The sequence below is a fragment of the Caballeronia sp. PC1 genome (assembly GCF_021353155.1).
GTDB classification, from domain to species: Bacteria; Pseudomonadota; Gammaproteobacteria; order Burkholderiales; family Burkholderiaceae; genus Caballeronia; species Caballeronia cordobensis.
This window is the reverse complement of record NZ_JAJUBH010000001.1, coordinates 739,771-797,441: the sequence shown is the minus strand read 5'-3', so window position 1 is coordinate 797,441 and position 57,671 is coordinate 739,771. Positions and strand designations below refer to the sequence as shown.

The 57,671-nt window shown below is 65.0% G+C and carries 48 protein-coding genes, 2 tRNA genes and 1 other RNA gene (2 of these 51 only partly in view); 32 read left to right on the top strand and 19 right to left on the bottom strand.

What is annotated here, in order from left to right:
• Positions 1-1,718 carry the 5' portion of a DNA polymerase III subunit gamma/tau gene (gene dnaX, locus LY284_RS03855; RefSeq protein WP_014191629.1) on the bottom strand. The gene continues 541 nt to the left of window position 1, outside the view, so 1,718 of the gene's 2,259 nt are visible here — the first part of the coding sequence; it begins with the start codon at positions 1,716-1,718; its stop codon lies beyond the left edge, outside the window.
• Between the two features lie 155 nt (positions 1,719-1,873).
• Positions 1,874-1,972: signal recognition particle sRNA small type (ffs, locus tag LY284_RS03850), an RNA gene on the bottom strand.
• Between the two features lie 332 nt (positions 1,973-2,304).
• On the opposite strand from ffs, the gene trxA reads away from it, so the two are divergent.
• From trxA to LY284_RS03800, 11 genes are all read left to right on the top strand, one after another.
• Positions 2,305-2,631 carry a thioredoxin TrxA gene (gene trxA / locus LY284_RS03845; protein WP_008349330.1) on the top strand — a complete coding sequence of 109 codons (327 nt, stop codon included), beginning with the start codon at positions 2,305-2,307 and terminating at the stop codon, positions 2,629-2,631.
• 259 nt (positions 2,632-2,890) lie between these two features.
• On the top strand, positions 2,891-4,156 hold the full coding sequence (gene rho / locus LY284_RS03840; RefSeq protein ID WP_014191631.1) for a transcription termination factor Rho: 1,266 nt from the start codon (positions 2,891-2,893) through the stop codon (positions 4,154-4,156).
• 101 nt (positions 4,157-4,257) lie between these two features.
• A complete protein-coding gene (locus LY284_RS03835) occupies positions 4,258-5,085 on the top strand; it encodes a zinc-dependent peptidase (protein WP_014191632.1) in 828 nt (275 codons plus the stop codon).
• A 153-nt stretch (positions 5,086-5,238) separates the two neighbouring features.
• Positions 5,239-5,493, top strand: coding sequence for a type B 50S ribosomal protein L31 (locus tag LY284_RS03830; protein WP_014191633.1), 255 nt, complete (start codon positions 5,239-5,241; stop codon positions 5,491-5,493).
• Positions 5,394-5,606 (top strand): hypothetical protein, encoded by a 213-nt coding sequence (locus LY284_RS39185; protein WP_375294255.1) that lies wholly within the window; start codon positions 5,394-5,396, stop codon positions 5,604-5,606. The genes LY284_RS03830 and LY284_RS39185 overlap by 100 nt, the downstream gene beginning before the upstream one ends.
• A 137-nt stretch (positions 5,607-5,743) precedes the next feature.
• A complete protein-coding gene (locus LY284_RS03825) occupies positions 5,744-7,507 on the top strand; it encodes a glycosyltransferase family 39 protein (RefSeq protein WP_014191634.1) in 1,764 nt (587 codons plus the stop codon).
• 40 nt (positions 7,508-7,547) lie between these two features.
• Positions 7,548-8,909, top strand: coding sequence for an MATE family efflux transporter (locus LY284_RS03820; protein ID WP_077157895.1), 1,362 nt, complete (start codon positions 7,548-7,550; stop codon positions 8,907-8,909).
• A gap of 85 nt (positions 8,910-8,994) precedes the next feature.
• Positions 8,995-14,997 carry an alpha-2-macroglobulin gene (locus LY284_RS03815; protein WP_233384603.1) on the top strand — a complete coding sequence of 2,001 codons (6,003 nt, stop codon included), beginning with the start codon at positions 8,995-8,997 and terminating at the stop codon, positions 14,995-14,997.
• 4 nt (positions 14,998-15,001) lie between these two features.
• Positions 15,002-17,236 carry a penicillin-binding protein 1C gene (gene pbpC, locus LY284_RS03810; RefSeq protein ID WP_233384581.1) on the top strand — a complete coding sequence of 745 codons (2,235 nt, stop codon included), beginning with the start codon at positions 15,002-15,004 and terminating at the stop codon, positions 17,234-17,236.
• Between the two features lie 198 nt (positions 17,237-17,434).
• Complete coding sequence (locus LY284_RS03805) at positions 17,435-18,016, top strand: helix-hairpin-helix domain-containing protein (protein ID WP_014191638.1); 582 nt, start codon at positions 17,435-17,437, stop codon at positions 18,014-18,016.
• A 150-nt stretch (positions 18,017-18,166) separates the two neighbouring features.
• Positions 18,167-18,625, top strand: a complete 459-nt coding sequence (locus LY284_RS03800) for a YidB family protein (protein WP_041730468.1) — start codon at positions 18,167-18,169, stop codon at positions 18,623-18,625.
• Between the two features lie 166 nt (positions 18,626-18,791).
• Here the strand turns inward: LY284_RS03800 and LY284_RS03795 are convergent.
• The 3 genes from LY284_RS03795 to LY284_RS03785 form a co-directional block, all read right to left on the bottom strand.
• Positions 18,792-20,152 (bottom strand): IS3 family transposase gene (locus LY284_RS03795; protein ID WP_233384527.1). Its coding sequence is split into 2 segments (ribosomal slippage): positions 18,792-19,816 and positions 19,816-20,152, totalling 1,362 coding nucleotides; the frame shifts between segments, so codons are not numbered across the junction.
• Positions 20,153-20,271: 119 nt separating this feature from the next.
• Entirely contained in the window at positions 20,272-22,869 is a 2,598-nt protein-coding gene (gene clpB, locus LY284_RS03790) for an ATP-dependent chaperone ClpB (RefSeq protein ID WP_014191642.1), read from the bottom strand.
• A 124-nt stretch (positions 22,870-22,993) separates the two neighbouring features.
• Positions 22,994-23,488, bottom strand: a complete 495-nt coding sequence (locus LY284_RS03785; RefSeq protein ID WP_014191643.1) for an Rrf2 family transcriptional regulator — start codon at positions 23,486-23,488, stop codon at positions 22,994-22,996.
• A 268-nt stretch (positions 23,489-23,756) separates the two neighbouring features.
• On the opposite strand from LY284_RS03785, the gene LY284_RS03780 reads away from it, so the two are divergent.
• Complete coding sequence (locus LY284_RS03780; RefSeq protein WP_014191644.1) at positions 23,757-24,299, top strand: group III truncated hemoglobin; 543 nt, start codon at positions 23,757-23,759, stop codon at positions 24,297-24,299.
• A gap of 22 nt (positions 24,300-24,321) precedes the next feature.
• Here LY284_RS03780 and moaE read toward each other — a convergent pair whose 3' ends face one another.
• Genes moaE through glp form a run of 3 tightly spaced genes read right to left on the bottom strand, consistent with a single transcriptional unit; the run spans position 24,322 to position 26,287 of the window.
• Entirely contained in the window at positions 24,322-24,795 is a 474-nt protein-coding gene (gene moaE / locus LY284_RS03775) for a molybdopterin synthase catalytic subunit MoaE (RefSeq protein WP_014191645.1), read from the bottom strand.
• A gap of 3 nt (positions 24,796-24,798) precedes the next feature.
• Positions 24,799-25,056: a molybdopterin converting factor subunit 1 gene (gene moaD, locus LY284_RS03770; RefSeq protein ID WP_014191646.1), complete on the bottom strand. Its 258-nt coding sequence runs from the start codon at positions 25,054-25,056 to the stop codon at positions 24,799-24,801.
• 4 nt (positions 25,057-25,060) lie between these two features.
• Entirely contained in the window at positions 25,061-26,287 is a 1,227-nt protein-coding gene (glp, locus tag LY284_RS03765) for a gephyrin-like molybdotransferase Glp (RefSeq protein WP_375294228.1), read from the bottom strand.
• A 222-nt stretch (positions 26,288-26,509) separates the two neighbouring features.
• On the opposite strand from glp, the gene LY284_RS03760 reads away from it, so the two are divergent.
• The 6 genes from LY284_RS03760 to LY284_RS03735 all read left to right on the top strand — a co-directional run bounded on the left by LY284_RS03760 (position 26,510) and on the right by LY284_RS03735 (position 31,559).
• On the top strand, positions 26,510-27,055 hold the full coding sequence (locus LY284_RS03760; protein WP_014191648.1) for an NUDIX hydrolase: 546 nt from the start codon (positions 26,510-26,512) through the stop codon (positions 27,053-27,055).
• A gap of 11 nt (positions 27,056-27,066) precedes the next feature.
• Complete coding sequence (gene aat / locus LY284_RS03755; RefSeq protein ID WP_014191649.1) at positions 27,067-27,798, top strand: leucyl/phenylalanyl-tRNA--protein transferase; 732 nt, start codon at positions 27,067-27,069, stop codon at positions 27,796-27,798.
• Positions 27,799-27,894: 96 nt separating this feature from the next.
• Entirely contained in the window at positions 27,895-28,713 is an 819-nt protein-coding gene (locus tag LY284_RS03750; RefSeq protein WP_014191650.1) for an arginyltransferase, read from the top strand.
• Between the two features lie 108 nt (positions 28,714-28,821).
• Complete coding sequence (locus LY284_RS03745) at positions 28,822-29,844, top strand: quinone-dependent dihydroorotate dehydrogenase (protein ID WP_014191651.1); 1,023 nt, start codon at positions 28,822-28,824, stop codon at positions 29,842-29,844.
• 119 nt (positions 29,845-29,963) lie between these two features.
• Positions 29,964-30,764 carry a cystine ABC transporter substrate-binding protein gene (locus LY284_RS03740; RefSeq protein WP_014191652.1) on the top strand — a complete coding sequence of 267 codons (801 nt, stop codon included), beginning with the start codon at positions 29,964-29,966 and terminating at the stop codon, positions 30,762-30,764.
• A 135-nt stretch (positions 30,765-30,899) separates the two neighbouring features.
• Positions 30,900-31,559 carry an amino acid ABC transporter permease gene (locus tag LY284_RS03735; protein ID WP_014191653.1) on the top strand — a complete coding sequence of 220 codons (660 nt, stop codon included), beginning with the start codon at positions 30,900-30,902 and terminating at the stop codon, positions 31,557-31,559.
• Positions 31,560-31,569: 10 nt separating this feature from the next.
• Here LY284_RS03735 and LY284_RS03730 read toward each other — a convergent pair whose 3' ends face one another.
• From LY284_RS03730 to LY284_RS03710, 5 genes are all read right to left on the bottom strand, one after another.
• Positions 31,570-32,574, bottom strand: a complete 1,005-nt coding sequence (locus tag LY284_RS03730; RefSeq protein WP_050878288.1) for a Gfo/Idh/MocA family protein — start codon at positions 32,572-32,574, stop codon at positions 31,570-31,572.
• A gap of 162 nt (positions 32,575-32,736) precedes the next feature.
• The gene (locus tag LY284_RS03725; RefSeq protein WP_014191655.1) at positions 32,737-33,489 is read right to left on the bottom strand and encodes a FadR/GntR family transcriptional regulator; all 753 of its coding nucleotides are present in this window, start codon (positions 33,487-33,489) and stop codon (positions 32,737-32,739) included.
• A complete protein-coding gene (locus LY284_RS03720; protein ID WP_148276052.1) occupies positions 33,482-33,829 on the bottom strand; it encodes a hypothetical protein in 348 nt (115 codons plus the stop codon). Before LY284_RS03720 ends, LY284_RS03725 begins: the two co-directional genes overlap by 8 nt.
• A 141-nt stretch (positions 33,830-33,970) precedes the next feature.
• Positions 33,971-35,122 (bottom strand): glycosyltransferase, encoded by a 1,152-nt coding sequence (locus LY284_RS03715; RefSeq protein ID WP_014191656.1) that lies wholly within the window; start codon positions 35,120-35,122, stop codon positions 33,971-33,973.
• A gap of 208 nt (positions 35,123-35,330) precedes the next feature.
• Positions 35,331-35,867: a GNAT family N-acetyltransferase gene (locus LY284_RS03710; RefSeq protein WP_014191657.1), complete on the bottom strand. Its 537-nt coding sequence runs from the start codon at positions 35,865-35,867 to the stop codon at positions 35,331-35,333.
• Positions 35,868-36,242: 375 nt separating this feature from the next.
• Here LY284_RS03710 and LY284_RS03705 point away from each other — a divergent pair, with 375 nt between their 5' ends.
• The 4 genes from LY284_RS03705 to LY284_RS03690 all read left to right on the top strand — a co-directional run bounded on the left by LY284_RS03705 (position 36,243) and on the right by LY284_RS03690 (position 40,937).
• A complete protein-coding gene (locus LY284_RS03705; protein WP_041730472.1) occupies positions 36,243-37,289 on the top strand; it encodes a DUF1839 family protein in 1,047 nt (348 codons plus the stop codon).
• A gap of 982 nt (positions 37,290-38,271) precedes the next feature.
• Entirely contained in the window at positions 38,272-39,018 is a 747-nt protein-coding gene (locus tag LY284_RS03700) for a Crp/Fnr family transcriptional regulator (RefSeq protein ID WP_014191659.1), read from the top strand.
• A gap of 33 nt (positions 39,019-39,051) precedes the next feature.
• Positions 39,052-40,473 (top strand): undecaprenyl-phosphate glucose phosphotransferase, encoded by a 1,422-nt coding sequence (locus LY284_RS03695; protein ID WP_233384524.1) that lies wholly within the window; start codon positions 39,052-39,054, stop codon positions 40,471-40,473.
• Between the two features lie 77 nt (positions 40,474-40,550).
• Positions 40,551-40,937, top strand: coding sequence for a PadR family transcriptional regulator (locus tag LY284_RS03690; protein ID WP_050878289.1), 387 nt, complete (start codon positions 40,551-40,553; stop codon positions 40,935-40,937).
• Positions 40,938-40,964: 27 nt separating this feature from the next.
• Here LY284_RS03690 and rpiA read toward each other — a convergent pair whose 3' ends face one another.
• The 5 genes from rpiA to rnr form a co-directional block, all read right to left on the bottom strand.
• Complete coding sequence (gene rpiA / locus LY284_RS03685; RefSeq protein ID WP_041730474.1) at positions 40,965-41,654, bottom strand: ribose-5-phosphate isomerase RpiA; 690 nt, start codon at positions 41,652-41,654, stop codon at positions 40,965-40,967.
• Between the two features lie 65 nt (positions 41,655-41,719).
• Positions 41,720-42,115 carry a SirB2 family protein gene (locus LY284_RS03680; RefSeq protein WP_014191663.1) on the bottom strand — a complete coding sequence of 132 codons (396 nt, stop codon included), beginning with the start codon at positions 42,113-42,115 and terminating at the stop codon, positions 41,720-41,722.
• 13 nt (positions 42,116-42,128) lie between these two features.
• Complete coding sequence (locus tag LY284_RS03675; protein WP_014191664.1) at positions 42,129-42,953, bottom strand: N-acetylmuramoyl-L-alanine amidase; 825 nt, start codon at positions 42,951-42,953, stop codon at positions 42,129-42,131.
• Positions 42,954-42,965: 12 nt separating this feature from the next.
• Positions 42,966-43,709, bottom strand: a complete 744-nt coding sequence (gene rlmB / locus LY284_RS03670; RefSeq protein ID WP_014191665.1) for a 23S rRNA (guanosine(2251)-2'-O)-methyltransferase RlmB — start codon at positions 43,707-43,709, stop codon at positions 42,966-42,968.
• A gap of 125 nt (positions 43,710-43,834) precedes the next feature.
• Positions 43,835-46,306, bottom strand: a complete 2,472-nt coding sequence (rnr, locus tag LY284_RS03665; RefSeq protein ID WP_014191666.1) for a ribonuclease R — start codon at positions 46,304-46,306, stop codon at positions 43,835-43,837.
• Positions 46,307-46,531: 225 nt separating this feature from the next.
• Here rnr and LY284_RS03660 point away from each other — a divergent pair.
• A tRNA-Leu gene (locus LY284_RS03660) sits at positions 46,532-46,618 on the top strand.
• Between the two features lie 137 nt (positions 46,619-46,755).
• Positions 46,756-46,842, top strand: a tRNA-Leu gene (locus LY284_RS03655).
• A 163-nt stretch (positions 46,843-47,005) separates the two neighbouring features.
• Here the strand turns inward: LY284_RS03655 and LY284_RS03650 are convergent.
• A complete protein-coding gene (locus tag LY284_RS03650; protein WP_063716308.1) occupies positions 47,006-47,443 on the bottom strand; it encodes a hypothetical protein in 438 nt (145 codons plus the stop codon).
• A 311-nt stretch (positions 47,444-47,754) separates the two neighbouring features.
• Here LY284_RS03650 and LY284_RS03645 point away from each other — a divergent pair, with 311 nt between their 5' ends.
• The 8 genes from LY284_RS03645 to surE form a co-directional block, all read left to right on the top strand.
• The gene (locus LY284_RS03645; RefSeq protein WP_014191668.1) at positions 47,755-50,247 is read left to right on the top strand and encodes an acyl-CoA dehydrogenase; all 2,493 of its coding nucleotides are present in this window, start codon (positions 47,755-47,757) and stop codon (positions 50,245-50,247) included.
• A 54-nt stretch (positions 50,248-50,301) separates the two neighbouring features.
• On the top strand, positions 50,302-51,729 hold the full coding sequence (locus LY284_RS03640; protein ID WP_014191669.1) for a 3-oxoacyl-ACP reductase: 1,428 nt from the start codon (positions 50,302-50,304) through the stop codon (positions 51,727-51,729).
• A gap of 31 nt (positions 51,730-51,760) precedes the next feature.
• The gene (locus LY284_RS03635) at positions 51,761-52,666 is read left to right on the top strand and encodes a MaoC/PaaZ C-terminal domain-containing protein (RefSeq protein WP_085952640.1); all 906 of its coding nucleotides are present in this window, start codon (positions 51,761-51,763) and stop codon (positions 52,664-52,666) included.
• On the top strand, positions 52,663-53,958 hold the full coding sequence (locus tag LY284_RS03630) for an acetyl-CoA C-acetyltransferase (RefSeq protein WP_175582464.1): 1,296 nt from the start codon (positions 52,663-52,665) through the stop codon (positions 53,956-53,958). Before LY284_RS03635 ends, LY284_RS03630 begins: the two co-directional genes overlap by 4 nt.
• Before the next feature lie 45 nt (positions 53,959-54,003).
• Complete coding sequence (locus LY284_RS03625; RefSeq protein WP_014191672.1) at positions 54,004-55,743, top strand: AMP-binding protein; 1,740 nt, start codon at positions 54,004-54,006, stop codon at positions 55,741-55,743.
• 4 nt (positions 55,744-55,747) lie between these two features.
• On the top strand, positions 55,748-56,611 hold the full coding sequence (locus LY284_RS03620) for a DUF1571 domain-containing protein (protein WP_014191673.1): 864 nt from the start codon (positions 55,748-55,750) through the stop codon (positions 56,609-56,611).
• A gap of 194 nt (positions 56,612-56,805) precedes the next feature.
• Positions 56,806-57,048 carry a hypothetical protein gene (locus LY284_RS03615; protein ID WP_041730476.1) on the top strand — a complete coding sequence of 81 codons (243 nt, stop codon included), beginning with the start codon at positions 56,806-56,808 and terminating at the stop codon, positions 57,046-57,048.
• An 87-nt stretch (positions 57,049-57,135) separates the two neighbouring features.
• On the top strand, positions 57,136-57,671 hold the 5' portion of the coding sequence (gene surE / locus LY284_RS03610; RefSeq protein ID WP_014191675.1) for a 5'/3'-nucleotidase SurE. It continues 244 nt past the right edge of the window; 536 of the gene's 780 nt are visible here — the first part of the coding sequence; it begins with the start codon at positions 57,136-57,138; its stop codon lies off the right edge, out of view.

The window sequence follows — 57,671 nt, the reverse complement described above, 5'->3', positions numbered from 1 at the left end:
TCGTCTGCCGATCCCGCCGGCGGATAGTCGTCGGGCGGCATGTCCTCCCACGGCGGGACGACGCGCCCCTTGTTCGCCTCGCTGGCTGCGGCCTTGGGTTCGGGTGCGGCCGCCGCGCGTTTGGGCGTCGGGACCTGAACCTGCACCGCGGGCTTCGCGGCCGGTTTCGGCGCGGCGGGCGCGGCAGCCGGCGCAGTCGATGCGCCACGCGCACCGCGATCGGACGAAAGACGCATGCCTGCGCTGCGCAGCACTTCGAGCGCCGCGCTCGCGCCGCCGCCCGCGCGCGATGCGGCGGCCTCGGGCTCGGGTACGCGCGACGCTGCGGCGGGCGCGGCTTCCTCGACGGCCTGTCGCACTGCTTCCGGCACCGGCGCGGGCTTCGCGGGCACGGGTTCGATCGCTTTCGGCTCGATGCTTTCGATGCTCTCGATGGCCTCGGCAGGCGCGACGGCGATTTCGGCCGGCGGCGCCGTTTCCGCCTTCACGTCGACACTTTCCACCGAAGGCGCTTTCGCCACCGGCGCGGGCGCGACCGCGCGTTCGGCCATCGCACCGGCGAGCGCCGCGCTTCGCGCCACGGGCTTCGCCGCCGAAGGCGCGCTCACCGCGATACCGCCGCCGCCCGGCCCGCCCGCGGGCTCGAACGCGAGCATGCGCAAGAGCGTCATCGTGAAGCCGGCGTATTCGTCCGGCGCAAGGCCGAGCTCGCTGCGCCCGACGGTCGCGATCTGATAGAAAAGCTGAACCTGCTCGGCGGACAACGTGTCTGCAAAGCGGCGGATGTCCGTCGCTTCCGGCCATTCATCCAGCACCGACGACGGCGCGAACTGCCCCCACGCGATGCGATGCAGCAGGCTCGCGAGATCCTGCAGCGCCGTCGAGAAAGACAGGCTGCGCAGCGCCATTTCGTCGGCGATCGCGAGCACGAGCGCGCCGTCGCCTGCGGCGAGCGCATCGACGAGGCGAATCAGATAGCTTTGATCGAGCGCGCCGAGCATGCCGCGCACGGCTTCCTCGGTGACCTGGTTGGCCGAATACGCGATGGCCTGATCGGTGAGCGACAGTGCGTCGCGCATGCTGCCGTCCGCCGCGCGCGACAACAGGCGCAGCGCCTGCGACTCGAAGGTGATCTGCTCTTCCTGGAGAATGTTCTCCAGATGCGACACGATGTGCCCCGCCGGCATCTGCTTCAGGTTGAACTGCAGGCAGCGCGAGAGCACCGTGACGGGAATTTTCTGCGGATCGGTCGTCGCGAGAATGAACTTCACATGCGGCGGCGGCTCTTCGAGCGTCTTCAGCATGGCGTTGAAGGCGTGATTCGTGAGCATGTGCACTTCGTCGATCATATAGACCTTGAAGCGCGCATCGACCGGTGCGTACACGGCGCGTTCGAGCAGCGCGGCCATTTCGTCGACACCGCGATTGCTCGCCGCATCCATCTCGACGTAATCGACGAAGCGGCCTTCATCGATTTCCCGGCACGCACGGCATACGCCGCACGGCTTCGAGGTCACGCCGGTTTCGCAATTGAGCGCTTTCGCGAAGATGCGCGAGAGCGTCGTCTTGCCGACGCCGCGCGTGCCCGTGAACAGATAGGCGTGATGCAGGCGGCCGCCGTCGAGCGCGTGCGTGAGCGCACGAACGACGTGCTCCTGGCCGACGAGCGACTCGAACGATTTCGGCCGCCATTTGCGTGCGAGAACTTGATAGGTCATGCGCGAAATTGTATCAGTAACGACCTCGCGCAAAGGCTGCCCCGGCGGGGCGAACGGCCGCGACTGGACGCACGTGAGCGCCGCACGCCGCAGGGCGCGCATATCATTAAAACGAGGGGAGAAACGAGACAGAAGAACGACGGAGAAAAGCGGAAGGTGACGAGCCCGACCCTCGGCACTGGTGGAAAACGGCTGTGGCTGCTTCGTTCCCGACCTGACCAGGTTGACCGCGCCGCCATGCGAGGAGGCCCGTCACATCGAATCATACCACGGGGCCACGCGATGCCGGAAGGCGTCGGCTCATCGCGCCGGTTCGACATGCCCTCTTGTGCTTCGGTTTTCCGCCCTCAGATTCGGCCTATCAGCACCCGGCAACGGATAGTAAAGTAGGCTAAGATGGCATTTGAATTGTGCGGAAGTGGTGCATTTTGCCCTTGCGCGCGTCATTCGCCGCCGCGTGGCTAAGTTTTGGCGCACGGCGAGCGGGCCTGAAACTGCCCGTTGGCGACGAGAATCTTTTTCCAGTTTTGGTGTATCGTGGCGAGCATTCAAACGCGGGCCTCGAATCAATAGAGGTATTCAGACAATGAGCGAATCAATCAAGCACATCAGCGACGCTTCTTTCGAACAAGATGTCGTCAAGTCGGATAAACCTGTCCTGCTCGACTTCTGGGCCGAGTGGTGCGGTCCGTGCAAGATGATTGCCCCGATCCTCGACGAAGTCGCGAAGGATTACGGCGATCGCCTGCAGATCGCGAAGATCAACGTCGACGAGCATCAGTCGACGCCGGTGAAGTTCGGCGTGCGCGGCATTCCCACGCTGATCCTCTTCAAGAACGGCGCCGTGGCCGCGCAGAAGGTCGGCGCATTGTCCAAGTCGCAACTCACCGCGTTCCTCGACAGCAACCTGTAACGGCATCGACGGCAAACGCCGGCATCTCCCGGCGTTTGCCTGCGGCATCCACGGCGCAATTCACGCGCACGACGATGCAGCCGATGTTGTCGCGTGACAACATCGGCCGAAAAGCCCCGCCCAAAGCCCACCCGAGGCCCGTGTGGCGTGTGCTATGCTAGAATCATAAGAGTTCCAGAAGTATTAAGTCTCGAGCGGTTCCGCTCACCTCTTCTCCCAAATCTTTTCGTCGCACCTCTCTCCCCGGCGGGAAATCCGTATGCATTTATCCGAGCTCAAGTCTCAGCACGTGTCTGCACTGATCGAGATGGCCAATGGCCTCGAGATCGAAAATGCGAACCGCCTGCGTAAGCAGGAACTCATGTTCGCGATTCTTAAAAAGCGCGCCAAAGCGGGCGACACGATTTTCGGCGACGGCACGCTCGAAGTGCTGCCCGATGGCTTCGGTTTCCTGCGCTCGCCCGAGACTTCGTATCTCGCGAGCACGGACGATATCTATATCAGCCCGTCGCAAATTCGCCGCTTCAATCTGCATACCGGCGACACGATCGAAGGCGAAGTGCGCACGCCGAAAGACGGCGAGCGTTATTTCGCGCTCGTGAAGGTCGACAAAGTCAACGGGCAGCCGCCCGAGGCCTCGAAACACAAGATCATGTTCGAGAACCTCACGCCGCTGCATCCGAACAAGCCTTTGCCGCTCGAACGCGAAATGCGCGGCGAGGAAAACGTGACGGGCCGGATCATCGACATGATCTCGCCGATCGGCAAGGGCCAGCGCGGCCTGCTCGTCGCGTCGCCGAAGTCGGGTAAGACCGTGATGCTTCAGCACATCGCGCATGCGGTGAAGGCGAATCATCCGGACGTCATCCTGTTCGTGCTGCTCATCGACGAGCGCCCGGAAGAAGTGACGGAAATGCAGCGCTCGGTGAAGGGCGAAGTCATCGCGTCGACCTTCGACGAACCCGCCGCGCGTCACGTGCAGGTGGCCGAGATGGTCATCGAAAAGGCGAAGCGTCTCGTCGAAATGAAGCACGACGTCGTGATTCTGCTCGACTCCATCACGCGTCTCGCGCGCGCCTACAACACGGTCGTGCCGGCCTCGGGCAAGGTGCTGACGGGCGGTGTCGACGCCAACGCGCTGCAGCGTCCGAAGCGATTCTTCGGCGCGGCTCGCAACATCGAGGAAGGCGGATCGCTCACGATTATCGGCACTGCGCTGATCGAAACCGGCAGCCGCATGGACGACGTGATCTACGAAGAGTTCAAGGGCACCGGCAACATGGAAGTGCACCTCGAACGCCGTCTCGCGGAAAAGCGCGTCTACCCGTCGATCAACCTGAACAAGTCGGGCACGCGCCGCGAAGAATTGCTCATCAAGCCGGACCTGCTGCAAAAGGTCTGGGTGCTGCGCAAGTTCATCCACGACATGGACGAAGTCGAAGCCATGGAATTCCTGCTCGACAAGATCCGTCAGACGAAGAACAACGCCGAGTTCTTCGACATGATGCGTCGCGGCGGCGGCTGATTCCGCCTTCGCGCCGAGAGAAACCGCCTGCTTTCGTCAGGCGGTTTTTTATTGGGCCGGTGCGTACAATCCGCAACTGTTCCCGTCTTCCGGTTCGACGCATGGCCAATCTTTTCACTCGCTGGTTCGGCGCGCAACGCCGCGAGCGCGCACTGCGCAAATACGCCATCGACGATGCGCTCTGGCAGCGCACGCTCGACGCGTATCCGTGCTTCGGCCATCTGAACGCGCTGGATCTCGCACGCCTGCGCGAGAGTGCGAGCCTTTTCATCGCGCAAAAGGAATTCTCGACCGCGCACGATCTCGAACTGACCGATCAGATGATGGTCGCCATCGCCGCTCAAGCCTGTCTGCCCGTGCTCAATCTCGATCTCGACCTGTATCGCGGATGGGTCGGCGTGATCGTGTATCCGGGCGAATTCGTGATCCGCAAGACGGTCGAGGACGAAGACGGCGTCGTGCACGAAGTCGAGCACGATGCGAGCGGCGAGGCGTGGGAAGGCGGACCGGTCGTGCTGTCGTGGGAAGATGCGCAGATGTCGGACGGCGCGGAAGCCTACAACGTCGTGATCCACGAGTTCGCGCACAAGATCGACATGGTGACGGGCATCGCCGACGGTCATCCGCCGCTTTATCGCCGCTGGCACGCGCCGCTCGATTCGACCGCCTGGGCGGACGTCTTCGACAACGCCTACGACCAGTTCTGCGCGCGCGTGGACGCCGTGCCCGAGCGCCGCTGGAACCGCTTCGAGCGCGAATCGCTGATCGATCCCTACGCGGCGGACCATCCGTCGGAATTTTTCGCGGTGTGCAGCGAGGCGCTTTTCGTGACGCCGCAGGCGTTCGAGGCGGACTATCCGGAGCTTTACCGCCTGCTCGCGCGCTATTACCGGCAAGACCCGGCGGGCGTCGGCGCGCTGTCGGCGTGACCTGAGCCGTAGCGTCCGAAAAAGATGTCAAGCAACTGATTTTCTGGCATAATCGCCGTTTTTCGACCCCAGGCAAGTGACTCGCGCCGTCGAATCGACCTTCATCGATCGGCAGCGCAGCGGGTTGGCTACCGCCAGATACCAGGAAAGACCATGAAACAAGGCATTCACCCGGATTACCGCGAAGTTCTGTTCGTCGATATGTCGAACGACTTCAGGTTCGTGACGCGTTCGACCATTCAGACGCGCGAAACCGCCGAATTCAACGGCAAGACCTACCCGCTCGCGAAGATCGAAGTGTCGTCGGAATCGCACCCGTTCTACACCGGTCAGCAAAAGATCATGGACACGGCCGGCCGCGTCGAGAAGTTCAACAACAAGTTCGCGCGCTTCTCCACCAAGAAGTAAGCAGGACTTCGAGCTTCAGAAAGAAAGGGCAGCTTTGGCTGCCCTTTTTTTGTCGCCGATTGCTTTTCGTCTCGCCACGGCGCGCATCGGCACCGCCTTTGCTGCATCGGTGAAACGCTGTTGCGTCCGGCCACGGCGCGCACCGCCGATCCGCCTTCAATGCCGCCGCGCGACTACAATGCCGGTTGCTCCGGCTCCGCCCGCGCCTTGCGCCCGATAAGCGGACCCTTATCCAATCAAGCCTGCCCGCATGCGATCTGTCGTTCGTCTGACCGCCTCCGCCACCAGCGCCCTGCCGCGCTGGCTGCTGCTCGCCATCTGTATTACCTACGCGTCGTTCGGCCTGTTCGGCCGCGATCCGTGGAAGAATGAAGATGCGGCGGGCTTCGGCGTCATGTGGACGATGGCCAACGGCGACGCGCGCGACTGGCTCCTGCCGAACCTCGTCGGCAAGGCGCCCACAGCCGACGGCCCGCTGATGTACTGGCTCGGCGCATCGGCCATCCGCCTGCTGAGCCCGTGGGTCGATGCGAGCAATGCGTCGCGCGTGGTCACGGGTCTGCTCTTCTGTCTCGCGTGCGCGTTCGTCTGGTACTCCACCTACCTGCTCGGCCGGCGCGACGAAGCCCAGCCGTTCAAATACGCCTTCGGCGGCGAGCCGGAGCCGCGCGACTACGGCCGCACGCTCGCCGACGGCGCGCTGCTCATCCTGCTCGCGTGTTTCGGACTCGCCGAGCGCGGCCACGAAACCACGCCGCAGCTCGCGCAGTTCGCCGGCACCGCGATGCTCATCTACGGCCTGGTACGCAGCCTCGACAAGCCGATCCACGGCGGCCTCGTGTGGGGCGTGGCGATCGGCGTGGTCGGCTTGTCGAGTTCGCCCGTGCTCGTGTTCGCGCTCCTGCTCTGCACGCTCGCGATGACGATCATCGTGAAGCAGGTGCGCGCCGCCCCGCTCCTGATCTTCGGCCTGCCGGTCGCGATCCTGCTGATCGCCGCATGGGTGCTGCCGACGCTGCACTACTTTCCCGAAGACGGCGAATGGTGGCTGCGCCAATGGTGGCGCAACAGTTTCTCGTTCTTCTCCGGCACGCCCGGCACCATCTTCGCGTACGCGATCAAGAACCTGCCGCTTTTCACCTGGCCCGCGTGGCCGCTCGCGTTGTGGGCCTTCGTCAGCTGGGGCGGGCTACGCCGCTCGCCGCACGTAGGCGTGCCGCTGTCGATCATCGGGCCGCTGCTCGTGCTCGTCGTCTTGCAGGCGCACGAAACCAACCGGCTCTTCATGCTGCTCCTGCCGCCGCTCTCGGTGCTCGCGACTTTCGCGCTCCCCACGCTGAAGCGCGGCGCGATCAACGCGATCGACTGGTTCGCCATGCTGAGCTTCACCGTCATCGGCTCGTTGGTGTGGCTCGTCTGGACCGCGGGCATGTTCGGTTTTCCGGCGTCGATGGCGCGCAATCTCGCACGTCTCGCGCCGGGCTTCCATCCGGAATTCAAGCTGATTTCCTTCGTCTGCGCGGTGGCCGTGACCGCCTGCTGGTTCATGCTCGCGCGCTGGCGTCTCGCGCGTCATCCGAAGGTGCTGTGGCGCAGCGTCGTGCTGTCGAGCGCGGGCACCACGCTCATGTGGGTGCTGCTCATGACGCTGTGGCTGCCGGTGGTGAATTACAGCCGGACCTATCGCGACGTGGCGGAGCAGATCGCCGGGCACCTGCCGCCCGACTACACGTGCATCTCGCCCGTGCGCCTGGGCGACGCGCAGATCGCGACGTTCGCCTATTTCGGCGGCATGCATTTCGCGTTCGACGAAGACTGCGACGTGATCCTGCGCCAGGATCCGGCGGACTACGGCGAGCCGTCGTCGATGTCGGCGTTCCAGTGGAAGCTCGTCTGGGAAGGCCGGCGCGTTGCCGACCGCGACGAGCGTTTCCGCCTCTACGTGCGCATCGAGCGGCCGACGCCGCCGGCGAAGAAACCGCTGCGTCCGAAGAGCCTGCGCCGGGCACAGTAAGGCAATGCGCGCGATCCCCCACTCCGTCAGCGCAACCGGCATGCTGAGCGACGTGCGCAAGATCGCCGCGCTCGCGTGGCCGGTTCTGATCGGTCAGTTGGCGGTGATCGCGTTCGGCGTCATCGACACCGCGATGGTCGGCCGCTTCTCCGCCACCGATCTCGCGGCGCTCGGCTTGGGCGGCTCCGTCTACATCTCGGTGTATATCGGGCTGACGGGCATCCTCGTCGCGTTGCAGCCCATCGCCGGGCAGCTTTTCGGGGCGGGCCGCGAAAGCGAAATCGGCGAGGAAACGCGCCAGGCGCTGTGGCTCGCCGCCGCGCTCACGATCATCGGCTTCGTGCTGCTCTACTTTCCCGAACCGATTCTCTCACTCGCGAAAACGCCGCCCGCGCTGCACGAGCGCACCGTCGACTATCTGCGCATCCTGTCGTTCGGCCTGCCCGCGAGCCTCGCGTTTCGCGTCTACAGTTCGCTCACGAACGCGGTCGGCAAACCGCGACTCGTGATGTTCCTGCAAGTCGGCGGCCTCCTGCTCAAGTTTCCGCTCAACACCTGGTTCATCTTCGGCGGCGCGGGCGTGCCGGCGCTCGGCGGCCCCGGCTGCGCGCTCGCGAGCACGCTCATCAACTGGGTGCTGGCGATGGTCGGCATGACGGTGCTCTTCAAGGTCGAATTCTTCCGCCCGTTCGGCATCTTCTCGCGCTTTTGCTGGCCGGTCTGGCGGCGGCAGTTCGCGCTCTTGCGCCTCGGCATTCCGATGGGTCTCTCGTATCTCATCGAAGTGACGTCGTACACGTTCATGGCGCTCTTCATTTCGCGCTTCGGCACGACCACGCTCGCCGGCCATCAGATCGCCGGGAATCTCGGCGCGGTGCTGTACATGACGCCGCTGTCGATCGGCATCGCATCGACGACGCTCGTGTCGCAGGCGCTCGGCGCGGGGCGCTTCGACGACGCGCGTTCGATCGGGCGTCATGGCATCGGCATGGCGTGCGTGCTCGCGCTCGTGTACGGCGTGATCCTGCTCGCCGCGCGCCCCCATGTCATCGCCGCCTACACGCCCGATGCGCACGTGATCGCCGCCGCGATGCCGCTCGTGCTCATCATCTTCTTCTATCACCTCGGCGACGCCCTGCAGATCACCGTCGCGTTCATCCTGCGCGCGTACAAGGTGACGGTCGTGCCGACGGTCATCTATGCCGTCGCGCTGTGGGGCATCGGGCTCGGCGGCGGCTATCTGCTCGGCTTCGACGTGGGCGGCGGCGTGCCCGAATGGCTGCAGGGCGCGCGCGGCTTCTGGATCGCCAACTCGGCGAGCCTCGGCATCGCGGGCATCGGGCTCTTCGTCTATTGGCGGCGCGTGAGCGCGCGGCGCGTGTCGCGGGTCGATGCGGTCTGAGTCCTCGTGGAAAAACGTCTCAACGTAAAGATTGACGTAAGGCTCCAGTAGAATTTCCCGTCGAGGAAAAACTCGGAGCGAGTGGATGAGCCGCGTTATCACGCAACAAATAAAATGGATCCTGCCCGCAACCACGCTGATCGCCGCGCTCGGGGCGGGCGTCGCGATGCATCGGGCCGATGCCGCGCGCATCGCGACCGTGTCGCCGCAGGGCAAGGTCGCGCAAGTGCGGCAGGTCGTCGCCAAATTCGACGAACCGATGATCGCCTTCGGCAGCGCGTCGGCCGCCGCGCCCGGCAAGGTCGCCTGTAGCGGCGCGAGCGCGGCGGCGCTGGCAGGCTCGGGCCGCTGGGTCGACGCGAAAACCTGGGCCTTCGACTTCGAACACGATCTGCCGCCCGGCGTGCGCTGCGCGCTCGATCTCGCGGATAGCCTCAAATCCGTCGCGGGCAATGCGCTTTCCGGCCCGCGCCATTTCGCGTTTCAGACGGGCGGCCCGTTCGTCACGCGCATCATGCCGAGCTATGGCGACGTCGAAGAAAATCAGACCTTCGTACTGCGCCTGAACGGACCGGCAACGCAGGCTTCCGTGCTTCAGCATGTCTGGTGCGAGTCGAGCGCGCTCGGCAACCGCATTCCGGTGCGCGCCGTCGATGATGCGTCGCGCGCCGCCCTGCTCAAGCATTTCCGGCTCGACAAGGAAAGCGACCGCGTGCTCACGCTCGCGTGCCAGCAAACGTTGCCTTCCGCGACGAAGATGCAGTTCGTATACGGCCCGGGCGTGACCGGGCCAAGCGGCATCGCCAACGACGTCGAGAAGCGCTTCGACTTCACGGTGCGCGAGCCCTTCGCGGCGAGTTTCTCGTGCGAACGGGAGAACGCGAAAGCGCCGTGCACGCCGTTGCGCCCGCTCCGGCTCAATTTCAGTGCGCCGATCAGCCGCGCCGATGCCCAGAAGTTCGTGCTGCGCGGGCCAAAGGGCAACGCCTCACCTCGTTTCGACGAAAGCGACAAAGACGCGGAAGTGAGCGCCGTCGAGTTCGCCGCGCCGCTGCCCGAGCGCGCCGATCTCACCATCGAAGCGCCCGCGAACCTGAAGGACGTGAGCGGCCGCGCGCTCGCGAACGCCGATCTCTTCCCGCTCAAAACCGCGACCGCCGCGATGCCGCCGCTCGCGAAGTTTTCGTCGGGCACGTTCGGCATCATCGAGCGATTCGCCGAGCCCGGCATGCCCGCGATGCTTCCGGTGACGCTGCGTCACGTCGAAGCGGACCTGCATGTGCAGGGGTTGAATGCCGGCACGTCGCAGATCACGCAGCTCAAGCTCGACGCCGACGCGGATATCCGCCACTGGATGCGCGCCGTCGATACGTTCGACGGCATCTCGATGTCGCGCTCGTCGATCGAAGAACGCATGCCCGCTATGCTGAACAACGGCATCGAGCCGGTCGTCATCCCGAACAGCGACGGCAGCGTGTCGAAAGACCCGCAAATCGATATCCGGTCGCTTTCGATGCTGGCGAAGCAACGCGGCGTCGAAACGCTCACCCTGCCCGCCGCCGATCCGAAAGCGCTGCGGCCCTTCGAAGTCGTCGGCATTCCGTTCGGCAAGCCGGGCTTTTACGTCGTCGAGATGCGTTCGCCCACGCTCGGCGCATCGCTCATCGGCAAGAATCAGGCGATGTACGTGCGCACCTCGGTGCTCGTCACGAACCTCGGCGTGCATTTCAAGCAGGGACGCGAAAACAGCCTCGTGTGGGTCACGACGCTCGACAAGGGCAAGCCCGTCGCGAACGCGCAAGTGCGCGTGACCGATTGCAACGGCGACGAGATCGCGACCGCAAACACCGATGCGCAAGGCATCGCGAAAATCGGCAAGCCGCTCGCCGCCGTGCGCGAATGCAACGAGCGCAGCCTCGCGTGGGGCGGTTTCTTCGTGTCGGCGCGCGTGAACGATCCGGTCAGCGGGCCGGACATGGCGTTCGCGATGTCGGACTGGAACCGCGGCATCGAATCGTGGCGCTTCCACGTCCCGACCGACATGAGCGCGACGCGCACCACGCGCGCGCATACCGTGTTCGACCGCACGCTCCTGCGGGCCGGCGAAACGGTGTCGATGAAGCATCTGTTGCGCGTCGAAACGCTGAACGGTTTCGCGTTCGCGCCGAACAATCCGACGCGCGTGACGATCCGCCACGTCGGCAGCGGGCAAACATGGCATCTGCCGCTCAAATGGGCCGCGGATCACAGCGCCGATTCCACCTTCACCGTGCCGCCCGCCGCGAAGCTCGGCGAATACAGCGTGACGCTGGACAACGGCAGCGCGAATAACGACGACGAGGACAACGACAACGCCATCACGCAGTCGTACGAATCGGGCAGCTTCCGCGTCGAGGAATTCCGCTTGCCCGTCTTCAAAGGCTCGATCACGGCGGGCGACGGCGCATCGCCCGGTCTGGTCGCGGCACAGGAAGCGCCGGTCGCGGTGCGGCTCGAATACGTGCAAGGCGGACCGGCGTCGAATCTGCCCGTGCAGGTGTCCGCGCTCGTGCGCGACGTGCCGCCGCCTTTCGCTTCGCAGTACGAGGCGTTCAGCTTCGCGCCCTATCGGAAACCCGCGGACGACGGCGCGAGCGCACCCGCCGAGGACGACGACAGCGAAGCGCAGGACAACGCGACGGCCAAACTGATTGCCGACAAGCTGCGTGTCACGCTCGATCGCGACGGCGCGGGCAAGGTCACGGTGAAGCCGCTGCCGGCGGTCGAATCGCCGAAGCGCCTCGCGCTGGAAGCGAGCTTCGCCGATCCGAACGGCGAAATTCAGACGATCAGCGGCGGCGCGACGCTCTGGCCCGCCGCGGTGGCGGTCGGCGTGAAGGCGGGGCACTGGGTGTCGGTCGGCGGCGCGCTGCCGGTGCAGGCCATCGCGCTCGATCTGGCGGGCAAGCCGCGCGCGGGTGTCGCGGTCGAGATCAAGGCGGTGGCGCGCGTGATGTCGAGTTCGAGAAAGCGCATGGTCGGCGGCTTTTACGCGTACGACAACCACACCGAAATCAAGGATCTCGGCACGCTGTGCAGCGGCAAGAGCGACGACCACGGCATCGTCTCGTGCGACGCGAAACTGAAAGAGCCGGGCAACGTCGATCTGATCGCGGTCGCGAAAGACGGCGACGGACGCGCAGCCAACGCGAGCACATCGGTATGGGTCACGCGCGAGGACGAATTGTGGTTCGGCGGCGAGAACACCGACCGCATCGACGTGCTGCCCGAAAAAACCAGCTACGAACCCGGCGAAACCGCGCGCTTCCAGGTGCGCATGCCCTTCCGTTCGGCGACGGCGCTCGTCGCGGTCGAGCGCGAGGGCATCATGGAGACGCGCGTCGTCGAACTGAACGGCAAGGACCCGACCGTCGAACTCAAGGTCGAGGACGCGTGGGGGCCGAACGTCTACGTGTCGGTGCTCGCGTTGCGCGGACGCATCCGCGAAGTGCCGTGGTATTCGTTCTTCACGTGGGGCTGGAAGGCGCCCGTCGAATGGGCACGCGCGTTCTGGTACGAGGGCCGTCAGTATCAGGCGCCCACGCCGCTCGTCGATCTGTCGAAGCCCGCCTTCCGTTACGGGCTCGCGTCGATCAAGGTCGGCGCGGCCGCGCACAAGCTCGCGGTGAGCGTGAGCCCGGACGCGAAGTCATACACGGTGCGAAGCCGCGCGCATGTGAAGGTCAAAGTCGCATTGCCCGACGGCAAGCCCGCGCCCGCCGGCACGCAAATCGCCGTCGCGGCGGTCGATGAAGCGCTACTCGAACTCATGCCCAACGCAAGCTGGGACGTGCTCGACGCGATGTTGCAGCAGCGCGCGTACGGCGTCGAAACCGCGACCGCGCAGATGGAGATCGTCGGGCGGCGGCATTTCGGGCGCAAGGCCGTGCCCGCGGGCGGCGGCGGCGGACACAGCGCGACGCGCGAACTCTTCGACACCCTGCTTCTGTGGAATCCGCGCGTGACGCTCGATGCAAACGGCGAAGCCGCCGTCGATGTGCCGCTGAACGACGCGCTCACGCGCTTTCGCATCGTCGCGGTCGCGACGGTCGGCGCGGGGCGGTTCGGCAGCGGCAGCGCATCGATTCAAAGCACGCAGGACTTGCAACTGATTTCGGGATTGCCGCCGCTCGTGCGCGTCGGCGATGCGTTCCGCGCGCAGTTCACGCTGCGCAATACGACGGCACGCACGATGCGTGTCGTCGTCACGCCGCACGCGGAAGCGCTCGCGCTCGATGCGCGCACGGTCGAGCTCACGCCGGAATCGTCGCAGGAAGTGGCCTGGGACGTGAAGACGCCGGACGTGCTCGGCGCGCGCGATACCGCGAGTCTCGACTGGAACGTGAGCGCATCCGAACAGGCCGGGCCAAAGGCGAGCGACGCCGTGAAGCTGACGCAAAAAGTCGTCGCGGCCATTCCCGTCACCGTGCAGCAGGCGACCATCACGCAGGTCGACGGCACGCTCGCGCTGCCCGTCGCGCCGCCCGCCGACGCGGACAGGGCGGGCGACGGCGCGGTGCGCGGCGGTATCGCCGTGTCCTTGCAGCCAAAGCTCGCGGACGGCTTGCCCGGCGTGCGCCGCTGGTTCGAGCGCTATCCCTACAGTTGCCTGGAGCAGCAGACGTCGCGCGCGCTGGGATTGATGGATGCCGCGCAATGGCAGGGTGTGCTCGCGAAGATGCCGTCCTATCTGGACCGCGACGGCCTCGCGAACTACTTCCCGCCCGCCGACGACGAACGCCCGACCGGCAGCCCGACGCTCACCGCCTATCTGCTCGCTGTCAGCGATGAAGCCGCGAAGCAGGATCGCCGCTTCGCCCTGCCCGACGATCTGCGCAACCAGATGGCGGCGGGTCTCGCGAATTTCGTCGACGGCAAGATCGAGCGCAAGGTCTGGACGCCGCGTAACGATCTCGACTACGAGAAGCTCGCGGCGATCGAGGCGTTGTCGCGCTACGGTGTCGCGCAGCCGCGCATGCTCGGCTCGATCACGGTCGCGCCGGATCAATGGCCAACCTCGGCGGTGCTCGATTACTACGCGATCCTGTCGCGCGTGGACGGCATCGCCGGTCGCGACGAAAAGCGCGCGCAGGCCGAGCAGATCATCCGCGCGCGGCTGACTTATCAGGGCACGCGCCTCACCTTTTCGACCGAACGCGACGACGATCTCTGGTGGCTCATGACCGGCCCCGAGACCAACGCCGCGCGCACCGCGCTCGTTTTCGCGCAGTCGCCGGGCTGGAAGGACGAGATGCCGCGCCTCGTCGCAGGGCTGCTCGCGCTGCAGAAAAACGGCGCATGGCAGACGACGACCGCCAACCTGTGGGGCGCGCTCGCGGTCGGCCGCTTCTCCAGCCTGTTCGAGAGCACGCCGGTGACGGGCCATACGTCGATCCAGCTGGGCGCGTCGTCGCAAAGCGTGAACTGGAGCGCAGCGGCAGCGTCGACACCCGCGCCCGCCTCGGCCACGCCCGCGACGAAGACCGCGAACGCGCGCAGCGTGTTGCTGCCGTGGTCGGCCGGCTCGCTCACGCTCACGCAAGACGGCACGGGCAAACCGTGGGCGACGATCGAAAGCCTCGCAGCCGTCGCGCTGAAGGCGCCGTTCGCGGCGGGCTATCGCATCGCGAAGACGCTCACGCCAGTCGATCCCGCCGCGAAAGGCGTGCTCTCGCGCGGCGACATCGTGCGCGCGCATCTCGACATCGACGCGCAAAGCGACATGACCTGGGTCGTCGTGAACGATCCGATTCCCGCCGGCGCGACGATTCTCGGCTCCGGCCTCGGGCGCGATTCGGAAGCCGCCACGCAGGGCGAAAAACGGGATCGCGATGCGTGGCCCGCTTTCGTCGAGCGCGGTTTCGACGGCTATCGCGCGTATTACGGCTATCTGCCGAAGGGCAAGCTTCAGGTCGAATACACGATGCGTCTGAACAATCCCGGCACGTTCGGCCTGCCGCCGACGCGCGTCGAAGCGCTCTACGCGCCTTCGACGTTCGGCGCGCTGCCCAATGCGCCGGTGGTCGTCAAACCGCTCGCGGCGAAGTGAAGCGATGAAGCGCGCCGCCCTCGCCTTCATCGCGTGCATCGTAGGCGTTGTGTCGACGGCCGCGCACGCGTCGCCGGGTTTCGACGACGTGCGCGCGGCATGGCGCAGCTCGGACTGGGTGCTGCTCGCCCGCGACGGCGAGACGCTCGCACGCACGCGCATCGACACGAGCGCGCGGCGCGGCGACTGGATCGCGCTCGCGGACGTGTCGCCGGCGTTGCGCGAAGCGATCGTCGTGTCGGAGGACAAGCGCTTTTACGAGCACGCGGGCGTCGACTGGCGCGGCGCGGCCGCCGCCGCGTGGGGCAATCTGTGGAACACGCGCACGCGCGGCGCGTCCACGGTGACGATGCAGCTCACCGGACTCATCGACAGCGAAGGCAAGCCGGCGGGACGCCGCTCGATCGGAGAAAAAGCGCAGCAGACGATCGGCGCGCTGTGGCTCGAACGAAGCTGGCGCAAGGACCAGATTCTCGAAGCGTATCTGAACCTCGTGCCGTTTCGCGGCGAGATCGTCGGACTGTCGGCGCTCTCTCAGACGCTCTTCGGCAAGGCGCCTTCCGGTCTCGACGAGCGCGAGGCCGCGCTCGCCGCCGCGCTGGTGCGCGCGCCGAACGCGCCGTATCCGAAAGTCGCCGCGCGCGCCTGCGCGATCCTGCGCGACATGCAGGCGCTGCACGGCGCGCGCGGCGGCGATCCGTGCGTCAACCTGAGCAGCTACGTGCAGCTCGCGCTCACGCGCACGGCATCCACACCCGCCACGGCGCAAGGCGATGACGCGCTCGCGCCGCATCTTGCGCGGCGTATCGCAAGCGAAGCGCATCCGGCGGCGGGCGCGCGCGTGCGCTCCACAGTCGATGCGCGCTTGCAGCGCTTTACGCGCGACACGCTTGCGCGCACGCTCGCCGAACTGAATGCGCGCGCGCATCCGCGCAATGTGCACGACGCGGCGGCCATCGTGATCGACAATCGCTCGGGCGACGTGCTCGCGTGGGTCGGCTCGGCGGGCGGGTTGTCGAACGCGCCGCAAGTCGATGCCGTGCTCGCCGCGCGCCAGGCCGGTTCGACGCTCAAGCCCTTCCTCTACGCGCAGGCGATCGACGAAAAGCGCGTCACCGCCGCCACCCTGCTCGACGACGCGCCGCTCGATCTCGCGACCGGCGGCGGCCTCTACATTCCGCAGAACTACGATCACGACTTCAAGGGCTGGGTGAGCGTGCGCACGGCGCTCGGCTCGTCGCTGAACGTGCCCGCGGTGCGCACGCTCGTCATGGTCACGCCGCATCGTTTCGCGAAGACGCTCGTCGCGCTCGGCCTGCAGCTGACGAAAGCGGGCGATTACTACGGCTTCAGCCTCGCGCTCGGCAGCGCCGACGTCACGCTGGCGACGCTCGCCAACGCCTACCGCACGCTCGCGAACGGCGGGCTCGCGCGCCCCGTCTTCGATCTCGCGGACCATCGCCCGGCGGCGGACGGCGGCACGCGCGTGTTCAGCGCGGAGGCGAGTTTCATCGTCACCGACATCCTCGCCGACAACAACGCGCGCACGCGCACCTTTGGCTTCGACAGCGTGCTCGCCACGCGCACGTTCAGCGCCGTGAAAACCGGCACCAGCAAGGACATGCGCGACAACTGGGCGGTCGGTTTCACTTCGCGCTACACCGTGGGCGTGTGGGTCGGCAATGCCGACGGCGCACCGATGTGGGACGTTTCAGGCGTGACGGGCGCGGCGCCGGCGTGGAATGCCATCGTCAACTATCTGAACCGGCGATCGGATAGCAGCGCGCCGCGCGCCCCGGCGGGCGTGATCGCGACGCGCGTCACGTATCAGAACGACATCGAACCGGCGCGCGGCGAATGGTTCGTGCGCGGCACGCAGATGAGCGAGATCGGTCTCACGGCCAATGCGGCGCAGGCCGTGCGCGGCGCAAAGAGCAACGCGGCCGATATGACCGATGCGGCCGCCGCGCGCATCGGCGCGCCGACGAACGGCACGATCTTCGCGCTCGACCCGGATATTCCGCCGGCACGGCAGCGCGTGTGGTTCGAGCGCGCCGGCAGCGGCGCGCGCCTTGCGTGGCGGCTCGACGGCAAGCCCTACGGCCACGACGCCCGCGCCGCATGGTTGCCGTGGCCGGGGCGTCACGTGCTCGAACTGGTCGATGCGAAGGGCGACGTCGTCGATAAAGTGAGCTTCGAGGTTCGCGGCGCGTTCGCCAAAACGGCCGCGTCACGCTGATCCGCGAAACGTCCGCCGTCATCCGCTTCGTGTTATGCAACGTTAAAGATTGTGCGGAAAGCGCGGCGCACGCGAAGGGGTCGTGCACAATGCGGACCGTCATGGTTCGGGACGTTTTTTGCCCTATGCTTAACGGCAACTTTCTCGATCGGCCCGAACTTATCGACCTATCCTATCTTTTATGCCTGGAGTGCCGTCATGCTGAAAAAGCTGCTGATGCTGTGCTTAGCGTTCATGGTTTCGATTGGCGCCGCGTTTGCCGCGGTCGATGTCAACACCGCCGATCAGGCCGCGCTTGAATCCGTCAAGGGCCTGGGGCCGGTGAAATCCAAGGCGATCGTCGACGAGCGCACGAAGAACGGCCCGTTCAAGGACGCCGACGACCTCGCGACCCGCGTCAAGGGTCTGGGCACCAAGTCCGTTGCGACGCTGGAGCAAAATGGCCTGACGATAGGCGGCTCGTCGCTGCCGCCGACAGGCAAGACAGCGAAGCCCGCAACGACGACGCAAGGCGGCAGCGCCGCGCCGAACTCGACGGTGAAGTCGTCGACAGCGGCCACCGCCGCGACCTCGCCCGCGGCCACGACGGCGCAGACGCCGGCCACGGCGCCCGCCGCGGCTGCATCGGGGGCTAAGGCATCGAAGAAATCGAAGAAGGAAAGCGCGGCCGCGACCACGGCGAATGCATCCGCCCCGGCGGCCGCGAGCGAGGCGAAACCCGCCAAATCGAAGCGCAGCAAGAAGGACAAGGCAGCCAGCGCCGCGGCCGCCAGTCAGTGATTCTTCGGGGAACCTTGTCGAAGGAAAACTGCCTTCGTAGGACCATCGTCGAACGGCCGCTCGCGGCCCATGCCCACGCCGCCGCGTCCTGCATCCGGATTCGGCGGCGCCAAGCGAACCTACCCCGTAACCTTTCGTAGTGAGACCGCCATGAGCCTACTCGATATCCTCGCATCCACCCTCGGCAATTCGTCGCAACAAGGCGGGCAACCGGCTCAGTCCGGCCAGGCCGCACTGATCGGCATGGCGCTCCAGTACATCAATAGCCAGCCGGGCGGCATCATGGGGCTGATCCAGCGCTTCCAGCAACACGGCGCGGGCGATGTCGTGCAATCGTGGATCGGCACCGGCGAGAACAAGCCGATCAGCCCGGACACGCTCACGAATGTGCTCGGTCAGGACAACGTCGGCGCGCTCGCGCAGAAGGCCGGCGTCTCGGGCGACCAGCTTTCGGGCATGCTGGCGGCGGTGCTACCGCATATCGTCGATCGCGCGACGCCGAACGGCGAAGTGCCGCCCGAAGGCCAACTCGACCTGACCGGCGTGCTCGGCTCGCTCGGCGGCCTGGCGGGTCTCTTCGGCAAGAGCGAAGAGCCGAAGCAAGGTTAAGCGCGTTTTCCGCTTCCGGCGATACTTCCGTATCTCCCCAAAGCCCCGCAGGCGCTTCGCCGTGCGGGGCTTTTTGCATTTCGGGCGGCGAGCTTGCGGGTCATGTCACGGGCATAAAAAAAGCAACGGATCGTGAACTGACCCCGCAAAGTTGGACAGTTTTGGGCTAGGCCGCTAAGGGCTGAGTTCTGTACATCACAGGACTCGGCCCTTTCAGCTTCAGCTTGATGCGGTGGTGATTGTAGTAGTGAATGTAGCGTCTGATTCCGGCCTGAAGGGCTTCGATGCTCTCGAAGCGGTTGGGGTAGAAGAACTCCGACTTCAAAGTGCCGAAGAAGCTTTCCATGGTGGCGTTGTCGTGGCAGTTGCCCTTGCGCGACATGCTTTGCGTCAGGGCTCGTTGCGAGAGCAACGCCTGGTAAGCGCCCATCTGATAGTGCCAGCCTTGATCCGAGTGGACCAAGGGGCGATCATCGACTTCCAGCCTTCTGAACGCCTTTTTGATCATGTTGGCGACCATCGCGAATGCCGGACGAGTGGCCGTCTCATAGGCGATGATCTCGCCGTTATACAGATCCAGCACCGGCGATAGATAAAGCTTTCGCTCGCCCACCCGGAATTCAGTGATATCGGTGACCCACTTCTGGTTCGGCCCTGCGGCATCGAACTGTCTTTGCAGCACGTTCGGCGCAACCCGTCCCACCGTCCCGCGGAAGGCCTGAAACTTCTTCGGGCGCACCAGCGACTTCAGTTTCATGAGGTGCATCAACCGCTGGACGGTCTTGTGATTCACAACCGTGCCCAAATGCCGGACTGCGTGAGTAATGCGTCGATAGCCATAACGCCCTTTGTGCTGCTCGAACACAGAACGAATACGCGCCTTGAGCTGCGCGTGTTTGTCCGCCTTGCGTGAAGCCTTGCATTGGTAGTAGAACGTGCTGCGCGCCAGGCCGGCCACTTTCAGCAGGCCGTCGAGCGCAAACTCATGCCTCAACCCGGCCACTACTTGCGCTTTTTGCGCTGCGCTGTAGGGCTTTCCGAGCGGATCAAGGCATCGAGTTTTTAGGTACGCATTCTCCATGCGCAGATAGTTCAGCTCCTTCAGGAGCTCTTCCTTCGTGCGGGCCTCGTCGGGTTTGGACGAAACAGCTGGCGCAGATGACTTGGGTTGCTTCACGGAGCGTCCTCGGGGCGCGGCTCAAGGGCCTGCATACCTCCCGAATCATACCGGCGCTTCCAGACATTAATCGCGCTCGGATTGCGGATATCGAAGATCGCGGCCGTCTCTCGGCACGACAGGGCCTTGGTGTGCATGAACTGCAGCACCTTCAGTTTGAATGGGCCGTCGTAGAAACTGTACTTCTTCTTAAACGCCGCCTCGCCATGCGCCCGCCACGCCGCCACCCATTTATGCACCGTGCCACGGCCCACGCCATGTTGACGCCCCACCTCTCCGAAACCGCCGCGCTCGCCTGATAAATAGTCTTGAACGACTCTGCGCTTGAGTCGTGCGCTGTACTTGCTCATGAAAAAACACCCCAAATCGTTGAACGGGTGTCCAACTTTTGGGGTGCAGTTCAATCGCTCCGTTGCCTTTTTCGATCGAACCGCCGTCCGGCCAACCTGCCGGACAGCGGAATCCCGCCTCAATGCACCACGCGATCGAACACGAACTTGCCCTCGCGCACGTCGACCGGAATGACGTCCTTCGGCCCGAACCGCCCGGCGAGGATCAGCTTGGCGACCGGATTTTCGATCTCCTGCTGAATCGCGCGCTTCAGCGGCCGCGCGCCGAACACCGGGTCGTAGCCGACCTTGCCGATCTGTTCGAGCGCCGCATCCGACACCTCGAACTCCATGTCGAGTTTGGCCAGACGGTCGTGCAGACGCTGCAGCTGGATCTTCGCGATCGCCGAGATGTTCGAGCGATCGAGTGCATGGAACACGACCACGTCGTCGATACGGTTCAGGAACTCCGGCCGGAAGTGCAGCTTCACTTCCTCCCAGACGGCGTCCTTCACGCTTTCCTGCGGCTCGCCGATCATGCCCTGGATGACCTGCGAACCGAGGTTCGACGTCATCACGATCACCGTGTTCTTGAAATCGACGGTGCGGCCCTGGCCATCGGTCATGCGGCCATCGTCGAGCACTTGCAGGAGCACGTTGAAGACATCGGGATGCGCCTTCTCGATTTCATCGAGCAGGATCACGCTATACGGCTTGCGGCGCACCGCTTCCGTCAGATAGCCGCCCTCCTCGTAACCGACGTATCCCGGCGGCGCGCCGATCAGCCGCGCGACGCTGTGCTTCTCCATGAACTCGCTCATGTCGATGCGAACGAGATGGTCCTCCGAATCGAACAGGAACGCGGCCAGCGCCTTGCACAGCTCCGTCTTGCCGACGCCCGTGGGGCCGAGGAACAGGAACGAGCCATACGGCCGGTTCGGGTCCGACAGACCGGCGCGCGAACGGCGAATCGCGTCAGCCACCGCGCCGATCGCTTCGTCCTGACCGATCACGCGCTCGTGCAGCTTGCTCTCGATCTGCAACAGCTTTTCGCGCTCGCCTTGCATCATCCGCGACACGGGAATGCCGGTTGCGCGCGACACGACTTCCGCGATTTCTTCCGCGCCGACCTGCGTACGCAACAGGCGCGGCCGGGTCGGATTGTTCTGCTCCTGCGACTCGGCCTGCGTCACCTGCTTCAGCCGCGCTTCGAGCTCGGGCAGCTTGCCGTACTGCAACTCGGCAACCTTCTCCAGCTTGCCTTCGCGTTGCAGGCGCGTGATATCCGCGCGCACCTTCTCGATTTCTTCCTTCAGTTGCGCGCTGCCCTGCACCGCCGCTTTCTCGGCAGTCCAGATTTCCTCGAGATCGGAATATTCGCGATTCAGCCGCTCGATTTCCTCTTCGATGAGCTGCAAACGCTTCTGCGACGCTTCGTCCTTCTCCTTCTTCACGGCTTCGCGCTCGATCTTCAACTGGATGAGACGGCGGTCCAGCTTGTCCATCTCTTCGGGCTTCGAATCGATTTCCATCTTGATGCGCGACGCGGCTTCATCGATCAGATCGATGGCCTTGTCCGGCAAAAAGCGGTCCGTGATATAGCGATGCGACAGTTCCGCCGCCGCGACGATCGCCGGGTCGGTGATCTCGACGCCGTGATGCAGCTCGTATTTCTCCTGCAAGCCGCGCAGGATCGCGATGGTCGCCTCGACCGACGGTTCGTCGACGAGCACTTTCTGGAAACGCCGCTCGAGCGCCGCATCCTTTTCGATGTACTTGCGATATTCGTCGAGCGTGGTCGCGCCGATGCAATGCAGCTCGCCGCGCGAGAGCGCGGGCTTTAGCATATTGCCCGCATCCATCGCGCCTTCGGCCTTGCCCGCGCCGACCATCGTGTGGATTTCATCGATGAAGACGATGGTCATGCCCTCGTCCTTCGCGATGTCGTTGAGCACGGCCTTGAGGCGCTCCTCGAACTCGCCGCGATACTTCGCGCCCGCGAGCAGCGCCGCCATGTCGAGCGACAGCACGCGCTTGCCCTTGAGCGTTTCCGGCACTTCGCCATTGACGATGCGCTGCGCGAGCCCTTCGACGATCGCCGTCTTGCCGACGCCCGGTTCGCCGATCAGCACCGGATTGTTCTTCGTGCGGCGCTGCAGGATCTGGATCGAGCGGCGGATTTCGTCGTCGCGGCCGATCACGGGATCGAGCTTGCCGGCGCGGGCGCGCTCGGTCAGATCGACCGTGTACTTCTTGAGCGCCTCGCGCTGGCTTTCGGCGTCCTGGCTGTCGATCTGCGCGCCGCCGCGCACGGCGTTGATCGCCGCTTCGAGCGCCTTGCGCGTCAAGCCGTGCTGCTTCCCGAGGCGGCCCGCTTCGCCGCGGTCATCGGCGACGGCGATCAGGAACATTTCGCTCGCGATGTACGTGTCGTTGAGCTTTTGCGCTTCCTTGTCCGCGGCGTTGAGCAAGCCCGCGAGTTCGCGGCTCACTTGAACGTTGCCGTCCGTGCCCTGAACTTGCGGAAGGCGCGCGATCGCATCGTTGAGCGACGCCTGCAACGCCTGCACCTGCACGCCCGCGTGCGACAGCAGCGAGCGCGCGGACCCGTCCTGCTGCGCGATCAGCGCCGCCAGCAAGTGAACCGGCTCGATGTACTGGTTGTCGTGCCCGACTGCCAGGCTCTGCGCGTCCGACAGCGCTTCCTGGAATTTGGTGGTGAGTTTGTCGATTCTCATTTTTCGAAGCTCCAATTCTGAATACGATCAAAATGAGGCGCTTTTCATCACTTTCAAGCGTTGTTTGGCTCGATTAGTGCATTTTTCGATCTTCGACAATCATGGGCGCGGCGGCGCCGGCCGATCAGGAAGGCCCGCCGCCCGCAGCAAGCGCTTCCGCTGGAACCTGCGCGATGGCGGCAATGCCCAGCAGCGCCGCAAGCTCGTTCGCCGGATGCGCGAGCTCGCCGATCGTGTGCTTGTCGAGCTCGGCGAGAAAGGCATCGCGCGCGGCCGCGAGCACGCCCCGCAAGCGGCAATGCGGCTGAATCACGCAGCGTTGCGCCGCAGTGTCCCGTTCCGCGAAGCAGCCGACGATCGCAAAATCGCTCTCGGTCTTGCGCACGATCTCGCCGATCGTGAGGTCGTTCGTGCGCGCGGCGATCCGCAGCCCGCCGTTGCGCCCGCGCACGGTCTCGACCCAGCCGAGCTCGCCCAGTTGCTGGACGATCTTCATCAGGTGATTCTTCGAAATGCCGTAGGCGTCCGAGATTTCCTGGATCGTCGAGAGGCCGGAAGGCCGGACGGAGAGATACAGCAAAACGCGCAGCGCGTAATCGGTGTAGTCGGTCAGTCGCATGATGTCGCGCGATTCAGATTGAAGATTGGGATTGAATTAAGCGCCTCGGCGCATCGACGAACGGCGGAACAACGAGAAGGATTCGAGACGGAAGCGGCGCACTATCCGTACGCGGGCTGGCACAATGGAGCCGATACGGCGCGCGCCAGCCGCCGTTGCAGGGGAAGCCTCGCGCGGGTCATCGCCATTGTGCTTCATATCGCCGCCTTTCGTCAGTAAAACACGGCTGCCGGTTCGAACCGCCGACCGAACGCATGATCGCTTCGCCATGAACTCAGACCAACAGCCCGCCACGGCCGCGCGGGAACGCGAACCCAACGAGACCAACGTCCGCGCGCTGGTCGACGCCTTCTACCGCCGGGTCGACGACGATCCGCTCCTCGGCCCGATCTTCTCCCGCGCGCTCGCGGGCCGCTGGGACGAGCATCTCGCGAAGATGACCACGTTCTGGTCGAGCCTCGTGCTCGGGTCGAAGCAATATCGCGGAAACGTGCAGGAAGCGCATCGGCCGATCGACGATATCGAGCCGCGCCACTTCGCGCGCTGGCTGTCGCTTTTTCTGAACACGGTGGAAGCGCGCTACGAGCCCGCCGCCGCCGTGCAGTTCATGGAGCCCGCGCTGCGCATCGCGCAGAGCCTCCAGTTGAGCAAATTCGGCTGGGACTATCAGATTCCCGCCGAGCAGCAGGCCCTGCTCGCGGCGCTCAAGCACCAGCGCACGGGCGGCGCGCCCGAGCCGCGCTTTCCCGAACGGCCGGACGCCGAGCCGTTTCCGGCGAAGTTCATCGGCAAACCGGCTGACGAGCAATAGCGGCAACCCTAGCGGCGAGCGCTCAGGACTTCGCGTTCTGCCAGCGCGCGAGCGCCGCATCGTCGGATTCGCGCGCATCGACCCAGCGCTCGCCGGCCTCCGTCTTTTCCTTCTTCCAGAACGGCGCCTGCGTCTTCAGGTAATCCATCACGAAGGCGCAGGATTCGAACGCCTCCGCGCGATGCATCGCCGTGGTCGCGACGAGCACGATCTGATCGAGCGGCTTCAGCTTTCCCACGCGATGCACGATCAGCACGTCGGAGCCGCGCCAGCGCGCGCGCGCCTGATCGGCGATCGCTTCCAGCGACTTTTCCGTCATGCCGGGATAGTGCTCGAGCTCCATCGTCTCGACGGCGCTGCCCTCGTTCAGATCGCGCACCGTGCCGACGAAGCACGCGACCGCGCCCACTTTCGGATTGTCGGCGCGCAGGGCCGCGACTTCCGCGCCGATGTCGAAATCGGCTTCCTGCACGCGGATCTTGGCATGTGTCGACATCGCTCAGCCACCCGTGACCGGCGGAAAGAACGCGACTTCGCAGCCTTCGGTGATGCGCTGCGACGGCCCTGTCATCACATGATTGCAGGCCATGCGCAGCGCGCGGCCCTCGGCGAGCGTGTCTTCCCAGACGCCGCCGCGCACGCGCAGCCACGCACGGACGTCGCCGACGTTGACCACGCTGTCGGGCACCGTGACCGTTTCGTTCGCGACGCCCAGCGCCTCGCGCACACTCGCGAAAAATCTTAGATCGATCTTCATTTCTCTACCGCATCAGTTCTGAAAAAGGGATGAAACGCACGATTCCGCCGTCGCTGATCGCATGATTCGGCGGATTGTCGATGAGGCCGTCGCCCCAGACCGTCGATGTCAGCACGGCCGAACTCTGGTTCTCGAAAAGATCGAGGCCGCCCGCCTCGTTCACGCGCGCGCGCAGGAATTCGTTGCGGCGGTCGCCCTTCTTCTGGCTGAAGTCGGCGCGCATCGAATGAACGCGCGGCGCGACGTGCTCGACGCCCGCGAGACGCAGCAAAAACGGCCGCACGAACAGCAAAAACGTGCAGAAACTCGACACCGGATTGCCCGGAAGACCGATGAAATACGCCTCGCCGTCCGAAGCGCCGCGCCGCACCGCGCCGAACGCGAGCGGCTTGCCGGGCTTCATCGCGATCTGCCACATCGAAATGCGGCCTTCGGCTTCGACCGCGGGCTTAACGTGATCCTCCTCGCCGACCGATACGCCGCCGCACGTCAGAATCAGATCATGCTCGGTGGCCGCGCGCCGCAGCGTCTCGCGCGTCGCGTCCAGCCGGTCCGGCACGATGCCGAGATCCGTCACTTCGCAGCCGAGTTTCGCGAGCAGCGCGCGCAGCGTGAAGCGGTTGGAGTTGTAGATCGCGCCGGGTTCGAGCGGCTCGCCGGGCATGCGCAATTCGTCGCCGGTGAAAAAGATCGCGACGCGCACTTTGCGCACCACGTCGAGTTGCGCGCACCCGACCGAAGCAGCGAGCCCGAGCGCCTGCGGCGTGAGGCGCGTGCCCGCGGGCAGGATGACGGAATCGCGCCTGATGTCCGCGCCTTGCCGCGTGATCCATTCGCCCGCGGCGGGCGTCTGCGCGAACGCGACGCGGCCGTCGTCCGCGACTTGCGCCATCTCCTGCATCACGACCGTATCGGCGCCGGGCGGCACCGTCGCGCCCGTGAAGATGCGCGCGGCCGTGCCTGCCGCGAGCGGCGCGGCCGCGTGGCCCGCCGGAATGCGCTGCGACACCGGCAACGCGACGCTCGCGTGATCGGTCGCGCCGGCGAGATCGGCGGCGCGCACCGCGTAGCCGTCCATCGAACTGGTGTGCATCGGCGGGACGTCGAGCGGCGAAGTCACGTCGGCGGCGAGCACGCGATCGAGCGCATCGAGCGTATCGACGCGCTCGCGCCCGTCCACCCGGCGCGCGGCCTCGAGCAGACGGCCAAGCGCTTCGGCGGTTGCGAGCATGGGGGGACGGCTGGAAGCGGAGGGCGTGGATGACATGGAGTGTGCTTGAGGGCGCGCGAACAAGCGCGGATAAGAATAGGCAATAAGAATAGGCAGCCACTTATTGTAGCCAGAAGACAGGCGTCGCATCTTCGGCCCGAAGACATTCGCGCCACGCCAAAGCGCCTCAAAGCCGCCGCGGCGCGGTGATACACTCGCACCACACTTCCCACGTCCATTTCCATGAAATTCTGCTCCGTCTGCGGCCACGAGGTCGGCCTCGCCATTCCGCCCGGCGACAACCGCGAGCGCTTCGTCTGCGGCAACTGCAACACCGTGCACTATCAGAATCCGCGAAATGTGGTGGGCACCGTGCCGGTCTGGGACGACAAGGTGCTGCTTTGCCGCCGCGCGATCGAGCCGCGCTACGGCTACTGGACGCTGCCCGCCGGCTTCATGGAAATGCAGGAAACGACGAGCGAAGGCGCCGCGCGCGAAACGCTCGAGGAAGCGGGCGCGCGCGTGGAAATTCAGAGCCTTTTCACGCTGCTCAACGTGCCGCACGTGCATCAGGTGCATCTGTTCTATCTCGCGCGGCTGCTCGATATCGAAGTCGATCCCGGCGAGGAAAGCCTGGAAGTGAAGCTGTTCGAGGAAAGCGAGATTCCGTGGGACGAGATCGCGTTTCCGACCGTCGGCCAGACGCTGCGTTTTTTCTTCGCCGACCGCGCCGCGGGCAACTTCACCTTGCATACCGGCGACATTTTCCGCACGCTGCGCGACGGCTGAATCCCGAGAACATGGTTCCCTGGCTCGCCGACGACGATCCCTTTCCGCCCGTCGAGCGCGCGCTCGGCGCATCGAGCGGCGCGCCGGGCTTGCTCGCCGCCAGCGCCGACCTGCTGCCCTCGCGGCTCGTCGATGCCTACGGGCGCGGCATCTTTCCGTGGTATTCGGACGGCCAGCCCGTGCTCTGGTGGAGCCCCGATCCGCGCATGGTGCTCTTTCCGGCCGAGTTCAAGGTGTCGGAGTCGCTGCGCAAGACCCTGAAGCGCGTGGTGCGCGAAGCGGCCTGGGAAATCCGCGTGGACGACGACTTTCCCGCCGTGATGCGCGCCTGCGCCGAGACGCCGCGCAGCGGCCAGCGCGGCACGTGGATCACGCCGGATATCGTCGATGCGTACACCACGCTGCATCGCGCGGGCAGCGCGCACAGCATCGAGGCGTGGCACGACGGCGTGCGCGTGGGCGGGCTGTATGGCGTGTCGTTCGGGCGCATGTTCTTCGGCGAATCGATGTTCGCGCACCGCACCGATGCGTCGAAAATCGCGCTCGCGGCGCTCGTCGGGCACTTGCGCCGCCACAAAATAGAGATGATAGACTGCCAGCAGAACACGTCGCATCTGGCGTCGCTGGGCGGCCGCGAGATCGCCCGCCGCGCGTTCGTCGCGCATCTCAGAAGGGCCACGGCGCAACCGGCGATCGGCTGGCGCTTCGACAAAACCGCCCTTCTCGACGTGCTGGCACGCTAACCGCTACACGCGTAACGCCGATCGACCCACGAACTGCAGCCGCCGGCCGCGCGCCAGGCCGGCAACGACGAGACGACGCCTGCGAGAGCCGCCAACGTGACACATCCGAACGAGCTGCCGCTGTCACCGCTTTCCGCGCTGCAATTCTATGCAACAGCGCCTTACCCTTGCAGCTATCTGGAAGGGCGCGTCGCACGCTCGCAAGTCGCGACGCCGAGCCATCTCATCAATTCCGACGTCTACACCGAACTCGTCAAGGCCGGCTTCCGGCGCTCGGGCGTGTTCACCTACCGCCCGTATTGCGACGGCTGCCGCGCGTGCATACCGGTGCGCGTGCCGGTCGCGCGCTTCGTGCCGAACCGGGCGCAGCGCCGCGTGTGGAAGCAGCACGGCAATCTCGTGGCGAGCGTCGCGCCGCTGCATTACGACGAAGAGCATTACGCGCTCTACATGCGTTATCAGTCAGCGCGTCACGCGGGCGGCGGCATGGACCGCGACAGCCGCGACCAGTACGAGCAGTTCCTGCTGCAAAGCCGGATCAACTCGCGGCTCGTCGAATTCCGCGAGCCGGGGCATCCCGGCGAACCCGGCGAATTGCGCATGATCAGCATGATCGACATTCTCGGCGACGGGCTTTCGTCGGTGTACACGTTCTTCGAGCCGGACATGCCGAAGACGAGCTACGGCACCTTCAACATCCTCTGGCAGATCGAGCAGGCGAAGAGTCTGGACCTGCCGCACGTCTATCTCGGCTACTGGATTCGCGAAAGCGACAAGATGGCCTACAAGGCCAATTTCCGGCCGCTGGAAGGCCTGATTGACGGGCGCTGGACGCTGCTCGATCCGGTCAACACGCGCTCCGCCGGCACGCTGCCGATGCCCGGACGCATCCACGGTCCGGGGCAGCCGAAGTAACGCCCGGAGGGCGGCGCGGGTCGAGTCCGATCCGGTCCAGCCCGGTGCGTCGCCCAAAGCCGCTAAAATAGCGGTCTTAAAAAAATCGCCGTCGCCGGCTTCCACTTCGTGTTCAGTTCCCTCTATCCGCTCGCGCGTTCGCATCTCTTCAAGATGGACGCGGAAGACGCTCATCACCTGACGCTGCGCATGCTGTCCGCGGCGGGCCGCACCGGGCTCGCCGGCGCGCTCGCCGAACGCGGCCCCGATTCGCCCCGCACCGTCATGGGCCTCACGTTTCGCAATCCCGTCGGGCTCGCGGCGGGTCTCGACAAGGACGGCGCGTGCATCGACGGGCTCGCCGCGCTCGGCTTCGGCTTTATCGAAGTCGGCACGGTGACGCCGCGCGCGCAACCCGGCAACCCGCGCCCGCGTATCTTCCGGCTGCCGGAAGCGAACGCGCTCATCAACCGGATGGGTTTCAACAACCGCGGCGTCGATCAGTTCGTCGCGAACGTGAAGGCCGCGCGGTATCGCGGCGTGCTGGGCCTGAACATCGGCAAGAACGCCGATACGCCGATCGAGCGCGCCGCCGACGACTATCTCTACTGTCTCGAGCGCGTCTATCCGTTCGCGAGCTACGTGACGATCAATATTTCGTCGCCGAACACGAAGAATCTGCGGCAGCTTCAGGGCGCGGGCGAGCTCGATGCGCTGCTCGGCGCGCTCAAGGACAAGCAGCAGCGCCTGTCCGACCTGCACGGCAAGCTCGTGCCGCTCGCGCTGAAAATCGCGCCCGATCTCGACGACGAACAGATCAAGTCGATCGCGGGCACGCTGCTGGCTCACAAGATAGACGGCGTGATCGCCACCAACACGACGCTTTCGCGCACCGCCGTGACCGGCATGAAACACGGCGACGAAGCCGGCGGGCTGTCGGGCCGCCCGGTGTTCGATGCATCCAACGAAGTGATTCGCAAGCTGCGCGCGGAAGTCGGCGCGGACCTGCCGATCATCGGCGTGGGCGGGATTTTCTCGGGCGCGGACGCGCGCGCGAAGCTCGCGGCGGGCGCGTCGCTCGTGCAGATCTATACGGGGCTCATTTACCGCGGGCCGGCGCTCGTGAAGGAGTGCGTGGAAGCGCTCGCCTGAGCCCGGCCGTGCCGCATCGCATATAGACATAAGCAAACGATATTACGCCGCGATTGCATTCTTATATGATCGCCGCATCTCAAGCAAGACGCCGTCGTCACCAAGAGGAGAACAACACGATGAAACTGTCCACGCTCAAGAAGCTCGTCGCCGCCAGCCTGATCGGCGCGGCATTCACCGCCGTCGCCACCGCCGCCCACGCCGACGATCTGCTCGATCAGGTCAAGCAGCGCGGCACGCTGCGCATCGGTCTCGAAGGCACCTTCCCGCCGTTCAACTCCAAATCGCCGAGCGGCGAACTGGTCGGCTTCGATGTCGATATCGCCAAGGCCGTGGCCGCCAAGCTCGGCGTGAAGCCGGAGTTCGTGACGACCGAATGGAGCGGCATCATCGCGGGCCTGCAGGCGGGCAAGTTCGACGTGATCGTGAATCAGGTCGGCATTACCGACGCGCGCAAGCAGACGCTCGATTTCTCGCCGGCGTACACGTACTCGAACGCGCAACTGATCCAGCGCAAGGACGACACGCGCGAATTCAAGTCGCTCGAAGAACTGAAGGGCAAGAAGCTCGGCGTCGCGCTCGGCACGAACTACATGGACATGGCCAAGGCCGTGCCGGGCATCTACGTGAAAACGTATCCGGGCGCGCCTGAATATCTGCGCGATCTGGCTGCCGGCCGTCTGGACGCGGCGCTCAACGACCGCCTGATGCTCGCGTATCTGACGAAAAACTCGAATCTGCCGCTGCGTCCGGGCTCGAACGTCGGCGCGGGCAATCCGTCGGGCATTCCGTTCAAGAAGGGCAATCCGAAGTTCGCCAAGGCGATCGGCGACGCCATGACCCAGCTCGAAGCCGATGGCACGTTCACGAAGATCTCGGACAAGTGGTTCGGCATCGACGTGACCAAGCCCGCGAAGTAATTCGCTTCGTTTCCGGCGTCGCGAGGGCGGCATCGTCACGGTGCCGCCCTTCTCTTTTGCCGGCTCGGTTTAATATGTGCCGATTTGTTTCGCTCCGTCTCGTTTCGGCACCGTTTCAGTCAACGCGTCTCATCCATGTCCACGACATCCCTGCTCGTTCAATCGGCCCCCGTGCTGGCGCAAGGCGCGCTTCTGACGATCAAGTTCGCGCTCTACTCGATGTTCTTCGGCCTCATCGCGGCCGTCGTGCTGGCGTTGATGGGCATCAGCCAGAACCGCGCGCTCGTCGCGATCGGGCGCTGCTACGTGAGCGTGATGCGCGGCACGCCGCTGCTCGTGCAGATTTTCGTCATCTATTACGGCTTGCCGAGCATCGGGATTTCGCTGGAGCCGACGCCCGCGGGCGTGATCGCGCTGTCGGCCAACGTCGCGGCGTATCTTTCCGAGAGCATGCGCGGCGCGATTCTCGGCATTCACGCCGGGCAATGGCTCGCGGCTTACAGCCTGGGCCTCTCGCGCGTGCAGACGCTGCGTTACGTGATCGGGCCGCAGGCGCTGCGTATCGCGGTGCCGAGCTTGTCGAACAGTCTCATCAGTCTGATCAAGGACACGTCGCTCGTCTCGGTGATCACCGTCACCGAGCTTTTGCGCAGCGCGCAGGAAGTGATCGCGGCGACCTATCAGCCGTTGCCGCTCTATCTCGCGGCGGCGTTCGTGTACTGGATTCTGTGCAGCGTGCTCGAATTCGTGCAGCGGATCTTCGAGCGTCGCCTCGCGCTGCCGGGACGGCACTGAGGCTCGGGCATCAATCCTCTTCGAACGGAAAGCGCAGCTTCAGATCGCGCCGCGCGGCGTCGATGATCGCGATCATGCGCATCGACGTGGCGTGCGGCATCACCGGGCTTTCGGTTTCTCCGTTGCGCAGCAGCTCGCAGAAATGCGCGGTTTCGTAGTTGAGGCCGCCGCCCGCGAACGGCTCGTCGAGCTCGATTTTCCGGCCATCCGTATAAGCGATGGTCGCGCGCGCCGGGTTCCACCAGTTCTCGTGAATCGTCACCGTGCCGAGCGTGCCGCCGATCAGCGCATCGCCGCGGCCTTGCAGATCGAGTCCGCAGAACAATTGCGCGATGCCGCGTTCGTGGCGCACGTTGAGGCTCGCGAACACGTCGACGCCTGTCGCGCCGAGCCGGCCGATGGTCTGCACGTCGAGTGCCTCGCCGAGCCAGTCCACCGCTAGAAACGCCTCGTAAATGCCGATATCGAGCAACGCGCCGCCGCCCGCTTCCAGCGAGAACGACGGATGATCGAGCGGCACGTTCGCCATCGAGCAGCCCGCGCGCACGAGGCCGATGTCGCCGATCGGATCGTCTTGCAGATGCGCGCGCAAACGGCGGTACAGCGGGTAGAACGGCGGCTTCATCGCTTCCATGAAAAGCACGTTCGGCGCGCGCGCCGCGTCGATCATCTCCTGCAGCGCGCGCGCATTCACGGCGGCGGGTTTTTCGCAGAGCACGGGCTTGCCGGCCGCGAAGGCGCGCAACGCGTAGTGCGGATGGCTGTCCTGCAAGGTGGCGATGTAGAGCGCGTCGATGTCGCCGAGCATGGCGTCGAAGTCGCTGTAGGCGCGTGCATCGAACGCATCGGCGAGCGCTTGCGCCGTTTCCTCGCGGCGCGAGCAGACACCCGCGAGCCGCGCGCCTTCCACGTGCGCGAGGCTATCGGCGAAGCGCCGTGCGATGCGTCCCGCGCCGACGATGCCCCAGCGTATCGTCGTTCCTTCGATGTTTGCTTCGATGTTCGAATCGGTCAATCCTGCCTCCGTGCGCCATGTTCGTCGTCCGGCGATTGTGCCTTAACGCGACGCATCGCGAATCCGCGCGCGGACGACAAAATGCAGACGACAAAAAGCCGGGACCCCTCCCGGCTTCATGCACGAAGCTGAACGATGCAAAACGTCCGATGGTTACGCGCCTTATACGCCCGCGGACGCGTTCACATTCGGCGCGGCGGGCTGACTGCTCACGCGCTCCAGCGAAAACGCCCGGCCCACTTCCTCCGCGGCGAGATCGACGAGCGCGCGCGTCGCGGTTTCGGCGGCGGCGGAATCCTTCGCCTCGATCGCCTCGACGACACTCTTCTGCGCCGCGAGCGTCGCCTCGCGCACCGACTCGATCCCGTCGACGATCGGGTTCACCGTCACGAGCGCGCCGCGCACGATCGCCGTCATCTGGCGGAAGAACTGGTTGCCGCTCGCCGCGACGATGCGCGTGTGCAGCACTTCGTCGGCCGCCTGATACTCGGGCTCGCCCACCTGCAGACGCGAGAGCGTATCGAACGCATCGCGGATGCCGGCGATTTCGTCGGGCGTCGCGCGCGCCGCCGCGAGCGCAGCCGCGCGCGGCTCGATCAGCATGCGGAATTCGATTACATCACGCAGAAACGTCTGATCCGGTTTCGCGCGAAAACGCCAGCTCACCACGTCTTCGTCGATGAGACGCCAGTCGCTCATCGGACGAATGCGGGTGCCTGTTTTCGGCCGCACGTCCAGCATGTGCCGCGCGAGCAACATCGACAACGCCTCGCGCATGACGGTGCGGCTCACGTCGAACTCCTTCGAGAGGATGTCCTGCGGTGGCAGTATCGCGCCATATTTTTGCTCGACGATGCCGGAGACGAGTCCGTCCATGACCTTCGCCACCAGCGATCGCTCTTTGTTTTCATCCATCTCGCTTCTCCCCTTCCGCCTGTTCCGTAGCCGTGTGTATGAGCGCATCGCTTTCGCTTCCCCGGGCTGCGAAAGGCACGACGGGTTCCCGACAGGTCCATTCGTCGTGCTTGATACGTTGCGTCTTCGTTGCTTCGAATGCCAGTGAGGAATTTCCTGACAGGGTATTCCCTCTGACCTCGATATCGCAGTTTGGTTTTTTCTCTTTTTGGCGCTGCACGTGCATCTGCTGCGCCCGCGCCGCGCGCGCGCAGGCATTCATCAGGGAAACTGAAGAATGGCAGCGTCGCGGCGCGGCGAGGGCTTCGATTGCGGCCCAACTTCTCCTCGGACCGATCATGCACTCATTTGAGCAAGCATCCAGTAGGCTTTCTGTGCGAACGCGAACGCAAGCCCGCTGGCATGAGCCTTTTGTATGATCGGACGGATTGGACGAAAGTACCGTGGCGCAACGCAGCGCAGCCATTTGTCAGCGCTATGCTTAAATCGCGCCATCTTGCGTGCGCGCGCGTCGCGCATCGAGTGTGGCCTGACGCAGGCGCATCGAATCGCGCTCAGCAAGCGTCTGCTGATAGATCGCCATGTACTCGGCGCTCACACGCTCGACCGAAAGCGGCTGCAGATTTTGCCGCGCGCGCGCCGCGAATTGAGCGCGCGCCGGCCGGTCGAGCAGCAGCCAGTGCAGCTTCTCCGCCGCCTGCATGATGTCGCCCGCGGGCACGAGCACGCCCGCCGCGCCGTCATCGAGCATTTCGGGTATGCCGCCCACGCGGGTCGCGACGATCGCGCAGCCTGCCTCGCGCGCCTCGGCGATCACGAGCGGGCTCGGGTCCTGATGCGAAAGCAGCGCGAACACGTCGGCGTTCGCGAAGTACGGCCGCGCATCGGGGACAAAGCCGGTGAAGTGCGTGACGGCCGCGATGCCGAGCCGGTCCGCGAGCGCTTCCAGCGAGCCGCGATCGGGGCCTTCACCGACGAGATATAAATGCGGCTCCGGCAGAAAATCGCGCTCGTTCGCGGCCTGCTCGCGCACGAGCGTGAACGCGCTCAGCAGATCAGCAATGCCCTTCCTGCGATACATGCCCGCAACGCAGACGATATTCGGATGCCGCAGGCGCACGGGCTTCGCGGCCGGACGGCAGACAAGGCGCGGCGCGTTCACGGCGCCGTTGAGCACGACGGCCAGACGCTCCGGCCCGATACCCCGCGCTTCCAGATCCATCGCCACCGCGCGGCTCACGGCCACCATGCGATCGCCGGCGCGCACGAGCGAGGCGCTTTTCTGCAGCTCGTGATGCACGGTCGTGACGAGCGCGAAGCGCCGCCGCATGCTGCCGAAACGCGAGATGAGCGCGCCCGTCATCATGTGCGCGTGCACGATATCGGGATCGAAGCGATCGATGAGACGATTGAAGCCCGCGATCATCGACGGCACGCGCCACGGCTGCCGCGACTGCTGCAGCGGAATGTGCGTGATGCCGTGACGCCGCAGGAGCGGCTCGAAGCTGCCGCCCGACGATGCGACCAGCACGTCCTGACCCATGCGCGCCTGGGCGCACGCGAGATCGACCATCATGTTGACGGTGCCGTTGCCGATCATCTGCGCGTGATTGGCGAGATGGACTATTCGCATGAGAAGAGCTGTATATGCGCGCGCCGGCCCATGCCGGCGGCATCGTTCTTATTGTTTCGAGGACGCGCTTCGAAGCGGCTCGCGCCGCCTTGTTCGTTGTTCTTGCCTCGATGCCCGACGGTCCACGCCTTGGGTACTGCTGCTGCGATGTGCCTGCCACTCCGTGCGATGCGGGTTGCGCGAGTTGCGCGAGTTGCGCGAGTTGCGCCTAGAGCAACTCGTAGGTGTTCTTCGCGTAGTCTTCGGCGGCGAGTCGCTGCTTGCTCGCCCCGAAGGCTTCGCGCGGCTGACGGCTCTTTCTCGTCAGACCGATGTACGGCATGCCGTGCTCGAGAAACGGCCCTTCCGTCTTGCGAAAGCCGAATGCTTCGTAAAACGCGCGCAGGCTCACCGGCGCGCTCAGGCGCACGCTGCGGCCAGGCCAGCGCTCGGCAGTCACCGCGAGCACGCGCTCGATCAATGCGTGCGCCGTGCCGTCGCCGCGGCGAAGCGGGCTCGTCAGGATTTTGTCCACCACGACTTCCGGATCGTCCGCATCGCCTGCGTGAATCCGCGCGTAAGCGAGCACGGGCATCGAACGGCTCATGTCTTCGGCTGCGAAAACATGAATGCCTGTTTCGTCGCGGCCATCCGCATCGAGATGGACATGCGACTGTTCGACGACGAACACCGCACTGCGCGCGCGCAAAATCAGATAAAGCTCACGCGCAGTGAGTTGTTCGAAATCCAGGGTTTTCCAGTTCATTGATTATCTCCATGCATGACCGGTAATAACCGGCGTTGCGACGATTGAACGTTACGTTCCGACCGCCCTTGATTCAGTGCGCCATCGCACCGACCCAGGACGCGTGCGCCTTTCAAATAAGATCGACCACACGCAAAAGGCGTCACGGGGAAAAAGACGCCTGCCCGACCATTCGAACGATCACGCGACAGCCCGCCATGCGGACCGCCGCGCGCACTCGCTTTGCGTCGATAGCGCTCGCGTAATACGGCACCTTCATGGGAAAATCACAATGCATACCGCCATCGGACGCGACAGAGACGCACAACTAAAAATTTATTCGCTCTCGTGCGCATGCGGTATCGGATACCGGTATTTCCGGCCCGAGGTCACGGCATGAGCGCGTTCCATACGAGCGGTGTGACGAATTCAGGCGCGAGTCGTTCCCGCGTCGTGTCGCTCGATCCTCTTCGCATGCGCGCGCGGCGTCATCATGCGCACGCGCTGCATCGCGGCGAACGCATCTGGCGCGAGGGCTTCGCGCCCATCGATCTTTGGATAGAACTCCTGCACGGCAATGGCCTCGAACCGCGCGCGGCCCTCGCGTTCACCGTCGCGCAGGACTTCGAAGCCGATCAGTTCACGCTCGGCAAGCTGCCGTACGAAGATATCGAAAAGCTCTATGGCCTGCAGGTGCAGGAGCTTGCCGTCTTCGATTCGCTCGAAGAGCGCGCGCTCGTGCAGACGCGCCGGGCCAACACGGTGCTCGTCGAAGTGGACGCGTTCTTTCTGCCCGACATGCGCGCCGTGTCGTACCATCGCGAGCATGCGAAGACGACCATCGGCATCGATGTGATCGATCCGGATGCGCGGCGTCTCGGCTACTTTCATCACACGGGATATCACCTGCTCGACGGCGACGACTACGACGGCGTTCTGCGCCCCGAGCCCTCGCACGATGCGCACGGCAAGCACGCGTCCGCGCTCTTTCCTCACGTGGAATTCGTGAAGCGCGTGAAGGATTCGCTTGCCGGCACGCCGCTCGCCGAAACTTCGGCGGACCTCTTGTGCATGCACCTTTTGCGGCGCCCGATGCACAACCCCATTTCGCGCTGGCGTGCGGCTTTTCCCGAGCACGTCGAAGCGATGATCGCGCGCGGCGAAAACTACGCGCACCTGTATGCGTTCAACGTGATGCGGCAGCTCGGAGCGAACTTCGAACTGCTTGCGCATTATCTGCACTGGATGCGCGAGCAAGGCTTCGACATTCCCGTTCAGACGCATGCGGCCGCACGCAAGATCGCGAGTGAAACCATGGTCATGCAGTGCCGCCTCGCGCGCGCCATTTCGCGCGGACGGCGCGAGCATTGCGAGGCGTCGTTCGACGTGATCGAAGACGCCTATGAACGCGTGATTCCTTCTCTCGCGAATATCGTTTGCTGAGTGCATTCGCGATTCAGCAAACGCTTGCTGCAAAACCACATTCGAGCCCTTGTTTCAAGGGGTTTTTCATTCGCTTACTCGCGCACCGGGTATCAGACTTCATGACCTCGTGATGTCTTTTCCGCAATTCGCGCGCAATCCATTTCGCGCGGAATAATCGGTTCCGCATGAGATTGTCCGCGATGAAACATTTCGCGACGTCTTTCGTCGGCATGAAGACGTCCTGTGCAACACCCTTCCGATGATATGCGGGCAAACGTTTCGCTGACGAATGCGGTTTGCTGCGTACCGCGCCCGCGTACGGGGCTCTGCGGGCTGCGCCACGCTCTCTGGCCGCCACCGGTGCACGAATGCGCGTGGCGCGGCGCACGCATTTTTCAGAACGTGCAACGAGCGCAACGTTTCCGCTTCACGCCGAGTCTTGCCGGAAGCTTTTGGCGTTTCCCGCAAACGCACGCCCAGTAAGGCTTCGCGGGGAATCAAGAGAGAGGGAAATTAACGCGCGTTCGATAACCCACCGAGCGCATGAAACACAGATGAATCATTTTTCAATGTCCCTACGAAAGAAGGTGCCCTTTCGACGGGGCGTCGGCGTGTGAGGCCTGTCGCACGGTGGAGAGATTCATCCGAATCGCCATTCAGGGGGATTGCACTGAGGAAACTCATCGGTGCACGCGCCCATTCCTAAGACCACCCATGTTCAATACTGAAACAAAAACGCTGCGCTGCGCTGCACCACGGAAAACTCATCCGCTATGAGGCCCCGCCAGCATTGTGATTGGGCTCGTTGGCACGGTCCTCGCTAATAGAGACTCGCAACCCGGACCGACGCGAATAAAAAAATTGATTCATGCGCCGACGGGGTAGCTACGGGGCTGGTATGACGTTTCATCGATTGAGTCGCACGCGACATATTTCGGAAAGATCACACCAGTAAATAAAAAGTGAAGCGCAACGCGCGAAGTTTCGAGAGAGAACAATCATGCTGACCCTCCAGTCCGACCTGCACGGCAATCATCTGCTCGGCGCACTTCCGGCGCACGAATGGCAAGCGCTCACGCCGCACCTCGAACTCGTGCAACTGCGCACCGAACAGTTGCTGTGCGATTCGGGCCAACGCATTCATCACGTCTACTTCCCGACGACGGCGATCATCTCGCTGCTGCACACGATGGAAGACGGCGGCTCGGTCGAAATCGCGGCGGTGGGCCGCGAAGGCATGACGGGTGTGCCCGTGCTGACCGGCGGCGAAACCATGCCGACGCGCGTACAGGTGCAGTGCCCCGGCTTTGCGTATCGCATGAGCGCGCAAGCCCTGCGCGAGCAGTTCGGCCGCTCGGACTTCCTGCGCCGCCTGATGCTCCTCTATATGCAGGCGCTGCTCACGCAGGTCGCGCAGACGGCCGCATGCAACCGGCATCATTCGCTGAACAAGCAACTTTGCCGCTGGCTGCTGATCGAAATCGACCGCACCGCGTCGAACGAACTGCAAGTCACGCAGCAACTCATTGCCGACATGCTCGGCGTGCGCCGCGAAGGCGTGACCGAAGCGGCCGGCAAACTTCATGACGCGGGTCTCATCCATCATAGCCGCGGCTGCATCAAGGTCGTGGATCGCGAAGGCCTCGAAGCCCGCGCGTGCGAGTGCTACGGCCTCGTCAAGCGCGAATTCGACCGGCTGCTCCCGCGTCTTCGTGCAACCGAGGCGGCATCGGCCTCGAGCGTTTAACGGTCTGGATTAATGCGAGAAAAAAATCACGGTTTGTTTGCTTGGCTGGCACGTTGTCTCGATGTAAGTCTCATCATTGCGGGCGGGTTGATCGCGCATGACCTACGCTTTTCGTCGCTGGATATCAGCGACATCGAAAGGCTTCTGATCGCGTTCAATTCCGCACTCGCTCTCGTTCTCTTCCCCGCATTCGGCGTGTACGAAACCTGGCGCGGCAAGCCGCTCGCGGAGATGTTCGCGCGCGTCACGCTCGCGTGGATGGCGGTCGTGGCGGCAGGCCTCCTGCTCGCCTTCACGCTGCATCGGATGGATGCGGTGTCGCGCCTCTGGTTCGCCTATTCGACGCTCATTTCCGGCGCGCTGATCATCGCGGCGAAGCTGGTCGCCTACTCGGCGCTGCGCCTGATGCGCGGCCGCGGGCTGAATCAGCGCACCGTGGCGATCGTCGGCGCGCAAGGCTTTTCACGAACGCTGCTCGCGCATCTGTGCAGCACGCCCGAGCAAGGCTTCACGCCCGTGTGCGTGCTCGATACGACCAGCGACGAAGAACTTCAGGCGACCGGCCTCGACGCCGTGCCCGCGCCGACGACCGCTGTCGGCATGGGAGGCAATCGTTTGCCTGTGCTGAACGACTTCGACGAGCTCGTGGACAAGATCCGCGCCGAGGAAATCAACGAAGTCTGGCTCGCCCTGCCGCTATCGCAGGAGCACACCATCTACCGCTTCGTGCATGCGTTGCGTCACGACTTCGTGAATCTGCGGCTGATTCCGGACACGCGCAGCATCTCGCTCTTCAATCATTCGATGACCGACGTCGCGGGGCTCGCCACCATCAACCTGACGACTTCGCCCGGCAACAGCTTGCAGATGTGGCCAAAGCTCGTTTTCGACCGTCTTTTTGCCGCGACCGCGATCCTGGCGCTCGCGCCGCTCCTGGTCGCGATTTCGATCGCCGTGAAGGCGACGTCGAAGGGCCCGGTGTTCTTCACGCAGCATCGCAAGGGCGCGGACGGACGGCCGTTTCGCATCTACAAATTCCGTTCGATGGCGGTGCACCGGGAAAACACGGGCCACGTCACGCAGGCGACGCGCAACGATCCGCGCGTGACGAAGGTCGGCGCATTTCTGCGGCGCACGAGCCTCGACGAGCTGCCGCAGTTTTTCAACGTGCTGTTCGGGCATATGTCGGTGGTCGGCCCGCGTCCGCATGCGCTGGAGCACGACGATCTGTACAAGGATCTCGTCTACGGCTACATGTTCCGCTACCGCATCAAGCCGGGCATCACGGGCTGGGCGCAGGTGAACGGCTATCGCGGCGCGACGGAAAAAGTCGAGAAAATGCAGAGCCGCGTCAAGTTCGACCTTTTCTATATCCACAACTGGTCGTTCTGGTTCGACATCAAGATCGTCGCGATGACGATGTTCAAGGGATTCATCGGACGCAACGCGTTTTGACCGGCGCGCGCGACGGCCCGAAAAAAGCGATATCGTGACTGCATCGCCATGGGACCGTGGCCGCGAGGAAATCGATCATGTTCGGCAGACACGCGCATCGGACGCCGCGCGAGGGCGCGGCCCTTCACGTCGCGGGCGGCATGCAGGGCGAACGAAAGAAACGCCGCCGCATGTCCGACTCCGGCCATTTACGGCTTGCGATACTCGAATCGATCGGCGAATGCGCGCGCGATGCGGAGGGCGTCATCGAGGCGCTCACGGCCCGCGGCGGCGGCTTCTACGGCCCGAGCCCGGGTTTTGTCTACCCGATGCTGTCGCTGCTCGAAGATCAGGGCTACATCGCGGCGCACGAGCCCCATGAGCCGGGTGGCGCGCGCAGGCGCTACACGATCACGCGCACCGGACGCCGTTATCTCGACGAGAACCAGCCCTTTCTGAACGCGATCAGCGTGGAGGACGGCTGACGCGCCCGTCCCCGCGCGCCTGAGTTCTTACTTGTAGTCGATCCGCTCGACGCCCGTTTCCGTGCCGAGCAGGCAGATATTCGCACCGCGCGCGGCGAAGAGCCCGACCGTCACGACGCCCGGCCACGCGTTGATCTGCGCTTCGAGCGCGCGCGGATCGGCGATCTTCAGGCCTTTCACGTCGATGATCTCGTTGCCGTTGTCGGTGATGTACGGCGCGCCGTCCTTGTTCACGCGCAGCACCGGCACGCCGCCGAGCGCCGCGAGCTGGCGGCCGACCGCCGTGCGCGCCATCGGCACGACCTCGACGGGCAGCGGGAACGCGCCCATCACCGGCACGCGCTTGCTCGCATCGGCGATGCACACGAACACGTCCGCCACCGACGCGACGATTTTCTCGCGCGTCAGCGCGCCGCCGCCGCCCTTGATCATCGCGCCGCTGGCGTCGATTTCATCGGCGCCGTCGACGTACACGGGAAGCGACTCGATATCGTTCAGATCGAACACCTGGATGCCGTGCGACTGCAGCCGCGCCGTGCTCGCGAGCGAGCTCGACACCGCGCCGCGATAGCGCGCCTTCGATTTCGCGAGCGCGTCGATGAAGCAATTGGCCGTCGATCCGGTGCCGACGCCGATGATCGCGCCTTCCGGCACGTTCGCGTTCACGTAGTCGGCGGCGGCCTGGCCGACCAGTTGCTTGAGTTCGTCTTGAGTCATGGGAGCGGTGATGCTTATCGGAGAAAACTGAGATTTTATCGGAGCGCGCGGTCGGGTCTCGCGGATCACGCCAACGCGCGCAGGAAGCCGAGCGGATCGTGCGAACGCGCGACCGACGCGATGAACGCGAACACGATGATCGCCAGCACGCCATACGCGGCGCGCGCGCCTTTGGTGCGGCCGCGTTTGAGCGCCAGCGTGCCGAGCACGATATAGACGACGAGTCCCGCGATTTTCGCGCCGAGCCACGCGGCATTCGCGCTGAAGCCGATGATCGCGACCAGCGCGATGGCGCTCGCGAGCAAAAGCGTGTCGACGATATGCGGGAGGATCTTGGCCGGGCGCGCGGCGAGCAGGCGCGAATCCATCAGCATCCAGATCCAGCGCAGCACGAATCCGGCGATGGAGATGCCTGCGCAGGCCATGTGGATCGCGCGCAGCGGGAGGAAATAGTCGCCCATCGTGAATTCCTTGTCAGTTGGCGAAGTACTTGTCGAGGAGCGCCTGGGCGATGGCGTCGCTTTCCGCGTCCGCGTTGCCCGCGTAGTCCGACGGGCGGAAGTGCATCTGGAAGGCGCTGAAGACGCGGCGCGTCTTTTCGTCGAGCACGCCGTCGGTCGCGACGTCGTAGCCGTAGCGCTTCAGCTTTTCCTGCAACGCGCGCACGTCGGCGGGGACTCGTTTGTCGCGGCCGGCGAGATGCGCGGCGACGTTTGCGTCGTCGGGCCAGGCGCCTACGCCGGCATCGTACAGCGCGCGCCAGGGAAAGAGCGGCCCCGGATCGATCTTGCGTTGCGGCGCGATGTCGCTATGTCCGACGACGCGCGTTGGCGGTATCGCGTAGCGCGCGACGATATCGCGCGAAAGTGCGATGAGCGCCTCGATTTGCGCGGGCGGGTACGGTTGCCATTTGCCGTCGCCGATGGGACCGAGGTTCACGTTTTCGATGCCGATCGACGAAGCGTTCAGCTCGGTCGCGCCTTGCCAGGCACTCACGCCGGCGTGCCAGGCGCGCTGGCTTTCGGGCACGAGTTGGAAGACGACCGGTTTGCTCCTCTCGATGCGCGGGGCGTCCGGGACGACGTAGTGGACGCTGACGGCATCGCCGGTGAGGACTTCGATGGAACGCGCTTCGTCGATCTCGGTGTAATGCATCACGAGAAAACGGATGCGGGAGTCGGCGTTTTTTGCGTGGTAGCGCGTGTCGGCGATGTAGGTGGTGCGGTCGATCTGGGTGGTTGTGCAGGCGGTGAGCAGGCAGGCCGAAAGCAATGCGGCGAGGCGCAGCGGCGTTTTCATGCGGGTCACGGCTTACTTCTTCACCGCCCTCTGCCTCACCGCCTCAAACAAACAAACCCCCGACGCCACTGAAACATTGAGACTTTCAACCGCCCCCGCCATCGGAATATTCATGATCTCGTCGCAGGTCTCGCGCGTCAGGCGACGCATCCCCTCACCCTCCGCGCCGACGACGATCGCGACCGGGCCATCCAGCTTCGTCTCGTAGAGAGATGCCGTCGCCTCGCCGGCCGTGCCGATCACCCAGACGCCCGCATCTTTCAACTCACGCAGCGCGCGCGCCAGATTCGTCACGGTGATGTACGGCACGCTCTCCGCCGCGCCGCTCGCCACTTTCGCGGCCGTCGCATTCAAGCCCGCCGACCGGTCGCGCGGCGCGATCACCGCATGCGCGCCCGCCGCATCCGCGACGCGCAGACACGCGCCGAGGTTATGCGGATCGGTGACGCCGTCGAGCACCAGCAAGAGCGGCGTGCCCGAAATGCCATCGAGCAGTTCGGCCAGATTCTGTGCGAGCGGCAAATCATGCGCGCGCGCGACCACGCCCTGATGCTGAACGTTGCCCGACAACCCCCACAGGCGCGCTTCGTCCGCCGCGATCAGCCGCACGCCCGCTTCCTTCGCGGTCCGCAGAAAATCCTGCATGCGCCGATCCTTGCGCGACGGGTCGTACAGCACCTCCTCGATCGACGATGCATCCGCGCGCAAACGCGCGGTGACTGCGTGAAAACCGTATAGAACCTTGAGACGTGACATGACTGATCCGAACCTTCGCTGAGAACTTGAAAAACACGACGCGGCCCGAAGCAATCGCCATCGGGCCGCGCGTATTCGTTGGGCGGCGTCGTGCGCGCCGCTCGTTTATCGTTTCCTGATGCCTGTTACCGCTTTTTGCGCGCCGCGCGTCCGCTCGACGCCGTCTTCGCCGTGCCGCGCTTCTTCGGCGCGCCCGCACGCGCACCGGCGCCGGGCGCCGCGCCCTTCTTAGTGCCGCCGCGCGCGCGCGTGCTCGGCATGTCGTCGTCGGGCAACGGTCGAATGCGCGGACCCGAAAGCCCGCTGCCGCCCGACGCCAGCTCCGCACCGCCCGCCGGCGACGCCGACGGACGCGGCGACGGCGGCTTCACCGGCGTATCGCGCACGAGACGGAAATCGATCTTGCGCGCATCGAGATCGACGCGGCTCACCTGCACGCGCACGCGATCCGACATGCGGTAGCGGATACCGGTGCGCTCGCCGCGCAGTTCGTTCTTGATCTCGTCGTACTGGAAGTAGTCGGAGCCGAGCTCGGTCACATGCACGAGCCCTTCGATGAACAGCGAATCCAGTTGCACGAAGATGCCGAACGTCGTCACGCCGTTCACCATGCCGCCATATTCCTCGCCGAGCTTGTCGCGCATGAAGTAGCACTTGAGCCATGCTTCGACGTCGCGCGAGGCTTCGTCGGCGCGCCGTTCGTTCGACGAGCAGTGCAGCCCCAGCTCCTCCCAGATCGCCACGCTGTTGCGCGCGCGGCCGCGCGCCGTGTCGTCGGCTCTCTGCATTTCGCGTGCGGCCTTCGTCAGGCCGGTGCTCAGCGAGACATCGTGACCGACGTCCGGCAGATACTTCTTGCCCTGCAGGATCGCGTAAATCGCGCGATGCGTGAGCAAGTCGGGATAACGGCGAATCGGACTCGTAAAGTGCGCGTACGCCTCATACGCTAGACCGAAATGGCCGATGTTGTCGGGGCTGTACACGGCTTGCTGCATCGAGCGCAGCACCATCGATTGCAGCATCTGCGCGTCGGGCCGGTCGCGAATCTGCGCGATCAACGCGGCGTAGTCGCTCGCGTGCGGCTTGTCGCCGCCGGTCAGCGTCAGGCCGACGCCGCGCAAAAACGCGCGCAGATTCTCGAGCTTCTCTTCCGTCGGGCCCGCATGCACGCGATACAGCCCCGGATGCTTGTTGCGCTTCAGAAAATCCGCCGCGCAGACGTTCGCCGCGAGCATGCATTCCTCGATCAGCCGATGCGCATCGTTGCGATGACGCGGCACGATCTGCTCGATCTTGCCCTGCGAATTCACGACGATATACGTCTCGGTCGTGTCGAAATCGATCGCGCCGCGTTTCTGACGCGCGGCATGCAGCGCCTTGTAGACGCCATACAGATTTTGCAGATGCGGCAGCAGATCGGCGCGCTTCGCCGCTTCCGGGCCCTTCGTGTTGGTGAGCACGGCCGCGACTTCGGTGTAGGTCAGCCGCGCGGACGAATGCATCACGCCCGGATAGAACTGATACGCCTTGATCTCGCCGCGCGCGGTGATGACCATGTCGCACACGAGCACGCAGCGATCGACATGCGGATTCAGCGAGCACAGCCCGTTTGACAGCTTTTCCGGCAGCATCGGAATCACGCGGCGCGGGAAGTACACCGACGTGCTGCGATCGAGCGCGTCGATGTCGAGCGCTTCGTTCGGGCGCACGTAATGCGAGACATCGGCGATCGCGACCAGCAGACGGAAACCCTGGCCGCGTCCGACCGCGACCGGCTCGCAATAGACGGCGTCGTCGAAATCGCGCGCGTCTTCGCCGTCGATGGTGACGAGCGGCACGTCTCGCAAATCGACGCGATGGCGAATATCCACCGGACGCACTTCGTCGGGCAGCTTCGCGGCGGAGGCGAGCGCTGCGTCGCTGAACTCATGCGGCACGCCGTATTTGCGCACGGCGATCTCGATTTCCATGCCGGGATCGTCGATATCGCCGATCACTTCGATCACGCGCCCGAGCGGCTGCGAATGGCGGCTCGGGAAATCCGTCAGATCGACGGACACCACTTGGCCGACCTTCGCCTTCTTCGGATTCTGCGTGATGAGGATGTCGTGCCCGATGCGCTTGTCTTCCGGCACGAGAATGAGCGCGCCGTTTTCATTGACGAGCCGCCCGATCACGCGCTTGTTCGCGCGCTCGGTCACTTCGACGATATGCCCTTCCGGCCGCCCGCGCCTGTCATACCCGACGATGCGCGCCAGCACGCGGTCGTTGTGCATGACCTTCTGCATTTCGCCGTTGGGCAGGAAGAGATCGTCTTGACCGTCATCGCGAATCAGGAAGCCGAAGCCGTCGCGATGCCCTTGCACGCGGCCCGCCACGAAATTCGACGGATGCGTGAGTTGATAGTGGCCGCGCTTGTCGAGGCGGATCTGCCCGTCGCGTTCCATGGCCGCCAGTCGCTTGAAAAATCCTTCGCGCTCCTGGCGCTTGATCGACAGCGCTTCGGCGATGTCGTTCGCGGCATGCGGTGTCTCGCTCGTGCGCAGCACGCCGAGAATTTCTTCGCGGCTCGGAATCGGATACGGATATTTGCTCAAGGGCGTAGTCGTGATTTTTCTCGTTGGACGGGACTTTTGCGGTGCTTTGCAAACAGGAAGGCGGTCATCGTTGCGAGTCATTCTAACACCCGTCCTTTAAGCGCCACGGGGCTTGCGGGCCGAGCGCGCCCGCCCGGCGCGGCGCGATACGCATTGCATCGAAACGCTTGACAGGCGCAAAGAGCCCGCTATAATTGCGCTCTCTGCTGTTAAGCAACGCACCTTGCCCAGGTGGCGGAATTGGTAGACGCACTAGGTTCAGGTCCTAGCGGTGGCAACACCGTGGAGGTTCGAGTCCTCTCTTGGGCACCAGATGTCGGGAAAAGCCACCTTCGGGTGGCTTTTTCTTTTTGTGCGGAGACCGTGTTTTTGTTTCAGATGCGTTGTATGACGTTTCGATTGACACGGCGTCCGTTCCCGCTAAAATAGCGGGCTCGCTGTACCCCTTGGCCCAGGTGGCGGAATTGGTAGACGCACTAGGTTCAGGTCCTAGCGGTGGCAACACCGTGGAGGTTCGAGTCCTCTCCTGGGCACCAAGGTCCTTCTTTCGCGAGACGCTTGAATAAGCGCATCGCAAGCAAAAACCCCACGCATCGTCGTGGGGTTTTTGCTTTCCGGCTCCCCTATTCGAAACGTGAAACGGCCGCCCGCGCACGAAGCGAGGCGGCCGGTTCAGGGCCGCCCAACCTTCCGTCCGGGCTAGTCCTGCTCATCGTCCTCGAACGTCAGCAGACGAATCAACCGCAAGAGCTCCCCACGGTCGATGACGCCGTCGGCATGATGCCAGACATCGCGCAGCCAGTTCATCGTCATCTCGGACAAGCCGAGTTCGCGCGCGATTGCCGAAACCGGCACCTCACGTTCCAGGAAAACGAGCGCCAGATAGGTGGCAAGTAGCGTCGGCTTACCCCTGGCGTCTCGGTACAAGCCATCTCCTTTGCGCGCCGTCGATTCACGGACGTGCCCCAGCATTTCCATATCCAGCCGGACATGCACGTAACGCGTTTCCGGGATCAGAAAGTACAGCAGGTCGCCCGTTTGCAAAACCCAATCCGCAATGTCGAGGTAATCCGGCACCGCGCCGATGTTTAGCCTGACTAATTGATCGCTATTCTCCACGTTCAAATATGCTCCCATGGCCACCCCGCTCGTGGCAGGTGGTCACAACAAAAGCCCCCGTGTTGTGACTTGCTGCGGCCAGTCCCGCAAAGAATGTCGCGCAGCACCCTTTGACGCCCCGCAGAGGCGGGGCGTCAAAAATCTCTCGGATTTATTTGTTTAGTATTTCGAACTAATCGCGTTTGAGTATTTCGCAAACAGTCAAGAACGCAGAATAGCTCCCGCATATTGGGTGCCGAAGTAGATCCGTCTTAAACGCCCCGTCGTGCGCGAAAAAGCACTCCGTGGCATAAAGGATGCTCAGCGGTAAGCAACCTCGGAGATCCGTGATGCCCGCTCTCTACGTCATCGCTTTCCTCCTGCTCGGCGGCGCGCTCACCTTCGTGCAAGCGCCCGCTCTGGCGTGGCTCGCCGCGCTCGCGCTCTGGGTGGCCGCGGGACCGTTCATCGGCGTGACCGGTGCGATCGGCGTCGCCCTGCTTTCCATCGTCTTCGTGCTGCCGGCTTTCGTGCTCGCCGTCCCGCCGTTGCGCCGCGCGCTCATCAGCCGGCGCGTGTTCGTCGCCTTTCGCAAGATGCTGCCGGAGATGTCTTCGACGGAGCGCGACGCCATCGAAGCCGGCACCGTCTGGTGGGACGCAGAGCTTTTCTCCGGCCGTCCACGATGGGATCGCCTGCTCGCACACGGCGCGCCGACGCTGACGCCGGAAGAACAAAGCTTTATCGACCATGAATGCGCGCGGCTGTGCGAGCTGTCGAACGACTGGGACACGACCGCGATCTGGCAAGACCTGTCGCCGCAAGCGTGGGCGTACATCAAGGAACAGGGCTTTCTCGGCATGATCATCCCGAAGCGATACGGCGGTAAGGCGTTCTCCGCGTATGCGCATTCGCAGGTCATCATGAAGCTCGCGACGCATTCGTCGGCGGCGGCGGTGTCGGTCATGGTGCCGAATTCGCTCGGTCCGGCCGAACTGCTGCTGCACTACGGCACCGAGGCACAGAAGGATCACTATCTGCCGCGGCTCGCGCGCGGCGACGACATTCCCTGCTTCGCGCTCACGAGCCCCTATGCCGGATCGGACGCCGCCGCGATTCCCGATGTCGGCGTCGTGTGCCGCGGCGAGCACGAAGGCCGCGAGACGCTCGGCTTTCGCGTGACGTGGGACAAGCGTTACATCACGCTCGGGCCGATCGCAACCGTGCTCGGCCTCGCCTTTCGCGCCCTCGACCCCGACCATCTGCTCGGCGACGCCGACGCGCCCGGCATCACCTGCGCGCTCATTCCGACGAAGCATCCCGGCGTGCATATCGGCCGCAGACACTGGCCGCTCAACGCGGTGTTCCAGAACGGCCCGAACTGGGGCCGCGACGTCTTCATCCCGATGGACTGGGTCATCGGCGGACGGGCGCAGGTCGGCAATGGCTGGCGCATGCTGATGGAATGCCTCGCCGCCGGGCGCGCGATCTCGCTGCCTTCGTCGAACGTCGGCATGGCGAAGCTCGCCGTGCGCGGCACGGGCGCATATGCCGCCGCGCGCCGCCAGTTCCGCACGCCGATCGGACGCTTCGAGGGCATCCAGGAAGCGCTCGGGCGCATGGGCGGCAACCTCTACGTGATGGACGCCGCGCGCCGCCTGTCGGCGCAGGCGGTGGATCTCGGCGAAAAGCCCTCGGTGATATCGGCGATCGCGAAATATCACATCACGGAACGCGCGCGCAAGGTGATCAACGACGGCATGGACGTGGTCGCGGGCAAGGGCATCTGCATGGGGCCATCGAACTTCCTCGCGCGCGCGTATCAGCAGATGCCCATTTCGATCACCGTCGAAGGCGCGAACATTCTCACGCGCTGTCTCATCATCTTCGGACAGGGCGCGATTCGCTGTCATCCGTACGTGCTGAAGGAAATGGCCGCCACGCGCGACGACGATTCACGCGCCTTCGATGCCGCGTTCTTCGGGCATGCGAGCTTTCTGGCGTCGAACGCCATGCGCAGTCTGCTCTACGCGTTCGGCGCGGGCGCGCTGAGCCGCGGCCCCGCGCACGCCGATGCGCGTCTTGCGCCCTTCTACCGCGCCGCCACGCGGCTTTCGAGCGCGTTCGCCCTGTTCGCGGATGTGTCGATGCTCGCGCTCGGCGGCGATCTGAAGCGGCGCGAACGGCTTTCGGCCCGGCTCGGCGACATCCTCTCGCAGTTGTATCTGCTCTCCGCGACGCTCAAGCGTTTCGAGGACGACGGCCGTCCCGATAGCGATCTGCCGCTCGTGCGCTGGGCCGCCGAAGACACGCTGTATCAGGCGCGCGCCGCCTTCGATGGCCTGCTTGCGAACTATCCGAACCGCGCGGCGGCGGCGTTGCTGCGCGCCATCGCGTTTCCTTTCGGCCTGCCGCACGCGCCGAGCGCCGACGCGCTGGGCAACGACATCGCCATGCTGATGCAAACGCCCGGCCCCGCGCGCGAGCGCCTTCTCGCGGGCTCGCACGTTTCGTCGTTCGACACCGATCCGGTCGCGCGCGGCGAGAAGCTGCTCGCGCTGACGCCCGCCGTCGCGGCGCTGGAGACGCGTCTGCGCGATGCCGTCAAAGCGGGCCAGACCGCGCCGCTGCCGCAAAGCCCGCAAGACATCGAAGCGTGGGCGCGAGCCGCCGCCGGGCGCGGCCTCATCGACGAAAACGAGCGGACGCTCCTGACCGAATGGGCCGCCCATGCGCGCGAAGCCGTGAAAGTCGATGATTTTTCCGCAGACTTCGGTATCCTCGAAGCATTGCAAAAGCGCAACGCGGCGCTCGAACGGCAGTGGCCCGAGCGCATCGACTGAAGCAGGAAGGCCCCGAAACCACGCCGCGCCCCTTCGACGACCGATTGCCAATCGATGAAAGACCGCTATCTCGACTTCGTCAATTCGCCCTTCGGCACGAGCATCGCGCGCTCGCTCGGCCTGCCGCGTCCCGAGGTTTTACGCCGCCATCGCGCGGATCGCGCCGAATTCGGCGGCATGGCGGCGATCGGCGCGGGGCCGTCGCCGGCGCGCTTCGACGACCTCATGGCCGTGCTGTCCGCCATCGGCATGACGAGCGTCGCGCACGAAAGCGCCGCGGGCTGGCTGCCCGTCGCCGCGCGCCACGGCGCGATGAGCGGGCGCTTCGAGCCGCGCGTGCGCGAATCGCTCGCGAGCGAGCGCGTCGAAGCGCTGATCTTCGATGCGACCGGCATCGCGCACGGCAGCGAGTTGCATGCGCTCTACGCGTTCTTTCACGACGCGCTGCGCTCGCTCGCGAAAAGCGGCCGCATCGTCGTGCTCGGCCGTGCAAGCGCGGCCTGCGCGAGCGTGGCGGCGGCCACCGCGCAGCACGCCCTCGAAGGCATGGTCCGCTCGCTCGGCAAGGAAGCGCGCAACGGCATCACGTCGAATCTGCTGCGCGTTGCCGACGACGCGAGTTTCGAATCTGCGCTGCGCTTCTTCCTGTCGCCGCGCTCGGCTTATGTGTCGGGTCAGGTCGTGACCATCGACAGCCCTTCTTCCACACCGCAAGACTGGGCCAGGCCGCTCGCAGGCAAACGCGCGCTCGTGACGGGCGCGGCGCGCGGCATCGGCGCATCGATTGCGACGGTGCTGGCGGAGCGCGGCGCGATCGTCACCGGGCTCGACGTCGAGGCCGCGCGCGATGCGCTCGATCAGACCATGCTCGCCATCGAAGACGCGTCGCCCTCGGGCGGCGCGCATGCGGCGCTCGTCGCCGACATCACCGCGCCGGAAGCGCCCGCCGACATCGCCGCGGCGCTCACCGCGTCGGGCGGCGTCGATATCGTCGTGCACAACGCGGGCATCACGCGCGACAAGACCATCGCGCGCATGACCGGCGAGATGTGGGACAGTGTCATCAACATCAATCTGCTCGCGCAGGAACGCATCGACGGCGTGCTGCTCGAACAGAACACGCTGCGCGACGACGGGCGCATCGTCGCGATCTCGTCGATCGGCGGCATTGCGGGCAATCGCGGACAGACCAACTACGCGACGTCGAAGGCCGGCGTCATCGGCCGCGTGCACGCCATGGCGCCCCTGCTGCGCGCGCGCGGCATCACGATCAACGCGGTCGCGCCCGGCTTCATCGAAACGCAGATGACCGCGCGCATGCCCTTCGGCGTGCGCGAGGCCGGCAGACGGCTCAACTCGATGGGACAAGGCGGCTTGCCCGTCGATGTCGCCGAGACCGTGGCGTGGCTCGCGAATCCGGGCAGCGCGGGCATCACGGGCAACGTGGTCCGCGTGTGCGGGCAAAGCCTGATCGGAGCGTAGAGACAAGGAGAACCTAAGGAGAACGATGGCGATGCACGCTCCCACGATGCCCCGCGCCCGCACCGTCGTAATCGATACCTTGCCGGCGCCCGCGAAGCTCTACGGCCGCGCGCTGCCCGCGCTTTTCAGGCGCTCGCGCGCGCCCGAACTGCCGGCGATCAGGCTTGTGCGCCCGGACGTCAGGCTCGATCCCGAAGAGGTCGGCCGTTATGCGCGCGTGTGCGGGTTCATTCCCGAGCACGGCGTGCCGCTCACCTTCCCGCACGTGCTCGCGTTTCCGCTGCATCTGATGATGCTCACGGACCCTTCGTTTCCGTGGTCCGCACTCGGCGTCGTGCATCTGTCCAATAGCGTGCGGCTGCGGCGGCCGCTCGCGGCGGGCCAGAATCTGCGCATCGAAGTGGAATGCGGGCCGCTGACGCCGCATCAGAAAGGTCAGGCGTTCACGCTGCATACGCGCATCTACCGGCGCGGCGAGGCCGTGTGGGACGGCGACAGCGTCTATCTGAAGCGCGGCGTGCGCAGCGAAAGCGCGGCGCCGTCGAGCGAACGCGCGAGCATCGCCGATGCGCCCGCGCCGCTTCTCGCACGCGAAGCGCGCTGGCAGCTTCCGCCGCAACTCGGCCGCGATTACGCGAAGGCATCCGGCGATTTCAATCCGATCCATCTGCACATGCTGAGCGCGAAGGCGTTCGGCTTTCCACGCGCGATCGCGCACGGCATGTGGACGCTCGCGCGCACGCTCGCCGCGCTGCATCCGATCAAATCGCTCGCGGCGGGCGAGGCGCACGGCGATTTCAAGCTGCCGCTCTACCTGCCCGGCGATGCCACGCTATGGACCGCCGCGCCCTCGCCCACCGCGCGCGATTTCGAAGTGCGCGATCTCGCGGGCGACCGGCCGCATCTGCGCGGCCATTTCGAATGGGAGCTGCCATGAGGGAGGTTCGCAGAGTCGCGATCATCGGCAGCAACCGCATTCCGTTCGCGCGCTCGAACACGGCGTACGCGAGCGCTTCGAATCAGGACATGCTGAGCTTCGCGCTGCAGGGGCTCGTCGATCGCTTCGACCTGCACGGCCTGCGGCTCGGCGAAGTGGCGGCGGGCGCGGTCGTCAAGCATTCGCGCGATTTCAATCTGACGCGCGAAGCCGCGCTTTCGACCACGCTGGCGAAGGAAACGCCCGCCTACGATGTGCAGCAGGCCTGCGGCACCGGCCTCGAGACGGCGATTCTGGTCGCGAACAAGATCGCGCTCGGACAGATCGACGCGGGCATCGCGGGCGGCGTCGATACTGCGTCGGACGCGCCCATCGCCGTGAACGAGCGCATGCGCAAGATCCTGCTCGAAGCGAATCGCGGGCGCTCGGCGGGACAGCGCGTCGGCGCGCTCGCGAAGCTGCGTCCCGGCATGTTCTTCAGGCCGCTGTTGCCGCGCAACGCCGAACCGCGCACGAACCTGTCGATGGGCGAGCATTGCGAACTGATGGCCAAGCGCTGGAAGATCGCGCGCGAGGCGCAGGACGCGCTCGCGCAGGACAGTCATCGCAAGCTCGCGGCGGCCTACGGGCGCGGCTTCTTCAATGATCTGATGACGCCGTACAAAGGACTCGCGCGCGACAACAACCTGCGTCCCGACCTTTCGCTCGACCAGCTTTCCGCGCTGACGCCCGTCTTCGACCGCGACGCCGGCACGCTCACCGCGGGCAATTCGACGCCGCTCACCGACGGCGCGTCCGCCGTGCTGCTCGCCTCCGAAGCATGGGCCGCCGAACGCGGGCTCCCGGTGCAGGCGTTCCTGACGTTTTCCGCGACCGCGGCCGTCGATTTCTTCGACAAGCGTGAAGGCCTGCTGATGGCGCCCGCCTACGCGGTCCCATTGATGCTCGCGCGCGCCGGGCTCGTCTTGCAGGACTTCGACTTCTACGAAATCCACGAAGCGTTCGCGGCGCAAGTGCTGTGCACGCTGGCCGCGTGGGAAGACGAAGAATACTGCCGCACCGCGCTCGGCCTCGACGCGCCTTTAGGTTCCATCGACCGCGCGCGTCTGAACGTGAACGGCGGCTCGCTCGCGACGGGCCATCCGTTCGCGGCGACGGGCGGACGTATCGCCGGCACGCTGGCGAAGATGCTCGCGCAGGCGCCGGCACGCAGCGACGGCACACCGCTGCGCGGACTGATCTCGATTTGCGCGGCGGGCGGCCAGGGCGTCGTCGCGATACTGGAGCGGTAGGCAGGACGCCTTGGCGAAAAAAATATAAGCCAACGGAGACACCACATGAGCCCGGAACAGGCAGCGCCGCGCGGGGTTTCGGAGCCGCACGCGACGGACGGCATCTGGTACGCGTCGTATCCGCCCGGCATCGCGCGGGAGATCGATCCGTCGCGCTACCGTTCGCTCGCGCATTTCTTCGACGAGTGCGTCGGACGTTTCGCCGATCGGGTCGCGTTCGTGAGTCTCGGCTCCACACTGAGCTTCGCTGCGCTCGGCGCGAAGGCGCATGCGTTCGCGTCGTATCTGCAAAGCGTCGGCGTGAAGCCCGGCGACCGCGTCGCGCTGATGATGCCCAACACGCTCGTCTATCCTGTCACGCTGTTCGGCACGCTGATCGCGGGCGCGATCGTCGTCAACGTGAATCCGCTCTACACCGTGCGCGAGCTGAGCCAGCAACTGAAGGACAGCGGCGCGCAGACCGTCGTCGTGTTCGAGAATTTCGCGAAGACGGTGCAGGACGCGCAGCCGGGCTCGCGCGTGAGAAACATCGTCGTGACCGGGCTCGGCGATCTGCTCGGCGGCGGGCTCAATGTGAAAGGCCGCGTGATCGATCTGATGCTGCGTCACGTGAAGAAGCAGGTGCCCGCCTACGCGCTGCCCGATGCGGTGCGCCTGCCGCAAGCGCTCGCACGCGGCACGCGGCGCAAGTTCGAACCGGTGAGGATCGGCCACGGCGATATCGCGTTCATTCAGTACACCGGCGGCACGACAGGCGTCGCGAAGGGCGCGATGCTCACGCATCGCAATGTCATCGCGAATCTGTTGCAGGCGCTCGCGTGGGCGGGCGGGCAACTCGTCGACGGCGAAGAGACCATCGTCACGCCCTTGCCGCTGTATCACATCTATTCGCTGACGGTGAACGCGCTCGCGTTTCTCGCGATCGGCGCGCGCAACGTGCTGATCGTCAATCCGCGCGACATTCGCGCGCTCGTGCGCACGCTGCGTCACGAAAATTTCACGGCGATCACCGCGCTCAACACGCTCTACAGCGCGCTCATGGACAACGACGCCTTCCGCCAGCGCGACTTCTCCGCGCTCAAGCTCGCGATGGCGGGCGGCATGGCGACCCAGCGCGTGGTCGCCGAGCGCTTCAGGGCGCTGACGGGCCGCACGCTCGTCGAAGGCTACGGCCTCACCGAATGTTCGCCGCTCGTCGCCGCGACGCCGCTCGATGTGCACGGCGACGCCGCGTTCGACGGCACCATCGGCGTGCCGGTGCCGTCGACGCTCGTGCGCATGCGCCGCGAGGACGGCGCGTGGGCGAACATCGACGAACCGGGCGAGCTTTGCGTGCAGGGCCCGCAAGTGATGAAAGGCTACTGGAACCGTCCCGAGGAAACGGCGGGCGTCATCGACGCGAACGGCTGGCTCGCGACCGGCGACATCGGCGTGATGGATGCGCGCGGCATCATCCGGCTCATCGACCGCAAGAAGGACATGATGATCGTGTCGGGTTTCAATGTGTATCCGAACGAAATCGAGGATGTGCTCGCGGCGCATCCGAAAGTGCGCGCGGTGGCGGCCGTCGGCGTGCCCGATCCCGTCACGGGGGAGCGCGTGAAGGCGTTCGTCGTGCGTCGCGATGAAACGCTTACGGTGGAAGAATTGCTGAAGTTCGCACGTTTACACCTGACCGGCTACAAGGTGCCGGCTTACATCGAGTTTCGCGACGCGCTGCCGCTCACGACGATCGGCAAGGTGCTCAGGCGCGAACTGCGCGAAACCGCAACCAAAAAGGATTGAGCTCATGCCGGACTGGCGGCGCGCGTGCGCAGGCTTGCTATGGGTCTGTTTGCTCTTCATGAAGGCGCCCGCGCATGCGCAGTCCGCGCTGGATGCGGCGCGCGTCGGCGAACTCGGTGTCGAGCAGCAGGCGCAATGGCTCGCGCAGGCCGCCGCAAGCGGCGCGCTCGCGCGACTCGACGACGCGCAGCTCGTCGCCCTCTTCCGTTCGCTCGACGCGCGCACGCTGCCGCGTTATCTGCAGGACGGCCTGAGCGATTTCGCGTCCTGCGAGTTCACCATGCGAAGGCGCGAGCGCATCAAGGGCAAATGGCCGAAGCGCGCCGATCACATGCTCGTGCGCGTGACGCGCGAGCCACTGCGCATATACGCGAAATGGCTGCCCGATGGCGCGCATGCGGGCCAGGAAATCATCTACGACGATTCCGTGCGCCCCGACGAACTCTACGGCCATCTCGGCGGCTTTCTCAGCATCGTGCCGATGTGGACATCGGTGAACGGCGCGCTCGCCCGCGCGCAGTCCAACCATTCGATCCGCGAGCTTGGCGTCGACGCGATCACGCGGCGTTTCATCGACGAGGGGCACAAATTCGCCGAGGCTGGCATCACGAAGCCGACGAATATCGAGGTGAAGACGATCGGCGGGCTGCGCGTGCTCGCGCTCACCTACGAGACGCCCGAAGGACAGCCCGAGTTTTACGCGAAAAAGGAAGTGCTCGGGCTCGACCTCGAACGGCCGGTCTTTCGCACGCTGGAGTCGTACGACAACGACGGCAATATCTTCGAAAGCGTGGTGTTCGAGCGCATCGAGCCCAAGCATTTCGACGATCTGACTTTCGATCCCAAAAACCCGGATTACCGCTTCTGATTACGCCGCTGTGAAACGCCCGCTGAACTGGTGACACCGCATGTAACAACTCGCCGCACCGCGCGCCGCGCGTTTTAAGTTTCGCCTAAGAGTCGGCCGATAACCTGCCCGCACTCCATCGACATCAAGGTCAGCGCGAGGGCGACGTGCCCGCCGCGCCGCGTAATCGTCATGCAAACCTGAGGGCTTCGTTCATGAACTTCCGCCGCCCGGCTTCCGCTCCTGTGCGAGCCATCAAAAGACTGTTGAGCCATCACGAAATCGCCACGCTGCTTCTGCTGATGCACGCGCCCATCGACGTGATGGCGGCCACGCCCGACGTCGCGTCGCTGACGGAATACGGCTATGTCGAGATCGTGTCGCCGGAAGCCGGCACGCCGAAAGTGCGCCTGACCGAAGACGGCAACGCGCTGCTGCGCGGGCTGGGCGTGAAGTAAGGCCTTACACCCGATCTGGACCGGCGTCACGCGAACTCTGTAATAATCGGTCGATCCGTTCAATCATCGACCCAGGAGTGATTCGCGATGTCCGCCCTCTCACCCATCGTGCAGCGTGTGCTCATCACCAACGACGACGGCATCGACGCGCCCGGCCTGGCCGTGCTCGAAGCCGTTGCCGCCGAACTCGCGCATGAAGTCTGGGTGATCGCCCCCGAGCACGATCAAAGCGGCACCTCGCATTCCATCAGTCTGCATTCGCCGCTGCGCGTCTCGCGTCAGGGCGAACGGCGCTACGGCGTGCAAGGCACACCCGGCGACTGTGTCGTAATGGCCGCGCGCCATATCATGAAAGACGCGCCGCCCACGCTCGTGCTGTCGGGCATCAACCGCGGCGCGAATCTCGGCGTCGAGACGATGTTCTCCGGCACCGTCGGCGCCGCAATGACGGGTTTGCTGCTCGGCCTGCCGTCGATCGCGCTGAGCCAGACCTTCACCGACCGCGAGAACGTGCGCTGGGATACGGCCCGCACGCTCGCGCCCGGCGTGATCCGCCAGTTGCTTTCGATTTCCCACGACGCGCCGACCTGCCTCAACGTCAATTTCCCCGATTGCGATGCGTC

Coding starts and splice junctions, on each gene's coding strand:
- LY284_RS03800 (WP_041730468.1), top strand. CDS start 18,167: ATGAGCCTACTCGATATCCTCGCATCCACCCTCGGCAATTCGTCGCAA.
- glp (WP_375294228.1), bottom strand. CDS start 26,287: ATGCTCGCAACCGCCGAAGCGCTTGGCCGTCTGCTCGAGGCCGCGCGC.
- LY284_RS03620 (WP_014191673.1), top strand. CDS start 55,748: ATGCCGGACTGGCGGCGCGCGTGCGCAGGCTTGCTATGGGTCTGTTTG.
- LY284_RS03625 (WP_014191672.1), top strand. CDS start 54,004: ATGAGCCCGGAACAGGCAGCGCCGCGCGGGGTTTCGGAGCCGCACGCG.
- LY284_RS03780 (WP_014191644.1), top strand. CDS start 23,757: ATGAACTCAGACCAACAGCCCGCCACGGCCGCGCGGGAACGCGAACCC.
- LY284_RS03690 (WP_050878289.1), top strand. CDS start 40,551: ATGTTCGGCAGACACGCGCATCGGACGCCGCGCGAGGGCGCGGCCCTT.
- moaE (WP_014191645.1), bottom strand. CDS start 24,795: ATGTCGACACATGCCAAGATCCGCGTGCAGGAAGCCGATTTCGACATC.
- rlmB (WP_014191665.1), bottom strand. CDS start 43,709: ATGTCACGTCTCAAGGTTCTATACGGTTTTCACGCAGTCACCGCGCGT.
- LY284_RS03700 (WP_014191659.1), top strand. CDS start 38,272: ATGCTGACCCTCCAGTCCGACCTGCACGGCAATCATCTGCTCGGCGCA.
- clpB (WP_014191642.1), bottom strand. CDS start 22,869: ATGAGAATCGACAAACTCACCACCAAATTCCAGGAAGCGCTGTCGGAC.
- LY284_RS03680 (WP_014191663.1), bottom strand. CDS start 42,115: ATGGGCGACTATTTCCTCCCGCTGCGCGCGATCCACATGGCCTGCGCA.
- LY284_RS03735 (WP_014191653.1), top strand. CDS start 30,900: ATGTCCACGACATCCCTGCTCGTTCAATCGGCCCCCGTGCTGGCGCAA.
- trxA (WP_008349330.1), top strand. CDS start 2,305: ATGAGCGAATCAATCAAGCACATCAGCGACGCTTCTTTCGAACAAGAT.
- aat (WP_014191649.1), top strand. CDS start 27,067: ATGGTTCCCTGGCTCGCCGACGACGATCCCTTTCCGCCCGTCGAGCGC.
- rpiA (WP_041730474.1), bottom strand. CDS start 41,654: ATGACTCAAGACGAACTCAAGCAACTGGTCGGCCAGGCCGCCGCCGAC.
- LY284_RS03720 (WP_148276052.1), bottom strand. CDS start 33,829: ATGATCGGTCCGAGGAGAAGTTGGGCCGCAATCGAAGCCCTCGCCGCG.
- LY284_RS03640 (WP_014191669.1), top strand. CDS start 50,302: ATGAAAGACCGCTATCTCGACTTCGTCAATTCGCCCTTCGGCACGAGC.
- LY284_RS03740 (WP_014191652.1), top strand. CDS start 29,964: ATGAAACTGTCCACGCTCAAGAAGCTCGTCGCCGCCAGCCTGATCGGC.
- LY284_RS03725 (WP_014191655.1), bottom strand. CDS start 33,489: ATGGATGAAAACAAAGAGCGATCGCTGGTGGCGAAGGTCATGGACGGA.
- LY284_RS03630 (WP_175582464.1), top strand. CDS start 52,663: ATGAGGGAGGTTCGCAGAGTCGCGATCATCGGCAGCAACCGCATTCCG.
- LY284_RS03675 (WP_014191664.1), bottom strand. CDS start 42,953: ATGAAAACGCCGCTGCGCCTCGCCGCATTGCTTTCGGCCTGCCTGCTC.
- LY284_RS03705 (WP_041730472.1), top strand. CDS start 36,243: ATGAGCGCGTTCCATACGAGCGGTGTGACGAATTCAGGCGCGAGTCGT.
- rho (WP_014191631.1), top strand. CDS start 2,891: ATGCATTTATCCGAGCTCAAGTCTCAGCACGTGTCTGCACTGATCGAG.
- moaD (WP_014191646.1), bottom strand. CDS start 25,056: ATGAAGATCGATCTAAGATTTTTCGCGAGTGTGCGCGAGGCGCTGGGC.
- LY284_RS03760 (WP_014191648.1), top strand. CDS start 26,510: ATGAAATTCTGCTCCGTCTGCGGCCACGAGGTCGGCCTCGCCATTCCG.
- LY284_RS03835 (WP_014191632.1), top strand. CDS start 4,258: ATGGCCAATCTTTTCACTCGCTGGTTCGGCGCGCAACGCCGCGAGCGC.
- LY284_RS03825 (WP_014191634.1), top strand. CDS start 5,744: ATGCGATCTGTCGTTCGTCTGACCGCCTCCGCCACCAGCGCCCTGCCG.
- LY284_RS03715 (WP_014191656.1), bottom strand. CDS start 35,122: ATGCGAATAGTCCATCTCGCCAATCACGCGCAGATGATCGGCAACGGC.
- LY284_RS03785 (WP_014191643.1), bottom strand. CDS start 23,488: ATGCGACTGACCGACTACACCGATTACGCGCTGCGCGTTTTGCTGTAT.
- LY284_RS03615 (WP_041730476.1), top strand. CDS start 56,806: ATGAACTTCCGCCGCCCGGCTTCCGCTCCTGTGCGAGCCATCAAAAGA.
- LY284_RS03805 (WP_014191638.1), top strand. CDS start 17,435: ATGCTGAAAAAGCTGCTGATGCTGTGCTTAGCGTTCATGGTTTCGATT.
- LY284_RS03635 (WP_085952640.1), top strand. CDS start 51,761: ATGCACGCTCCCACGATGCCCCGCGCCCGCACCGTCGTAATCGATACC.
- LY284_RS03830 (WP_014191633.1), top strand. CDS start 5,239: ATGAAACAAGGCATTCACCCGGATTACCGCGAAGTTCTGTTCGTCGAT.
- LY284_RS03645 (WP_014191668.1), top strand. CDS start 47,755: ATGCCCGCTCTCTACGTCATCGCTTTCCTCCTGCTCGGCGGCGCGCTC.
- LY284_RS03815 (WP_233384603.1), top strand. CDS start 8,995: ATGAGCCGCGTTATCACGCAACAAATAAAATGGATCCTGCCCGCAACC.
- pbpC (WP_233384581.1), top strand. CDS start 15,002: ATGAAGCGCGCCGCCCTCGCCTTCATCGCGTGCATCGTAGGCGTTGTG.
- LY284_RS03820 (WP_077157895.1), top strand. CDS start 7,548: ATGCTGAGCGACGTGCGCAAGATCGCCGCGCTCGCGTGGCCGGTTCTG.
- LY284_RS03650 (WP_063716308.1), bottom strand. CDS start 47,443: ATGGGAGCATATTTGAACGTGGAGAATAGCGATCAATTAGTCAGGCTA.
- LY284_RS03710 (WP_014191657.1), bottom strand. CDS start 35,867: ATGAACTGGAAAACCCTGGATTTCGAACAACTCACTGCGCGTGAGCTT.